Source organism: Albimonas marina, from assembly GCF_029223255.1.
Taxonomy (GTDB): domain Bacteria; phylum Pseudomonadota; class Alphaproteobacteria; order Rhodobacterales; family Rhodobacteraceae; genus Albimonas.
The window spans coordinates 1-55,619 of sequence record NZ_JARHUC010000001.1 but is presented as its reverse complement, the minus strand read 5'-3'; the positions used below and the strand labels follow the sequence as shown (position 1 = coordinate 55,619).

The following is a 55,619-nucleotide window of genomic DNA, read 5'->3' as shown; positions in this document are numbered from 1 at the left end:
ACCCGGTTGATGAAATCGGGGAAGGATTCGCCGTATCCCTCAGCCGCGACCTTCAAGACGTTAAGAAATCCCTTCTCGAACTCGCCGGGCGTGGTGGGGGACTTGAAGATCGAGATCTCGCCGCCGCCGTCGGAGATCAGGCAGTCGGTGAAGGTGCCGCCGATGTCGATGCAGGCCTGGTAGGTCATGGGGGGTCCGGTCGCAGGGAGGAAGGACGGGGAGGGCCGGCGCTCCGGCCCCGCGCGGGGGCGTCTGCGGACATGAGGGGACCGTCCTGCCGCGCGCAGGCGGAAGGGGACGCGCCGGAAGGGGGCGCGCGGTCGGGTCAGGTCCGGGCTGGGCGGCGGGCCGGGGAGGGCGGCCCGTCCGGGGGCATCTCGTCCGCGGCGGCCGTCGCCGCCCGCGGGAGGTCATGGGCGCCGGGCGCGACCCGGCGGAGGGGGCGAGGGGCCGGGCGCGGCCCCCCGCGGGTCTGGTCCGGCACGCAGGACGCGCCGGGATCGTTCCGGGCGCGCGGGGCGCGCCGGTCGGGCGCCCGCGCGGGGCGCCCGGAGGGACTTACTTGCCGATGGTCTTGCGCACGTCCTCGAGCGCCTTGCCGAAGCGGGCGACGATGTCGACGGCCTGCTCCTCGGTGGTGATCAGCGGCGGGCAGAAGCAGACGTTGTCGCCCGAGGCGCGCAGGATCACGCCGTGGTCGTGACCGGCCTTGAACACCGCCATGCCGACCTTGCCGTAGGGGTCGAACTTCGCCTTGGTGGCCTTGTCGTCCACCAGCTCGACGGCGGCGATCAGGCCGACGCCGCGGACCTCGCCGACCATCGGGTGATCGGCGAATTTCGCCAGCTCCCCGCGCATCACCTCGCCGACCTTCGCGGCGTTGGAGACGAGGTCCCGCTCCTGGATGATCTTGATGTTCTCGATGCCCACGGCGGTGGCGACGGGGTGGCCCGAGGTGGTGAAGCCGTGGCCGAAGGTGCCCAGCTGCTCCGTCCCGTCGGCGATGCCCTGGTAGATCTTGTCCGAGAACACGATCGCGGCCAGCGGCTGGTAGGACGAGGTGATCTGCTTCGACAGCACCAGCACGTCGGGCTGGATGCCGTAGGTCTCGCAGGCGAACATCTTGCCGGTGCGCCCGAAGCCGTTGATGACCTCGTCCGCCACCACGAGGACGTCGTACTTGCGGCAGACGGCCTGGACCTTCTGCCAGTAGCCCTTGGGCGGGACCAGCACGCCGCCGGCGCCGATCACCGGCTCGCCGATGAAGGCGGCGACGGTCTCGGGGCCTTCCTCGAGGATCTTGGCCTCCAGCTCCTCGGCGAGGCGGGTGGAGAACTCCTCCTCCGTCTCGCCCTCTTCGGCGAAGCGGTAGTGGTGGGGCGTGGTCACGTGCTTCATCTGCGGCAGGGGCAGGTCGAAGCCGCGGTGGTTCGCCGGCAGGCCGGTCAGCGAGCCCGAGGCGATGGTGATGCCGTGGTAGCCGTTGAGGCGGGAGATGAACTTCTTCTTCTCCGGCCGCCCGATGGCGTTGTTGTAGAACCAGACCATCTTCACGACGGTGTCGTTCGCCTCGGAGCCGGAGTTGGTGAAGTGCACCCGGTCGAGCCCGTCGGGGGTCATCTTCACCAGCATCTCGGCGAGCTCGACCGAGGGCTCATGCGCCTTGTGGGTGAAGGTGTGCGAGTAGGGCAGGATCTTGAGCTGCTTGTAGGCCGCCTCGACCAGCCGCTCCTCGGAGAAGCCCAGGCCCACGGACCACAGGCCGGACATCGCCTCGATGTACTTGTTCCCCGAGTCGTCCCACAGGTGGATGCCCTCGCCCTTGGCGATGACGATGGGTCCGTCGCGCTCATGCGCGCGGGCGTTGGTGTAGGGGTGCAGCAGGTAGGCGAGGTCCCGCGCGGCGGTGGAGTTCGGCAGCATATCCATCGGTATCGTCCATTCAGCTTGGGATCCGCGCGGGCCGCGCCCGCGCGGAGATCGGGCCGGGAGGGTGGACCCGGACCCGGGGCACCCTAGTCATGCAGGCTCGGCGGCGACAGGGGCGAGGCCGATGCCGTAGGTCGCCTTCGCCTCCTCCTCGGTGATCCAGCCGTCGAGGATGTCGTCGATCACCGCCTGGCGGTCGCGCTCGCCCGGATCGCCCCAGCCGCCGCCGCCGGGGGACGAGATGCGGATGCGGTCGCCCTTCGCGATCGGCACGTTGGCGAACTTGGAGGGCGAGGGCTTGCCGTAGAGCTCGGTGACCGTCTTCCACTCGCCCGCCGAGGCGGGGGTGACCATCAAGAGCTCCGCCCGGCCGCCGTCCTTGCCGCCGTGGATGCCCCAGGGGGACTTCTTCTGGCGGTCGGACATGTAGGAATAGGTCATGTCCGCCTGCGCGGTCAGGGTCTTGGAGATCGAATGCCCGCCGCGGTGCTTGCCCGCGCCGCCCGATCCCTCGACCAGCTTGAACTCCTCGACATGGAAGGGGAAGCGGTACTCGAACACCTCCACGGGGATGTGGGGGCAGTTGCCGTTGATGCCGCCCACGGCGTCGTTGCCGTCGGCGAAGGCGCGCCCGCCCCAGCCCACGGGCGTGAGGTCATAGCAGCAGAAGAACTCGCCGGTGTCGGGGTCGGTTCCGCCGAACAGGAAGTTGGAGTGCGAGGCGCCGTCGGTGGCGGCCGACCGCTCCTTCAGGGCGGGGGCGAGGGCGCCCATCACGGTGTTCGCGATGCGGCAGTGAGTCTCGGTGTTGCCGCCCACGCAGGGGCCCGGATAGTCCACGTTGACCACGGTGGAGGGCGGCGCGATCACCTTGATCGGGCGGAAGCAGCCCGAGTTCTTGGGAATCGAGGCGTCGGTGAGCTGGAGGACGGCGTTGTAGGCCGCGCCCCAGGCGACGCCGAGCGTGGCGTTGATCGGGCCCTTCGCCTGCAGGTCCGAGCCGTAGTAGTCCACGATCAGCCCGTCGCCCTTCACGTGGACGGTGACGTTGATCTTGTAGGGCTTGTCCTCGATCCCGTCGTCTTCCATCCAGTCGTGGAAGGTGTAGGTCCCGTCCGGGATCTCGGCGATCTCGGCGCGCATCCGGCGCTCGGAATAGTCCATCAGGGCCGCGACATGCTCGCGGAAGCCCTCGACGCCGTGCTTCTTCGCGAGGTCGGCCATGCGGCGTTCGCCGAGGTCGACGGCGGCGATCATGGCGCGGTAGTCGCCGTAGTTGAACCGAGGGGTGCGGACGTTGGCGAGCATCAGGCGCCAGACGTCCTCGTTGTCCTTGCCGGCGCGCTTGATCTTCACCGGCGGCACGCGCAGGCCCTCGTGGAAGATCTCGGTCGCCTCGCCGGGGAAGCCGGCGGGGGCCATGCCGCCGACCTCGGCCACGTGGCCGATGGCCACCGAGAAGCCGATCAGGGCGCCGTCGACGAAGACCGGCTTGAAGAACGTGTGCTCGGGCGTGTGCAGGCCGCCGCGGTAGGGGTCGTTGTGGACGATGACGTCGCCGGGCTCGAGATCCTCGATGTCGATCTCCTGCACGCAGGAGCGCAGCAGCAGCGGCATGCCGCCGATCATCGAGGGGCAGAAGTCGCCGGTGGCGACCAGCTCGCCGGTGGGCAGGGCCAGGCCGCAGGTGAAGTCGAGGCTCTCGGAGAAGATGGTGGAGTAGGAGGTGCGCATCAGCGTCACCCCCATGTCGCGGCAGATCGAGACCAGGATGCCGCCCACGATGTTGAGGGAAACCATGTCCATGGGGATCACTCCTTGGCGGTGACGATGAGGTTGCCGTAGGCGTCGGCCTCCAGGCGCTTGCCCGGGTCGACGACGGTGACGGAGGCGCTTTCCTCGACCAGCGCGGGGCCTTCGACGACCTGGCCGGCCTTCAGGTCGGCGCGGCGGTAGACGGAAGCGTCGGTCCAGCCCGAGCGGAAGTAGACCGGGCGGGAGGAGGCGGGGACCGGCGCCTCGGAGGACGCCTCGATCTGGGGCAGGGTCATCTCGCCGGTGGCGGCGACCCCGGTGACCATGAAGTTCACGATCTCCATGTGATCCTCGAGGCGGAAGCCGAAGCGGGCCTCGTGCAGCTCATGGAACTCGGCGTAGATCTGGGCGACCTCGGCCTCGGTGAAGTCGCGGGCGCGGATCGGCAGCTCCAGCTCGTAGTTCTGGCCGAGGTAGCGCATGTCGATGGCGCAGGAGATCGAGACGTCCTCGTGCCCCTGGGCGGCGAGCTCGGCCTCGCATTCCGCGATCAGGGTGGCGAGCGCCTCCTTCGCGCGCACCGCGTCGAAGGCGCGGGAGGTGAGCTGCACGGTGCGGTAGCGGTCCACCCGGGCGTCGGCCATGGTGAAGCCGAAGGCGGAGAACTGGCCGGGGAAGTTGGGGGCGAGGCCGCGGGGGATCGAGGCGTCGTCCATCAGGTCGGAGATGTGCAGCGGGCCCGCGCCCCCGAAGGCGACCAGGGTGAAGTCGCGGGGGTCGAGGCCCTGCTCGGTCAGCACCGTGTGCAGGGCGCCGACCATGTTGTTGTTGGCGATGCGGATGATCGAGAGGGCGGCGTCCTCGATCGTCACGCCCAGCGCGTCGGCGATGGGCTGCATGGCGGTCTTGGCGGCCTGTTCGTCCAGCGCCATCTCGCCGCCCAGGAAGTTGGAGGCCGAGATGCGGCCCAGCACCAGGTTGGCGTCGGTGACCGTGGGCAGGGTTCCGCCCTGGCCGTAGCAGGCGGGGCCGGGGGTGGCGCCGGCGGACTCGGGGCCGACCACGAGCATGCCGCCGGCGTCGATGCGCGCGATCGAGCCGCCGCCCGCGCCGATGGTGCGGATGTCGATCATCGGGACCTGGATGGGGCGGCCCCACTCGATCTCGAAGTCGGTGGTGAACCGCTCCTTGCCGTTGACCACAGTGGACACATCGGTGGACGTGCCGCCCATGTCGAAGGTCACCAGGTTGTCCATGCCCAGCAATTGGGCGATCCGCTTGGCCGCGATGACGCCGCCGGTGGGGCCGGACATGGCGATCTGGATCGGGCTGTCGGCGACCTTGCGGGCCTCCATCTCGCCGCCGTTGGAGCGCATGACGACGAGGCGGGCGTCGACGCCCTCGGCCTCGAGGCGCGACTTCATCGAGCCGATGCGGTCCTTCACGACGGGCTTGATGAAGGCGTCGCAGATGGTGGTGGAGCTGCGGAAGTGCTCCTTCCACTTGGGCAGCACCTCGTAGGAGATCGAGACCGGGAGGTCGGGGGCCTCTTCCGCGAAGATCTCCTTGATGCGCTGCTCGTGATCCGGGGTCAGGTAGGAGTGCATGGTCATGACCGCGACGGCGCCGATCTCGGGCTCCGCGGCGATCTTCTTCGCGACCTCGCGCACCTCGTCCTCGTTCAGCGGGCTCAGGATCTCGCCGGAGGGGCCGACGCGCTCCGAGACCTCGTAGGCGTCGCGGCGCTTGAGGAAGGGCTTGGGCTTGATCCAGCCGAGGTCGTAGTGGTGCTTGCGGTCGCCGCGCATGATGAAGGGCACGTCGCGGAAGCCGGCGGTGGTGACATAGGCGACGCGGGCGCCCTTGCCCTCGAGCAGGGCGTTGGTGGCGACGGTGGTGCCGAGGCGGATGCCCGAGATTTCCGACTGCCTGCCGAAGCTGCGCAGGCCGGTCATCACGCCCTCGGACGGGTCTGCGGGGGTGGAGAGGTTCTTCCAGGCGCGCAGTTCGCCGGTTTCCTCGTCATAGACGACGAAATCCGTGAACGTGCCGCCGATGTCGACTCCGAGACGGTAGGACATGGGGGGACTCCTTCGGGCGGTCAGGCGGGTGTGGTCTCGGCCGGGGCGGCGGCCGAGTAATCGACGGGCGTGGCGTGCCAGCCCTCGGCGCGCTTCTCCCAGAAGCGGTCGAGCAGCCGGCGCGAGATCGGGCCGGGGCGGTCGTTGTTGAGGATGCGGCCGTCGATGCGGCTGGCGGGCATCAGGCCGCCGGCGGTGGTGCAGGTGAAGATCTCGTCCGCGTCGCGAAGCTCCTGCGCGGGGATCTCGCGCACCTCCAGCTTCAGGCCGGCCTCCTCGCACAGCTCCATGACCGAGAGGCGGGTGATGCCGTCGAGGCCGCCGCGGATCGGGGTCGAGACCACGCCGTCGGTGACCGAGAAGACGTTGAAGCCGGGCCCCTCGGTGACGTTGCCGGCGAGGTCGGGGAGGATGGCGAAGTCGGCGTCCACCTCCAGCGCCTCGAACTGGGCGCGGGTCAGGTCGCCCCAGTGGAAGTTCTTCGCCCGCGGCTCGACGCATTCGGGGGGGATGCGGGGGGTCCTGGAGATCATCAGGTGCATGCCGCGCTCGATCATCTCGGGCGGCGCCACCCAGACCCATGGGATCGCCATGGCGATGGTGTAGGCGGGCACGTAGGCCGGGTGGCGCGGCTTGCCGGGCTGGGGGACGGAGCGCAGGCACTCCATCGACACGTAGGCCGAGCGCAGGCCCGAGAGGGCGACGACCCGGTTGAGGATCGCGCGCAGCTCCTCGTCCGTCTCCTTCGGCTCCATGCGCAGTTCGGCGCGGGAGGCGCGGAAGCGGCGAAGGTGGTCGTCGAGGCGGAAGAAGTTCCCCTCCCACACGCCCACCACGTCGTAGGTGACGTCGGAGCGGCGGTAGCCCCAGTGGATGATCGGGACCGAGGCCTCGGCCACGGGCATGTAGCGCCCGTCGACATAGGCGGCGCCGGCGGAATAGTCGGGCATGGGGACGCTCCGGTTCATTCGGCGGGGGCGGCCTGGGCCGCGTCGGGGGCCGCGGGGGCGGCGGGGCGGCGGCGGCCGAAGAGCCGAAGCTCCTTGCCGCCGGCGAGGCCGGTGGGCCGCAGGACCAGGATCACCGCCATCAGGATGCCCAGCCCCAGCTCCTGGCTGCCCGGGGGCAGGGTGAGGGCGCCCATCTCGCCGCGCTCGAACATGCGCAGGAGCTCGACGATCAGGGTGACGACGATCACGCCCACGACCGCCCCGGTCAGCGAGGACATGCCCCCGACCACCAGCATCGCCAGCGTGATGAAGGTGAGCCCGAGGTAGAACGGATCGACGGTGAGGATGCCGAGGAACTGGGCGTAGAGCCCGCCCCCCAGCCCCACCAGCGCGGCGGAGAGGACGAAGGCCCCCAGCCGCGCCTTCACCAGGTTGATGCCCGAGGCCTGGGCGGCGACGGGGTCGTCGCGGGTGGCGCGCAGCATCAGCCCGTGGCGGGAGACCTGGTAGAGCCAGGCCAGCACCACCGCCACCGCCGCGAAGGCCCAGGCGACCCAGGGGCCGACCACGGTGGGGATGCCGATGATCGAGCTGACGCCCGCCGTCCAGCTGTCCCAGTTGGCGTAGACCGAGTTGGTGATCATCAGGAAGGCGAAGGTGGCGATCGAGCAGGCGATGCCCCCCAGCCGGGTGATCGCGCCCCCCAGCAGCAGGCCCACGATGGCGGGCAGGATCGCCGCGCCGGCGATGGCGACGAGGAACGGGTACTGCTCCCCCTGCAGCCACATCGGCAGGCCCGAGAGCATGATCTGCTTGAACGTCGGCTCGGCCGTCATCCAGGCGGCGGCGTAGGCGCCGATGCACATGAAGGAGATGTGGCCGAAGCTGATGATGCCCGAGTTGCCGATGAACACGTAGAGGCCCACGACGACGACCACGCGGATCATCATCTCGGCGATGGTGGTGGCCATGGCGTCGGAGCCGGTCAGCGAGGCGAGCCCGGCCACGATCGCGAGGATCGCGATCAGGATCGCCGGCGTCTGCATCGAGCGGAGGTTGAGAAGGATGCGGTCCATGGGTCTCTCCTTCCTCACACGCGCTCGATGACGTTGCGGGCGGGGATCAGGCCCTGCGGGCGGAACAGCAGGACGAGGATGACGATCGCGAAGGCGAAGGCGTCGCGGAACACGCGCAGCTCGGGGGGCAGGTAGGCCTGGAGCATGGTGACCACGAAGCCGATGGCGAAGCCGCCCACGACCGCGCCGGGCAGCGAGCCCATGCCGCCCACCACCACCGCCACGAAGGCGAAGAGGGCGAGGGGCACGCCCATGGTGTGGCTGAGCGAGCCGGACTGCGTGACGTAGAGAAGCCCCACGGCGGCGGCGAGGATGCCCGAGATCGCGAAGGCGATGCCGATCACGAAGTTGCCCTTCACGCCGAGGTATTGCGCCATGCGGAAGTCCTCGGCCGCCGCACGCATCTGCACGCCGTAGCGGGTGCGGGTCAGGAACAGCGACAGGCCGACCATCAGGGCGATGGTGACGACGACGGTGATGACCTGGAGGAGGGGGACGCGCAGGTCGCCGACCTGGATCTGCTGGTTCGCCGCGCCCCACAGGTTGATGGCCTTCGGGCGGGAGCCGTAGATCATCAGGATGCCGTTCTGGATGATGTAGCTGACCGCGAAGGAGGCGATCATCAGCGTCGGCGTGGTGGCCTTGCGCAGCGGCCGGAAGGCCGCGAAGTCGGTGGCCAGCGCCAGCAGGATCACGATCAGCGCGATCGAGGGCAGCAGGAACAGGATGTTGAAGTCGCCGATGAACATCCGCGCGGTGACGTCCGCCGAGGGGATGATCAGCGCGTAGGCCGCGACCGAGATCAGGTCGCCATGCGCGAGGTTGATCAGCCGCAGGATGCCGAACAGGAGCCCGATGCCTAGCGCGGTCAGCGCGTAGAGCCCGCCCAGAGACAGGGCGTCGATGAGGTTCTGGATGAAGCCGATCATGCCGCGCCTCCCGAAATCTGGGACTGGGTCTGGGATTGCGCCTGAGGGGTCTCGGCCGCGGCCTCGAAGCCGAAGTAGGCCTGGCGGATGGCGGCGCCGTCGGCGAGCTCGGCCGCCGAGCCGGTCAGCCGGATCTCGCCCTGGCGCAGGACGCTGATGCGGTCGGCGAACTTCAGGACGCGGTTCGAGGACTGCTCGTTGATCACCAGGGTCAGGCCCTCGGTCTTCCGCAGCTCGAGCAGGATCTCGTAGATCTGGTCGACGATCTTGGGGGCGAGGCCGAGGGAGGGCTCGTCCACCAGCAGCAGCTTGGGCCGGGTCATCACCGCGCGGGCGACGGCGAGCATCTGCTGCTCCCCGCCCGAGAGGCGGCCGGCGGGGAAGTCGATGCGCTCGGCCAGGCGCGGCAGCAGGCTCAGGATCCGCTCGCGGTCGCGGGCGATGCCGGCCTTGTCGTCGCGCATGTAGGCGCCGATGATCAGGTTCTCGGCCACCGTGAGGGAGCTGAAGATGTGCCGCCCCTCGGGCACGAGCGAGACGCCCATGGCGGCGATCTTGTCGGGGGGCGTGCCCAGGATCGGCTCGCCGGCGAAGCGGATCTCGCCCCGGTAGGGGCGCACGCCGCCGGCGACCGCGGCGAGCGCGGTGGACTTGCCCGCGCCGTTGGGGCCGATGATGCACACGACCTCGCCTTCCTCGACCCTCAGGTCGAGGCCGCGGAGCGCGACCATGTCGCCGTAGCGGACGTGGATGTCGGAAACCTCGAGCAGCGCCATCTCAGGCCTCCATTCCCAGGTAGGCGGCCATCACCTCTTCGTGGCGCTGGATCGCGTCGGGGACGTCCTCGGCGAGGGTCTTGCCCCCGTCGAGCACGTGGATGCGGTCGCAGATGCCCATCACCACGCGCATGTTGTGTTCGATCAGCAGCACGCCGCAGACGAAGGTCTTGGGGATCGCGTGGACGATCTCCATCAGCTCCTCGCACTCGCTGTCGGACATGCCGGCGGCGGGTTCGTCGAGCAGAACGAAGGCGGGGGAGAGCATCATGGCCCGCGCGATGCCGAGGCGCCGCTGGTCGGTGTAGGCGAGCGCGGAGGCCGGCGTCTCGATCTTGTCGGAGAGCCCGATCCACTCCAGCAGCTCGCGCGCGTCGGCCTGGGCGGCGCGGCGCGACTGGCCGAGGCCGACGCCCGCGACCTCGGCGTTCTCGAGCACGGTCATGTCGGGGAACAGGCGCCCGGCCTGGAAGGTGCGGGCGATGCCGTGACGGCGGAATTCGGTGGGGGCCCATCCGGTGATGTCGCGGCCCGCCATCATCACCCGCCCCTCGGTCGGCTTCTGGAAGCCGGTCAGGCAGTTGACGAGCGTGGTCTTGCCCGCGCCGTTGGGGCCGATCAGGCCGAAGATCTCGTGGCGCTGCATCTTCAGCGACACGTCCGAGATCGCGGCGAGGCCCTGGAAGCGGACGGTCAGGTTCTCGACGCCCAGCTCGGCGTCGTCGGAGGCGCCGGGCCGGTCGATCGGGGGCGCGTGTCGGGCGGGGGGAGCCTGCATGGGCGTCTCCTGCGGGGCGCGCGGTCCGCGGGGGCCCCGCGGGGCCGGCGGTCCGGGGCGGCGCGGTCCCGGGGAGGACGGGACGCGCCGGGGCGGATGGGTCGGGCCGGATCGCGACGGCGCTGGGCGGCCGGGGCGCGGCTCCGGGACGTGTCGGGAAAGGGCGCGGCGGGCGGAGAGGGAGGGCTCGCGCCCGCCGCGGGCGCCCCGGACCGGGCGAAGGGCGCCGGTCCGGTCCGGGGCGAGATCGCGGCGCTCAGGCCAAGGCTCGCTCGGCCAGGCTCACTTGGCCAGGCGGTAGAGCACCTCCTTGGGGATCGGCATGCCCACGTCCCACTCCTTCACGAAGGTCTGCTTGCCGTCCGCGTAGGAGGTGACCAGCATCGGGATCTCGGTCTGGATGTGCAGCATGGGCGACAGCTTGCGCAGGCCGACCGTGGTCTCGAAGCTGTCGTAGCCGTTCATGACGTCGACGACGGCCTTGGCGTCGGTGGTCCCGGCCTCCTTCACCGCGGCGACCCACATGTCGAGCATGCCGTAGATCAGGTAGGCGTACTGGGTGGCCGGCGGCGCGCCGTACTTGGCGGCGTAGGCGGCGGTGACTTCGTTGACCGAGTCGCGCGGGTCGTTCTGGGTCAGGTTGTTCGAGGGCAGGTAGAAGTCCTTCAGGCCGGGCACGGCCTCGACCCAGTAGGTGCCGTCCATGGCGGTGCCCGACAGGATCGGCAGGTCGATGCCCGCGGCGCGTATCTGGCGCACGGCCGAGGCCGCGCCGGGGTTGGTCGAGCACAGCATGATGTGGTCGACGCCGCCCGAGGAGATCGCGTCGGACATGCGGGTGATCTGGGTCGAGATCACCGGGTCGAGGCCCTTGAAGGTGTCGGTGCCGACGATCTCGGCGTCGTCCTTCAGGCCCATGATCAGTCGTAGCCGGCGCAGATCGACTTGTTGTACTCGATCGACTCGTCCACCAGGGAATAGCCCTTGCGGAAGTTCATGTCGGTGTAGCCCCAGTCGGCCATCGTCGCGCCCTCGAGCTGGGCGGCATTGGCGGAGGTGAAGCTGTAGGGGCCCACGCCGAGCACGCCGGCCTTGGGATCGGACGCGCCGAGGAAGAACGAGATGACGTTGGCCTTCTGCGCCTGCAGCGCGGCGGGCGCGCCGTAGTCGTAGTCGGCCGAGACCAGCAGCAGGTCGGCGCCGGCCTGGATCATCGACTGGCCGATCTTGGCGCCCTCGACGCGGTCGGTCTTGGTGTCGGCCACCAGCACCTTGATCGGCTTGCCGAGCAGGCCGCCCTCGGCGTTGAGCTTCTCGAGGTAGAGCTGGGCCATCTTGGTGCCCTCGCCGTCATAGGCCTCCATCCAGCCCGTCTGGGCCACGGCCATGCCGACGACGATCTCCTCCTGCGCCGCGGCGGGGCCGCCGGCGAGAATGCCGAGCGCGGACGCGCCGGCGAGGATGGACTTGAGGGTCGTGGGTTTCATGCACCTCTCCTGTAGGTTTCAGCGCCCGGGCGTTTCCGGCGGGCAGGTCTCGAGCTTCGAGGGGGAGCGCGACGGTCTGCGCCGTCTTGCGCCATGACGTCTCCGGCCGGCGGCCGCGGCCGCCGGGCGCCCCGGGGGGGCAGGTCCCTGCTTCGGGATCTCGGATCGGGGGGCGGCGCGGCCTCAGCCGGCCGGCGCCGGCTCCGCGCCGCCGGCCGGCGGCGCCGAGCTGCGGGCGTCGTGCCAGTCGACGCACCAGGACGAGCAGAACAGCTCGCCGTCGCGCTCGACCGCATCGGCGCGGCCGGCGTCGTAGATAAGGATGCCGCAGCAGCGGCATTTCACGTAGCTCTCGACGTAGAGCTTCGTGGCGGACAGTTTCATGGGGTCCTCCCGGGGTCGGATGCGGGAACGGCCTGGCCGGCCGCGGCCGGGATCGCGTCCTCGGACGCGGGCCCGAGCACGACGTTGGTGCGGCTGCGGCGGATGTGGGCGGCGAGCAAGCCCTCGGCGCGGTCGGTCTCGCGCGCGGCGATGGCCTCGGCGATGGCGACGTGTTCGCGCGCCGAGACCTCCAGCGGGTCCTCGCGCAGGTTCACCGTGGCGATCATCATGCGCACCGAGGCGTCCATCGCCTCGTGCGCGTCGAGCGCGGCGCGGTTGTCGGAGAACACGCAGATCGTGCGGTGGAAGGCGATGTCGAGCTCGTGCATCCGGGCGACGTCGTGGCTGCGCGCGGCGTCGAGCATATCGCGGGCGATCATGCGCATCCGCAGGCCGAAGCCGGGCTCGCCGCGCGCGAAGGCCTGGCGCAGGGCGAAGCTTTCGACGGCCACGCGGAACGAGAAGATGTCGTCGGCGGACTTGGCGGTGAAGGTCCGCAGGAAGGCGCCGCGGCGGGGGCGGGCGATCAGAAAGCCCTGGCGCACCAGGCCCGCCACCGCCTCGCGCACCGGGTTGCGGGAGATGCCCAGGCGCCGGGCGAGCTCGGCCTCGTTGATGCGCTCGCCGGGGGCGAGCTCCCCGGCGGTGAGCTGGGCCAGCAGGTAGGCGCGGACCCGGTCGGAGAGGTTGCCGACCTCGGCCAGCGGCGATTGCGGCGCCGCAGCATTCCGGAGGTCGATATCCGATCCGATGACGTGGCCCACTGTGGACAGTTCCTTTCCCGAGGCGGTCCGCGCTTGCCTGGGCGCCCAATTGTCGAGCGTCCGGGAAGCGTTCACAGGATGAGGGCGCACCCATTGGGCAGTCTTGTCGCGCAGCGAACGAATGTTGGTTGCATTGCGCCCATGTTGCGCAGCACGCGAACAGGCCGGCCGGGGGCGCCCGGAAATCGGGCGGAGGAAGCGTGAATTGCGAACGAAGACGGCGCCGGACGTAGCGTCCGGCGCCGTTGCGGCGAGGGCGATTCCCTCCGGGAGGAGGGGGACGCCGGGTTGGATCAGGCGCGCAGCTCGGCGCGCAGGGCCTCGGTCGCGGGCAGGTCGAGCGCCCAGCCGTAGCCGTCGTCCACCTCGACCAGCGCCACGCCGTAGTCGCGCCGCGCGCTCTCGGGCCGGATGAAGCCGTCGAGCACGTCGTCGAGGACCTTGGCGGGATCCCGCTCCAGCGGATCGCCGTAGCCCCCGCCCGAGGGCGAGAAGTAGGAGATCACGTCGCCGGTCTGGGTGGGCATGCCGGAGAGCTTGGCGTGCAGGGACCGGGTCTCCCCGGTCGTGACGTTGTGCAGCTCCAGCTTGCCGGTGGCGCCGGGCTTGCCGCCGAAGATGCCCCAGGGGACGTCGTGGTGGCGGTCGTTCTCGTGGGTGGTCTGGCCGGGGGTGAGGTAGCGCTGGGACTTCACCACGCCCTGCCCGCCGCGGAACTTGCCCGCGCCCGGCTCGACGTCGTCGCGCACCTCGTAGCGGTCGCAGATCAGGGGCAGGTGCATCCCGAGGTCTTCCAGCGGGTTGTTGCGCGTGTTGCGCATCAGCTCCTCGACCGTGTCGGGACCGTCGGAGAAGGGACGCCCGCCCATCGCGGCCTCGTTCACCTCGAGGAACACCCAGTATTCGCCGTTCTCGCGCACGCCGGAGTAGGCGGCGAAGTCCAGCGTCGCGGCGTTGCCGGCGGTGCAGCGGTCGGGCAGCACCGGGGCGAGGGCCTTGATGACGAGGTCGGCCATGCGCTGGATCTGGCAGAAGCGGGCCTCGGCCGCCGCGGGCATGTTCGGGTTGAAGATGCAGCCCTTGGGGGCGATGACGCTGATCGGGCGGAAGGAGCCCTCGTTCGCCGGGATGTCGTCCTGCGTCGTGTAGGTGTCGAGCAGCATCGCCCGGAACACGAAGAAGGCCGCCACCATGGTCGAGCCGTCGAAGGGCACGTTGAAGGCGGTCGGCGTCTGGGGGGCGGAGCCGGTCAGGTCGATCGTGGCCGAGTCCCCGTCGATGATGACCTTCACCTTGATGGCGAGATGTTCCCCGTAGTTCCGGCCATCGTCATCGAGAAAACCTTCGGCGAAGTATTCGCCGTCGGGGATCTTGGCGATTTCGGCGCGCATCCGGCGCTCGGTGTAGTCCATCAGCTGCTGGGTGGCCTGGATCACCGTGGCCTTGCCGTAGCGGGCCATCAGCTCCTGGAACCGCCGCACGCCGAGTTCGGCCGAGGCGATCTGGGCCTCGAGGTCGCCCATCACCAGGCCCGGGACGCGGGTGTTGTTGCGGATGTGGCGCCACAGGGTCTCATTGCGCACGCCCTCGTCGTAGAGCTTCTCGGCGTCGAGGATCATGCCCTCGGACCACATGTCGGCGACGTCGATGATCAGGCCGGGGGTGGCGGCGCCGATGTCGACGTGGTGGGCGGTGTTGGCGGAGAAGCCGACCAGCTCGCCCTCGAAGAACACCGGCATCACGACGGCGATGTCGGGGGAGTGCGAGCAGCCCTTGTAGGGGTGGTTGTGCAGCACCAGGTCGCCGGGCTTCCACGCCTCGAGCGGGATGGTCTGGGCGATGCCGCGCAGGTAGCCGGGCAGCGAGCCGATGTGCATGGGCGTCGAGTCGGACTCGCACAGCGTGTTGTAGTGCACGTCGAACAGGCCGGCGCCGAGGTCCTGGCTTTCGCGGATGATGGACGAGTAGCTCATGCGGTAGAGCACGTTGCCCATCTGGTCGGCGATGGAGTGCAGGGCGCCGCCGACGACCTGCAGGGTGATGGGATCGAGTTCCTGGGTCATGGGTCTCTCCCTCAGGTGCGCGCGATGCGGATGTCGCCGTAGCCGAGAACGGTGGCGACGTAGCCGGGCGGCAGGATGGTCGTGGAGTTGTGCTGGGTGATGATCGCGGGGCCTTCGATCGTGTCGTCGGCCAGCAGTTTCTCGCGGTCGTAGCGCGGCGTCGCGGTGGCCTTGCCGTCGTCGAAGACGGTGTCGGCGGTGTAGAGGATCGCGTCCTCGGGGTTGGCGCGGCCGCCCTTCTCCAGCTCCTTCAGGCGCAGGGTGTCGACCTCGGCCGAGGCGATGACGCGGAGCGTCACGCCCTCGGTGATCTGGTCGCGGAAGGCGTGGCCGTAGGTTTCCTTGTGGACGTCGAAGAAGGCGTCGATCACGGCCTGCTTGTTGTCCTGGGTCAGGGCGCCCTCGGGCATGGTGGCGCGAAGCTCGAAGCCCTGGCCGGCGTAGCGGCACTCCATGACCTTGGTGAAGCGGCGCTTGTCGGCGGGGATGCCGTCGGCGTCGAGCTGGGCGGTGGCCTCGGCGGTCAGGGCGTCGGCGATGGCGTTGATCGAGGCCAGCGTCTCGTCGGTCGCGTCGTCGAGGGTGGCCAGCACCGACTGGGTGTATTCGTACTTCAGGTCGCCCACGAGCAGGCCGGTGGCCGCCGTGATGCCGGGCTGGAGGGGGGAGATCATGTCCTTGGCCTGGATCATCTCGCCCAGCGCCACGACGTGCAGCGGGCCGGCGCCGCCGAAGCCCATCAGGGAGAAGCCGCGGGGGTCGATGCCCTTGGCGACCGAGTTGGCGTTGATGGCGAGCGCCATGTTGTTGTTGATGATCTTCAGGATGCCCAGGGCGGCGTCGGTGACGGAGAGCCCCAAGGGTTCGGCGATGTGGGTGCGGATGGCCTCTTCGGCGAGGCTCTTGTCGATGCTCAGGTCCCCGCCGAGGAACCGCTTGGGATCGAGGCGGCCGAGCGCCACCTGGGCGTCGGTCACGGTGGGTTCCGTGCCGCCGCGGCCGTAGCAGGCGGGGCCGGGGGCCGCGCCGGCGGAGCGGGGGCCGACGCGGAAGGCGCCGCCGGCGTCGACATAGGCGATGGAGCCGCCGCCGGCGCCGATGGCGTCGATGTCGATCATCGGGGCCAGCACCGGCAGGTCCGCCACGGTGGTGTCGCGCGGGTTCTTGATGCGCAGCTCGCCGTCCTGGATCACCGAGATGTCGGCCGAGGTGCCGCCGATGTCGATGGTGATGACGTTGGCCGCGTCGCAGTGCTCGCCCGTCCAGCGGCCGCCCATGACGCCGCCGGCGGGGCCGGACAGCAGCAGGCCGATGGGCCGGGCGGCCGAGTTCTCGATGGTCGAGATGCCGCCGTTCGACTGCATGATCCGCACGATGGCGTTGATGCCGTTCTCCTTCAGGCGGCTTTCCAGCCGGCGGAGATACAGCGCCGTGCGCGGGCCGATGTAGGCGTTCATGGCGGTGGAGGAGAAGCGCTCGTACTCGCGGATCACGTTCACCACGTCGGAGGAGGCGCAGATGTAGGCCTCCGGCATCACCTCCTCGACGATCTCGCGGGCGCGCTTCTCGTGCGCGTCGTTGAGGAAGGAGAACAGGAAGCCGATGGCCACCGCCTCGACTCCGCGCTTCTTCAGCAGTTCGGCGGCGGCGCGGACCTCGTCTTCGTCGAGGGGGACCTCGATCTCGCCGGTGGGGGGCATGACCCGCTCGGCGATGGGCAGGCGGTCGCGGCGCTTCACCAGGGGCTTCGACTGCCAGGGGACGTCGAACTGGAGCGAGAAATTGTGCGGCCTTTTATGCCGCGCCATGTGGAGGATGTCGCGGAACCCCTTGGTGGTCAGCATGCCGACATGGGCGCCGTCGCGCTCGATGACCATGTTGGTGGCGACCGTGGTGCCGTGGAACAGCTGGTCGATCGCGGCGGGCTCGACGCCCGCCTGGCGGCAGACCTGCAGGACGCCGGCGACCACGCCCTCGGACTGGTCGTGGGGGGTGGAGGGGACCTTGGTGACCGTCACCTCGGGCTCGGAGCCGGCCTCGCGGCGCTCGAGGACGATGTCGGTGAAGGTGCCGCCGACGTCGACGCCTACTCGTATCATGGGGGTTCCTTTCGGGGTCAGGAGGTGCGGATCAGCGGCTCGACGCCCAGTCCGGCGCGCAGGAGCCGCGGGTCCTCGCCGCGCGGGGCGGAGAGGAGGAAGGAGGTGGGCAGGCCGGCGCGGTCGCGCCCCGAGGGGATCGCGAGGCCGGGCAGGTCGAGGAAGCTGCCGATGCCGGTGTTGCGGTTGGCGAGGCCGGTGGCGCGGCGGAAGCCCTCGTCGTCCTCGATCGCGGCCAGGGAGGGGGCGGTGGAGAGGGTGGTGGGCATCGCCAGCAGCGCGCCGTCGAGCGCGGCGGACAGCTCGGCCATCGCCTCGCGGCGCAGGCGGTGCAGGGCGACGAGGTCGGCGGCCGTCATCGTGCGCCCGACCAGGATGCGGGCGGCGACGCGGGGGTCGATGCGGGCGAGCTCGGGGCCCTCCAGCGCCTCGCGGTGGAGGGCGTAGGCCTCGGCCGCGATGATCGAGCGGGCGGCGAGCGCCTCTGCCACGCGGTCGAGCGCGGGCACGCGGACCCGGCGGATCCAGGCGCCGGCGCGGGCGAGGGCGGAGAGCGCGCGCTCGAAGCTCTCGGCGACCTCGGGCTGGAGGTCGGTCAGGGGCGCGCCCTCGGGGACCAGCAGCGACAGGTTGGCGATGTCGAGGGGCGCGGGCGCGGGGGCCGGCGCGCCGCGCAGCACGGCGTCGAGCAGGGCCGCGTCCTCGACCGAGCGGCAGAGCGGGCCGACGGTGTCCTGCGTCTCGGACAGGGGAAAGACCCCGCGCAGGGGCAGGCGGCCGCCGGAGGACTTGTAGCCGACGACGCCGCAGAAGCTGGCCGGGATGCGGATCGAGCCGCCGGTGTCCGAGCCCAGCGCGCAGGGCGCGAGCCCGCCCGCCACCGCCGCGCCCGAGGCGGAGGAGGAGCCGCCGGGCGCATGCGCGGGGCCGCCGACGGGGGCGGCGGGGTTGGCGGGCGTGCCGAAATGCGGGTTCTGGCCCAGCGCCGAGTAGGCGAATTCGGCGAGGTTCAGCTTGCCCAGGCTGACCATCCCGGCGCGGGCGGCGTTGGCGACCACGTCGGCGTCGCGCACCGCGGGGATCGCGTCGGCATGAAGCGCGGAGCCGGCGGTGGTCCGCTCGCCCGCCATGTCGACGAGGTCCTTCCAGGCGATGGGCACGCCGTCGAGGGGGGACAGCGGCCGCCCGGCGGCGAGGCGGGCGTCGGCGGCGACGGCCTCGGCGCGGGCGCGCTCGGGCGTCAGGCGGATGAAGACGGCGGGGTCGCCGGCGGCGATGCGGGCCAGCAGACGCTCGGTCAGGGCGAGGGCCGAGGTCTCTCCCGTCGCCAGAGCGCGGCCGATCTCGGCGGCGGTGGCGTCCGCGATCCGGTCGAGGCGGTCGCCCTCGCCGCCGCCGGCGCCCACGCCGGCCGCGCGGCCGTCCGCGGCGGCGCGGGAGGGCCCGGGGCGGGCGGGGGCGGTTCGCTTGGCGGCGGGCATCGGACAGGTCTCCACCATCACGCGCGGCGGCGCGCAGGGATCCCGGGCGCGCCGGAGGGGGCGCGCCTGGCTGGTCGGTTGCGGATGCGGGCGGCCGGCGGCCGTCCGGTCGGGCGCGGGGCGGCGGGCCGCCCCGGCGGGGATCAGGCGGCGTCGAGCACCACCGAGGCGCGGCCGGGCCGCCAGCGCAGGTCGACGGGCGAGCCGGGGGCGAGGCCGCGGCCCTCGAACCGTTCGCGATGGGTTTCGAGGCGGACGGAGAGGGCGTCGTCGAGCTGCACGGTCGCGAAGATCACGTGGCCCACGGGGTCGAGGGCGGTGATGCGGCCCGAGAGCCCCTCGGTCGCCTCGGCGTCGCGCACGGGGGCGCCGGGGGCGTGGAGCTCGACGTATTCGGAGGGCGCCACGACGGTCGCCCGGGCGCCGGGGGAGGCGCTCGCGTAGACCGGGGCGCCGGCGAGGGGGCCGAAGCGGGTGGAGACCACGGCGCGGTCGGCGCCGGTCTGGGCGAGCTCGCCGGGGATCAGGATGTTGCGGCCGATGAAACGGGCCACGAAGGGGGAGCGGGGGCGGGTGTAGAGCTCGAACGGGGCCGAGATCTGCTCGACCCGGCCGGCGTTCATCACCACCACGCGGTCGCCCATCGAGAGCGCCTCGGACTGGGCGTGGGTGACGAAGATGAAGGTGATGCCGACCTCGCGCTGGAGGATCTTGAGCTCCTCCTGGATGGACTTGCGGAGGTTGGCGTCGAGGGCGCCGAGGGGCTCGTCCAGCAGCAGGATCTCGGGTTCGACGGCGAGGCCGCGGGCCAGCGCCACGCGCTGCTTCTGGCCGCCGGAGAGGGCGCCTTCCCGGGTGCCGGCGACGGGGCCGAGCTCGAGCTTGTCGATGATCGCGTCGGTGCGGCGCTTCACGTCCGCAGAGGACAGGCCGCGGACCTTGAGGCCGAACTCGATGTTCTCGCGCACGCTCATGTGGGGGAACAGCGCGTAGTTCTGGAAGATCGTGGCGGTGGGGCGGTCCTCGGCCCGGACGCGGGTGAAGTTCCGGCCGCGGATCAGCAGGTCGCCCGACGTGATCTCCTCCAGCCCCGCGATCATGCGCAGCGTGGTGGTCTTGCCGCAGCCCGAGGGGCCGACGAAGGAGATGAACTCGCCCTTCGACACCTGCAGGTCGAAATCCTCGACCGCGACGGTCTCGCCGCCATAGACCTTGCGCAGCTTCACGAGCTCGAGGTCGAACTGGGTCATCGGGCGCTCCGGGAAGAAGGGGGGCCCCCGCCCGCCGGACGGGCGGGGGCGGGAGGGATCAGGCCGAGAGGAACTCGTCCCACTTCATCATCAGGTGGTCGTACTCGTCGGGCCACTGGTGCCAGTAGGCGACGTGGGAGGAGCGCTCATCCAGCGAGCCGCCGTCGCGCAGGTCGCCCTCGTTGATCCCGCGCTCGGGCGCGCCGGTCCAGGGCTTGCCCTCGTACCAGAAGGCGTACTTGGCCGGGTCCATGACCTCCTTGATCTTGGTGGTCGGGGAGTAATAGCCCTGCTCCGACACGGTGATCGCGGGCGGGCCCGAGAGCCAGTAGTCGGCGTAGGCCTTCACGGCCTCGGCGTTGGGCGTGCCGTCTACCATCGAGATGCCGATGGACCAGCCGCGGTAGCCTTCCTTGGGCACGGCGTAGGAGCACTGGATGCCCTGCGCCTTCACCGCCATGACGGCGGGCTGCCAGGCGTCGGCCACCACCATCTCGCCCGAGGCCAGCAGGTTCACCAGCTCGCCGAAGTCGCCCCACAGCGCGCGGAACTGGCCGCCCTTCTTCTTGGAGATCAGGAAGGCCGCGGCCTCGTCGATCTCGGAGACGGAGGGGTTGCCGGGGTTCGGCACGTCGAGCAGGCCCAGCGAGTTCATCGCGAGGATGGCCTGGCCGAAGGCGATCAGCGGGTCGACGTTGAGGCCCGACTTGCCCTTGAACTTGTCGTCGAAGAGGCAGGTCCAGGTGTTCGCCTCCTCGGCCTCCACGAGATCGGGGCGGTAGCCGATGGAGTCGAAGTTGAAGACGGTCGGGACCATCCACAGCTGGGTTTTCGCGTCATCCGCCCAGATCTGGCCGGCGATGTGGGCCTTGGGCTCCATGCCGTCCGCGACCTGGGTGAAGATGGGCCGGATGTCGCCCCAGTTCGTGAGGTCGGAGGTGGCGATGGGGGCGATGGTGTTGGTGATGGTCATCGCCGGCAGACGCTCGCCGATGGTCTCCCAGCAGTCGTAGGCCTTGGAGCCCGACAGCAGCTCGGTCTGGGTGTTGGGGAAGATGTCGGCCTTGCCCGACACCGCGCCCACGCCGGACTTCTCCTTGAAGTCCTGGAGGATGCGCTCCTGCACGGTGACCGAGAGGCCGACGGTGCGCAGCTCCTGGCTGGAGAGGCTCTGCGCCCAGAGGCGGTTCGGGCGGATCAGGGCGGAGGAGCCGGCCAGCGCGCCGGCGCCCGCGATGAACCCGCGGCGAGAGGGGTGGAAGGGTCTCATGGTCGTCTCCCTGTTGTGACGATCTTACGAGGTCGTTGTGGGCTGGCGGGGCGCGTCAGTAGCGGCCCACCAGCAGGCCCCCGTCGACGGTCAGCACCTGGCCGGTGAGATACCGGGCCTGGTCCGAGACGAGGAAAAGGATGACGTCGGCGATGTCCTCGGGCTCTCCGACCCGGCCCATCGGGATGAATTCCGCCGCTTTCTCGAGGCCTTCCGGCCCCAGCGAGTGCTTCTCGGACAGCGCCTGGGCCGTGCGGATGTAGCCGGGCGCGACGCCGTTCACGCGGATGCCGGAGCGGGCGAGCTCCACCGCCAGCGCGCGGACCATGCCGACGACGCCCGACTTGGCGGCGGAGTAGGCGACGTGCTCGTCCCAGCCGTAGGCGACGCCCATGATGGAGCTGAGGCAGACGATGGCGCCCGAGCCCTTGGCCTGCATGGCGGGGACGGCGGGGCGGACGAGGCGGATCATGCCCTTCAGGTCCACCTCCATCGTGTGGTCCCACTTGGCGTCGGTCAGCTCCGCCAGCGGGACCTTGTGGGCGATGCCGGCGTTGCAGATCAGGGCGTCGAGGGCGCCGTGGGCGGCGTGGACCTTCGCGACCAGCGCCTCGGCGGCCTCGGTGGAGGTGACGTCGAGGGGGTGGAATTCGGCGGCGCCGCCGGCGGCCTCGATCTCGGCGACCACCGCGGCGCCTTCGGCTTCCAGCACGTCGGTGACGATCACGCGCCAGCCGGCGGCGGCGAAGGTCTTGGCGGTCGCGCGGCCGATGCCGATGCCGGCGCCGGTGATCAGGACGGTTTTCATCTCGGGGTCCTCACAGCATCACGTCGCCGGAATTCGGGCCAAGCGTCTGGCCCACGTAGATTTTCGCGTCCTCGGAGGCGAGGAAGGCGACGGTGGCCGCCACGTCCTCGGGCTCGCCGAAGCGGCCCAGCGGAAGCTCGGCGGTCTTGGCGGCGCGCCAGTCGTCGGAGAGGGCCATGACCAGTTCGGTCGCTATGGGCCCGGGGGCGACGGCGTTGACGCGGACGCCGCGGGAGGAGACCTCGCGGGCCAGGCTCTTGGTCAGGCCGATGATGCCGGCCTTGGCGGCGGAGTAATGGGCGAGCTCGACGCCGCCGATCTGGCCGAGCTGGGAGGCGATGTTGACGATCACGCCCTCGCCCGCCGCCAGCATCGGGTTGATGGCGCGGCGGCAGCCGAGGAAGCAGCCGCGCAGGTGCACGGCGATCATCCGGTCGAAGTCCTCGACGGCGAGGTCCTCCAGCTTCGCCTGGTGGACGATGCCGGCGTTGTTCACGGCGAGGGTGACGCGGCCCCAGGCGGACTCCGCGGCGGAATACATCGCGTCGACCGCGGCGGGATCCGAGACGTCGCCGGGGGCGGGGAGGGCTTCGCCTCCGGCGCTGGCGATCAGGGCGACGGTCTCGGCGGCGCGGTCGGGGGAGAGATCGTTGACGGCGACCCGGGCGCCCTCGGCGGCGAGGCGGATCGCGATGGCGCGGCCGATGCCGGCGCCGGCGCCGGTGACGAGGGCGGCGTGCGCGGAAAGGCGGGTCATGCCTCGTCCTCCTGGATGCCGGATGCCTTGATGCGGGCGCGGCGGACGGAGGCCGCCATCAGCAGGCCGTAGATGGCCAGGATGGTGAAGGAGAACAGGGTCGACAGGACCCCGAAGGCGAAGATGTTCGGGTGGATCTCGACCGCGAAGGTTCCGTAGATCGCCAGCGGCAGCGTGACGTCGGAGCCGGCGGTGAAGAGGGTGCGGGGGAACTCGTCGTAGCTGAGCGTGAAGCCGAACAGCATGGCCGAGAGCACGCCGGGGAAGACCATCGGGAAGGTCACCTTGCGGAAGGTGACGGCGGGGGATACGCCCAGCGCCCAGGCGGCCTCCTCGACGCGGGGGTCGAAGCGGTTGAAGATCGCCAGCATAACCAGGAAGGCGAACGGGTAGGTGTAGACCACGTGCAGCACGAAGGCGGTGCCCCACCAGCTGCGGTCGATCCCGAGGTTCTGCGCCACCAGCGCCTGGCCCAGGCCCAGCAGCAGGCCGGGAACCATCATCCCCAGGATCACCAGGTAGAAGATCACGCCCGAGCCGCGGAAGTTCCGGCGGAACGCCTGCGCGGTGAGGGTGCCCAGGACCGTCGAGACCACGGTGGTCGCGAAGGCCAGGGTCAGGGAGCGCAGCAGCGCCTCGCGGATCGGCAGGGGGGCGATGCGGGAGGCTTCCGTCAGCCCGAACAGGTGGCGGTACCAGTAGGTCGACCACTCGATGATCGGGAACTGGGGGCCGCCCTCGGGGCCCGCCTGGAAGCTGAGGATGCCCATCACCACGAAGGGGCCGTAGAGGAACACGATGAAGAGCGCGGTGTAGACCGCCAGCGTGCGCTTCAGGATCGGAAGGTCGCCCATGGCTCAGAGCTCCTTGCGCAGGTTGACGAGGCGCAGGAGGGCGGCGACCACCACCCCGATGCAGACGGTCAGCACCACGCCGATCACCGCGGCGAAGGCCCATTTCAGGGAGCCGACCTGGCTGACGATGATGTTGCCCAGCAGGTTCACCTTGCGGCCCGAGAGGGCGGAGGCGGTGGCGAACTCCCCCAGCACCATCACCGAGACGAAGATCGCGCCGACCACCACGCCGGGCAGGCTGAGCGGGAAGATGATCTTCGAGAAGATGGTCCAGGCGGAGGCGCCGAGGTCGCGCGCGGCCTCGATCAGGCTGTCGTCGATGCGCGCCAGCATGAAGGCCACCGGGCCGACCATGAACACCACGTAGATCTGCACCATGCCGATGACGACCGAGGTCTCGGTGAACAGCAGCGTCTCGATGGGCTGGGAGATGATCCCGAGGTTCTCGAGGACGATGTTCACCGCGCCCTCGCGCCCCAGCATCGGGCGCCAGGCCAGGACGCGGATCAGGAACGAGGTCCAGAACGGGATCACGCAGGCGACCAGCAGGATCGTCTGGATGGATTTCGAGCGCACGAAGCGGCCGATGAACAGCGCGGTCGGGTAGCCGATGACGAAGGTCAGGGCGAGGACCGTGAGCCAGAGCCGCAGGGTGCGGAGCAGCGCGCCGACGTAGGTGTCGGAGGCGAAGAAGGTCGTCCAGCTCTTGGTCGTCAGCGTGGAGTTGATCGCGAAGGTCGTCTGCGTCCAGAAGCTGACGTAGATCATCATGCCGAGCGGCACGAGAAGGAACAGCACCATCCACAGGACGCCCGGCGTGGCGAGCGCGAGGCTGCGGTTGCGCGCCAGCCAGGACTCGCGGTGGGGGGAGGAGGACGTCATGCGAGGGCTCCGGCGGGGTCGGGAAGGGCGATGCGGCGGCCGGCGGCGTCGAAGAGATGCACGTCCGACAGGCGCCAGCGGACCGTCAGCGCCTCGTCCTGGGCGTAGGTCTCGGGGTCCTCGCGGCTGAGATGGCGCTCCACCTCGAACACCTTCCCGTCGGGCCGGCGCAGCAGGTAGATCACCTTCGAGCCGAGGAACTCGGAGGCGACGTAGCGCGCCGCCAGCGCGCCCTCGCCGGGCGCGGGGGCGGGGTCGCGGGAGATCCAGGCGGCGTCGTAGGGGACGCCGTAGGTGGCCGCGTCCGGCGCGGGGGCGGGGAGGGCGAGGGTCTCGCCCGTCGCCTCGAAGCCCTGGGGCGTGGCGCGGCCGGGGATCAGGTTCCAGGCGTTGAGGAAGCGGGCGACGCGCATGTCGACGGGGCGGGCGAAGATCTCCTCCGGGGCGGCGACGGTCAGGGCGCGGCCCTGGTCGAGGACGATCATCCGGTCGCCCATGGCGAGCGCCTCGGCCTCGTTGCCGGTCACGTGCAGGAAGGTGACGCCCAGCGCCTCGCGGATGCGGCGAAGCTCGACCGTCATGCGCTCGCGCAGGTTGGCGTCGAGGGCGCCGAGCGGCTCGTCCAGCAGGCAGATGCGGGGCTCGGTCACCAGGGTGCGGGCCAGCGAGACGCGCTGCTTCTGGCCGCCGGAGAGCTGGCCGGGGAGGCGGGTCTCGAACCCCGACAGGCCCACGAGGTCGAGGGTGGCGAGCGCGCGGCGCTTCACCTCGGCCTCGTCCGTCACCGGGTTCGCCTCGCGGAAGCGCAGGCCGAAGGCGACGTTGTCGAAGACCGTCATGTGGGGGAACAGCGCGTAGTTCTGCTGGACGATCCCGAGGCCCCGGCGGTGGGTCGGCAGGGTCGAGATGTCGGCGCCGTCGAGCAGCACGCGGCCGGCGTCCGGCGTCTCGAGCCCCGCGATAACCCGCAGCAGGGTGGACTTGCCCGAGCCCGAGGGGCCGAGAAGCGTCAGGTACTCGTCGTCCTGGACGACGAGGGAGACGTCGTCGAGGGCGACCTCGGTCCCGTAGCGCTTGGAGAGCCCCTGAAGCTCCAGCATGCCGGCGTGTCCTCCGTGGTTCGACTCGCGAGGTCAGAATTGCACTTTGGTGACAAAAGTCAAAACTTAAGGATGGAGGGCGGATGGATTCCGCGCGAAAGGCGGCGGAATGGGCAGGAAGGCCCAGATATGCAGCGCCATGAAAGCGACTTTCGTATACGAAAGCCGATTTTGAGGTTAGCGTTTCCGACAACGACACGAGGCCAGGCTTGAGCGACGACGACTTCGAAGACGCGCTTGATTCCCGCGGGGCCGACGCCGGGCGCCCGGCGCCGCTGTATGCGGCCGTCGAGCGGGCGCTGGAGCAGGCGATCGCGGGCGGCCGGCTGGCGCCGGGCACGGTGCTGACCGAGGGGCCGGTGGCGAAGCTGTTCGGCTCCTCCCGCACGCCGGTGCGCACCGCGATGGGGGAGCTGGCGGCGCGCGGGATGCTGGAGCGCTTCGCGGGCCGCGGCTTCCTGGTGCCCGGCGCCGACCAGCCCAACCGGGTGAAGCTGACGCCGGACATGCTGGGCCTCGACGCAGGCGCGCCGGAGCCGCAGATGGGGGCGGCGGAGCGGATCGCGCGGGACTTCGAGGGCTCGGTCGCCCGCGCGCTGCCCTTCGGGCTGTTCCGGGTGCACGAACAGGCGGCGGCGGACCACTACGACGTCTCGCGCAACGTAATCCGGGAGCTGCTGTCGCGGCTGCAGGACCGGGGGCTGGTGCAGAAGAACCCGCGCAGCCACTGGATGATCGGGCCGCTGACCGCCCGCGACGTGGCCCATTACTTCGCGATCCGCGGGGCGCTGGAGCCGCTGGCCCTGACCGAGAGCGCGCCGCGCCTGCCGGGCCGCGAGCTGGCGGACATGCTCGAGCGGGTGATCGCCGCGCAGGACGACCCCGACGACCTGCCGCCCCCGGTGATCGAGGAGCTGGAGAGCGACCTGCACGTGCGCCTGCTGGCGGCCAGCCCCAACCCGCACCTGCTGCGGATGATCCGCCAGAGCCAGATCGCGCTGGTGGTGAACCGGGTGTTCGCGGAATTCGTCGGCTCCCGCCCCTTCGCGCTGGCGATGGGGGAGCATCGGATCGTGCTGGAGTTCGTGACCCGCGGGTCCTGGGCCGCCGGGGCGGACGCGATGGCCGAGCACATGCGCCTGTCGGCGGAGCGGACCCGGCGGCGGCTGATGGCGGTGTCGGTGTTTCCGCAGCCGGAGCTGCCGGGGTACCTGATCCGGGAGAGCAACTAGGGCTCGGAGTGCGCGGTGGGGCCCCGGGGGCGGCGCATTGAAATGCGCCCTACGGGTCTGCGCGGGACGTAGGGCGCATTTCAATGCGCCGTGACGGTCACACGTCCAGCGCGTCGTCCCAGCGGCGGACGAGGTAGTTGTGCTCGGTCATCACCGTGTTCCACACGGCGATGCGGGACATGCGGTCGGCGTAGGCGCCGCCCTCGCGACGCTCGCCGGGGGCGAAGATGATGCGGCCGAAGGCGTCGCGGATCTCGGTGCGGGCGGGCTCGCCGCCATACCAGAAGCCCCATTCGGCGGCGGTGAGGCGGCCGCGGACGGCCTCGGAATTGGCCATGTAGGCGCCGTTGCGCGCCAGGATCGCGCCGGGCGCGCCGTCGAGCCACCAGTTGATGTAGTCGTAGGCCGCGTCCTGCGCCCAGCCCTTGGCGCGGGCCGAGAGGGCGAGGCCCCCGAACCAGCCGCGATAGCCCTCCTTCGGGGTGGCCATGGCGACGGGCACGCCCTCGGCGCGCAGCGCGATCAGGCCGGACCACCACAGCGAGCCGATCATCGGCCGACCCTCGCGCCGGGCGGCGCGCAGGGCGTCGATGGCCTCGGATTCGTCTGTCCACACGGCGCGGAAATGGCCGGCGGCATGGACTTCGCGCAGGCGGGCGACGAGGGCGTCGATTTCTTCCAGCGCGAGGTCGCCGAGGTCGGCGGGGGACATCAGGCCCCGCGCGCGCAGGGCGAGCAGCATGTCGTAGCAGCCGATGGCGGCGTCGGACTGCACCAGCACCTTGCCGCCCCAGGCGGGGTCGAGCAGGGCGCCCCAGCTGTCGACCGTGGCGGGGTCCACCCCCGTCACCGCGAAGGCGTCGGCGTTGTGGACGGTGGGGACCATCGAGATCCGGTCCGAGGGCTTGGCCCCCAGCGAGCCGTCGGCCTGCACCCACAGCAGGCGCGAGGGGTCGCCGCCGGGCGCCGAGCGGCCGGCGGGGCCCAGCCGCCCGGTCCGGGGCAGGTCGCCCACCGCGTCCCAGGCCGCGATGCGGCGCAGGTCGAGCGGCTGGATCGAGCCGGCGGGCCAGATCAAGTCCAGGTCATGGAACCACTGGTCGTAGACGTCGAAGCTGGAGGGGAACAGCGCCCCGCGGCGCTGGGCCGAGGCGCCGTCGAGCGTGATCAGGTCCAGCGGCAGGCCGAGGTCGGCTTCGGCCAGCCTGCGGATCGGCTCGATCTGGGTGACCGAGGTGCCGAGCACGCGCAGCGGCTCCCGCGGGCGCTTGACCGCGGGGGCCTGCGGGCCGGCGGCCGGGAGGCGCCGCGCCGGGCGATCGGGCGCGCGGAGCCCCGACGGGCCGGGGTCGGGGATCTCCGCGCGGGCGGCCATCTCAGGCCAGGGCCTCGCGGATCCTGGCCACGACGGCCTTGCGCTCGGCCCGGGCGGCGAGGGCGCTGTCCATCGTCGCCTCGACGAACTTCACCGGCATGTGCGGCTGAAGCTGGCCGATCAGGTCCATGTCGGCCGAGATCACCGTGCCGACCATGAAGTAGCCGCCGCCGGAGACCGCGTCGCGGTGGAGCACGATCGGCTCGGTCCCGCCGGGCACCTGCACGGAGCCGTAGGGATAGCAGCCGTCCACGATGTTGGAGGGGTCGGAGCCGGCGCCGAAGGGCCGCTCGCGCGGCTCGAACTCCATCGGGCGGCCGCCCTTGAAGCGGTAGCCCATGCGGTCGGCCTCGGGCGCCACCTTCCACTCGTCCTCGAAGAAGGCCTTCTGGGCGGCGGGGGTGATCCAGTGCCAGAAGAGGCCGGGGAGGACGCGCAGCTCGGCGGGGGAGCCGGGGCCGCGGCGCAGGTCCGCAGGGACCGAGGCGCCGGCCTTGCCCGCGCCGGGCTCGCCGGTGGGGATCACGTCGCCGGCGGCGACGGCGCGGCCGTTCACGCCGCCCAGCGCGCCGATGGCGTAGGTGGAGCGGGAGCCGAGCGCGGCCTCGGTCGCGATGCCGCCGGAGACCGCGATGATGATGCGGGCGCCGGACTTGAGGTAGCCGAACGACAGGACCTGGCCGGCCTTGACCGGGAAGGCGGTCCAGCCGGGCTGCTCCTCGCCGTCCAGCAGGATCGGCAGGTCGGCGCCGGTGACGGCGACGAGGCCGTCGGACTGGAATTCGAGCTCGGGACCGAGGAACACGGCTTCCAGCGCCGCGGCGTCCTCGGGGTTTCCGACGAGGAGGTTGGCGGCCCGCAGGGAGAGGCGGTCCATCGCGCCGCCCTGGGGGATGCCGAGGTGGAAGTAGCCGGGGCGGCCGAGGTCCTGCACCGTGGTCAGCAGGCCGGGCTTGAGAACCTTAAACGGCATCGAGCGCCTCCATCAGCTTGGCGTTGGTCCCGGCGGGGTCTGCGGTCCAGGCGGCGAGGTCGAAGGAGACCTCGGCGATGCGGGGGCGCCAGGCGCCGGTCTTCACGTCGGCCTCGATCCGGTCGTGCTCCTCGCGCCCGATGGGCCTGAACTTCACGATGTCGCCGGGGTTGAAGAAGACCATGAAGTCGCTGAGGTAGCTGATCGTCTCGGTCGGGTCGAAGATCGGCATCGGGGTGATGCCGAACATCTGGTAGCCGCCGGCGCCGCGCACCGAATAGATGCACGAGAAGCAGCCGCCGTAGCCGACCGTCTGCTTGGGCGTGTCGGTGCGGGGGCGCAGGTACTTGGGAACCTGGAGCTGCTTCTCGCGCTCGACGAGCTGATACATGAAGGGCAGGCCCGCCACGAAGCCGACCATGGAGACGAACCAGGGCTGGGAGTGGAAGGCCTCCACGAAGGCCTCGGCGCTGTCGTAGCCGTTGATGCGGGCGGCGTAGTCGAGGTCGGTGCCCGAGGGGTCCTGGTGCCGCTCGCGGAAGCGCATCAGGGTCTCGTGGGTCCAGGGGTCCTGGAAGTAGACGGGGACTTCGACGATCCGGGTGGTGATGGTCTTGGCGGCGTCCTCGGCCCGGGATTCCAGGGCCTTGAGCTCCGCCAGCATGTCGTCCGGCGCGATCACGTCGGGATCGTACTTCACCTGGAAGGAGGCGTTGGCGGGGCAGATCTCGGTGACGCCGGCGAGGTTCTTCTCGCGCAGCGCGGTGGTGATCGAGATCGCCTTGAAGAAGGCGTCGAGGGACATCTCCTCGTCCACCTCGACGAAAATGTGCTCGTCGCCTCCGAAGGAATAGCGTGTCTTCATCGGGTCTCGCCTCCTTGCCGCGCCGTGGGGCGGTCGGGTCCGCCGCTGCGCGCGGCCGGTGGGGGGACGTCGCCCCCGGCCGGGGGCGACGGGTGGATCTTCAGCCGCGTTTCGCGAGCCAGTCCTCGAGCCAGCCGGTATGGGCCTCGCCCGCCTGCACCTCCACGTCGGCGGCCAGCGCCGCGTGCAGCGGCAGGGTGGTCTTGAGGCCGTCGATGGTCATGGACTCGATGGCGGCCGAGAGGGCGGCGATGGCCGCGGCCCGGTCCTCGCCCTTCACGATCAGCTTGCCGATCAGGGAGTCGTAGAAGGGCGGGATCGCGTAGCCCTCGTAGAGCATCGTGTCGAAGCGCACGCCCTCGGGGACCGAGAGGCCCGAGACCACGCCGGGGAAGGGCATGAAGTTGTTGAACGGGTCCTCGGCGTTGACGCGGACCTCGATCGAGTGGCCGGACATGGCGATGTCGGACTGGGCGACCGAGAGGGGGGCGCCGAAGGCCACGCGGATCATCTCGGCCACCAGGTCGTGGCCGGTGATCATCTCGGTCACCGGGTGCTCGACCTGGATGCGGGTGTTCATCTCCAGGAAGGCGAAGGTCCCGCGGGCAGGGTCGAAGAGGTACTCCAGCGTGCCGGCCCCGCGGTAGGAGACCGCTTCGGCCAGGCGCACCGAGGCCTCGCAGACATGGGCGCGCTGCGCGTCGGTCAGGCAGGCGGCGGGCGCCTCCTCCCACACCTTCTGGCGGCGGCGCTGGAGGGAGCATTCGCGCTCATAGAAGTGCACCGCCGCGGTTCCGTCGCCCATGATCTGCACTTCGACATGGCGGGCGTCGCGGATGAACTGCTCGATGTAGAGGCCGCCGTCGCCGAAGGCGGCCTGCGCCTCCTGGGCGGCCTGGGGGAACAGGCGGGCGAGATCGGCCTCGGACTCCGCCACCCGGATGCCGCGGCCCCCGCCGCCGGCGGCGGCCTTGACCATGACGGGGTAGCCGATCTCGGCGGCGATGGTCTTGGCGGCGTCCACGTCGGGGACCCGGCCCTGGGAGCCCTGCGCCACCGGGACGCCGGCGGCGATGGCGGCCTCGCGGGCGGCGACCTTGTCGCCCATGCGCGCGATCGTGTCGGCCGAGGGGCCCACGAAGATCATGCCGGCCTCTTCGACCTTGCGGGCGAAGGCGGCGTTCTCGCTCAGGAACCCGTAGCCGGGGTGGACGGCGTGGGCGCCGGCCTCCTTCGCCGCCGCCACCACGCGGTCGGCGTCGAGGTAGGACTTGGTCGCCTGCGCTGGGCCGATCTCGACCGCGCGGTCGGCCTCGCGCACCGCGAGCATGTCGGCGTCGGCCTGGGAGTGGGCCTGCACCCACTCCATCCCCAGCGCCTTCGCGGCGCGGCCGACGCGCACGGCGATCTCGCCGCGGTTGGCGACGAAGAGGGACTTGCCGGCGGGATCCGCCACGGTCAGTCCATCTCCGCGAGGAGGGCGCCGGCGGTCACCGCATCCTCGTTCTCGAGCTTGAAGCGGATGTTGTCGCCGGCGGCCTCGGCCTTCACCTCGTGGAAGGACTTCATCACCTCCACCAGGCCCACGACGTCGCCGGCGGCGACCGAGGCGCCGTCCTCGACGAAGGGCGGCTGGTCGGGGGCGGGCTTGCGGTAGAAGGTGCCGGGCAGCGGCGAGCGGATTTCCTTGGCCATGGGGCGGGTCCTTGCGTCGGGAGGGGTCAGGCGGCGGCCGAGAGGGCGGAGGGCGGGGCGATGGTCACGCCCGCGCCGACGAGCGCGGCGCGCACCGCCTGCCCGATCTGCAGCGCGCCGGGGGTGTCGGAGTGGAAGCAGATCGACTCGAACTCGATCTTCAGCTCCTTGCCGGTGACGGTGGTGACCAGGCCTTCGCGGCAGGCGCGCAGGCACTTCTGCGCCATCTCCTCGGGGTCGAGCTTGCGCATCTTGCGGGCGAAGACGATCAGCCCGTCGTCGGCATAGTCGCGGTCGGCGTAGAACTCGCGGATCACGGGGCGGCCGGATTCCTGCGCCACGCGCCGGGTCTCGGAGGCCTGCATGCAGTAGAGGAACACGTCGGGCGCCGACTTGCCCAGCGCGTCGCAGATCTGGCGGGAGAATTCGGCGTCGCGCGCGGCGGTCATGTAGAGCGCGCCGTGCGGCTTCACGTGCTGGAGGCGGACGCCGTGGCGGCGGCCGAACTCGCGCAGGGCCCCGACCTGGTAGAGGATGTCGTTGACCAGCTCCTCCGGGCTCGCGTCGATGGCGCGGCGGCCGAAGCCCTGCAGGTCGTTGTAGGCGGGGTGGGCGCCCAGGCCCACGCCATGCTCGGCGCACATCCGCGCCATGCGGTCCATGATCGAGGGATCGCCCGCGTGGTAGCCGCAGGCGACGTTGGCCGAGGAGATGATCTTCATCAGCTCGTCGTCGGGCGCCTCGCCATAGCTCCAGTGGCCGAAGCCCTCGCCCATGTCGCAGTTGAGATCGACGGCGGTACGGTACATCGGCGGCTTCCTCTTCGGTCTCGGGTCGGCGCCGGCGGGGGGCGCGCCTGTCTGGACAAGGGAAGCGTGCAGCGGGTCCAGGGCATGAGCCAGAACAATTTTGTGGAGTTGCATTATCAGAAAATCCGATGGAGCCTGGGGGCGGTCGCCCGTGGGCTCGCGGATCGCTCCCGGGGCGCTGCGTCGGGGCGGCCGGTCATCGGATTTCCCGATGGCCTGGCATTCGATATTCCGAACGCAAAGGGCGGACATGTCCTTCAACCTGCGGCACTTGAAGTACTTCGTCGCCACCGCCGAGCTGGGGCAGGTCAGCCGCGCGGCGGTGGAGCTGTCGGTGTCGCAATCGGCGGTGACGGCGGCGATCAAGGAGCTGGAGACCGCGCTCGGCGCCGCGCTTTTCCTGCGCTCGGCCAGGGGGATGGCGCTGACGCGGACGGGGCAGCGGTTCCTGTCCTCGGCCTACGAGATCCTGACCAAGGTCGAGGAGGCGATGCAGGTGCGCGAGGGGCCCGAGGTCTCGGGCCGGCTGACCATCGCGGCGACCTACACGGTGATCGGCTACTTCCTGCCCGGGCACCTGGAGCGGCTGGCCCGCGCCCAGCCGGGGCTGGACGTCACCATCCACGAGATGCCGCGCGAGCTGATCGAGGAGGGGCTGATCGACGGGCGGGTGGACATCGCCGTGGCGCTGACCTCGAACATCTCGAACCCGGAGCTGGCCTCGCAGACGCTGGTCGGCTCGCAGCGCCGGCTGTGGACGCCCTCGCGCCACCCGTTGCTGGAGCGGGAATCGGTCGGGCTCGCGGACGTGGCGGAGCATCCCTACGTGATGCTGACGGTGGACGAGGCCGCCCACACCGCCATGCGCTACTGGGCGCCCACGGGGCGGCAGCCGCGGATCGTGCTGCGCACGTCCTCGGTCGAGGCGGTGCGCTCGATGGTGGCGAACGGGCTGGGGGTGACGATCCTGTCGGACATGGTCTACCGCCCCTGGTCGCTGGAGGGGCGGCGGCTGGAGCAGGTGAACCTCGCCGACGCGGCGCCGCCGATGGACGTGGGGCTGGTGTGGCGGCGGGGGGCCGAGTTCACCCCGGCGATGACCGCCTTCCGGGACTATTTCACCGCCCGCTTCCTCTCGGCCCCCGCGATCGCGCCGCGCTGAGGCGCGACGCGGGCGCGCTTGCCATGGTCCGGGCCGGGGGTCATTGATCGGGGCCTCTCACCCTGCCGGAGGGGCGGACGCCAGGTCATTCGGTCGGAACGGACGGGCTGGCGTCGGAGACGGACCCCCCCATGCAGGACAGGACGGCCGCCCTGAAGGCGGAGCTGATCGAGCGGATGGAGGCCGAGCGCGAGGCGCACCTGGCGCTCCTCCAGGACTTCCTGCGCATCCGCAGCGTCAATCCGCCGGGCGACATGCGCGAGGCCTGCGCCTTCGTGCGCGGCATCCTCGACCGTCACGGGGTGCCCTACGAGATCCTGAGCGCGCGCGAGGACATGCCCAACATCGTGGGCAAGTGGCGCGCGGGCGGGCCGGGGCGGCATCTGGTCCTGAACGGGCACATGGACGTGTTCCCCGCGGTGGAGGACCATCTGTGGGCCGCCGAGCGCGCGAACGGGCGGATCACCGCGCGCGGCGCCTCGGACATGAAGACGGGGACGCTGGCCTCGATCCTCACCTACTGCCTGCTGCATCCCCATCGCGAGGCGCTGCAGGGCGAGCTGACGCTGACCGTCGTCTCGGACGAGCAGTCGGGCGGGCGCTACGGGACCGCCTACCTCTTCGAAGAGCACGCCGGGAAGGTGCTGGGCGACTGCTGCCTGAACGGCGAGCCGAGCGGCCTGGGCAACGTGCGCTTCATGGAGAAGGGGACGCTGCGCTTCTCCCTCTCGGCCGAGGGGGCGGGGGGGCATGGCGGCTATCCGCACCAGGCGGGCAACCCGATCCGGCAGGCGATGGCGGCGGTGGACGAGATCTACGACGCCTTCCACATGCGCGAGGCGGAGATGCCGGCGGAGTTCCGGCGCATCCTCGACGATCCGGCGACCGTCGAGGCGGCGAACCGCCTGCTGGGGAACGGCGCGGCGGACACGGCGAAGCGGATCACGGTGAACGTCGGCATCCTGCGGGGGGGCTTCAAGGCGACCCAGATCCCCGGCGCCTGCGAGGCGCACCTGGACATGCGCTTCCCCGTGGGGCCCGAGCGCGACCGCGCCCGCCCGAGGCTGGAGGCGATCGCCGCGCGCCACGGCTGCCGGCTGGAGGTGAACGAGGCGCACAGCTACCCGGCCTCGAGCACCGATCCCTACGGGGAGATGGCCACGATCCTGCGCGACAACACCCGCGCCCTGCTGGGCCGGGAGGCGCCGCCGGTGTGCAGCCTGGGCGGAACCGACACCCGCTACTGGCGCTGGCGGGGGATCCCGGCGGTGATCTGCGGCCCCTCTCCGCTGAGCATGGGCACGAACGACGAGCACGTGACCGAGGACGAGGCGATGGCCGTCCTGAAGCTGCACCTGATGTGCGCGCTCGACTACCTGGGCCGGGCGGAGGCGCCGGCGGGCTGAGGGTAGGCGGGCAGGCGGGGGCCGGCTGCGGCGAGGGGAGCGGCGGACAGGGCGACGCTTCGCCTCTTCTCTCCCGCGGGACGCAGGTGGATTGAGGGTTTTTCAATCCCGCCCGCGTCCCTTAGAAGTCGGCGGCCTCGCTGGTCCGGCGCCCCGGCGACGCCGGGCCCTGCGCGAGGCCCTGACGCCCGACCGGGGCCCGTGCCTCCGGGTCGGGCCGCCCTTGCCCTGGAGGCCCCCGATGACGCTCGTCTACGCCGACATCCTCCGGGCGCGCCGCGCCATCGCCGACGCGACCCTGACTACGCCCACGGTCCATGCGACGCGGCTGTCGCTGCAGCTCGGCTTCGACCTCTACCTCAAGCTCGAGAACCTCCAGCACACCAACGCCTTCAAGGCCCGCGGGGCGCTCGCGAAGCTGTTGAGCCTGACGGAGGAGGAGCGGGCGACCGGCGTGATCGCGTGCAGCGCGGGCAACCATGCGCAGGGCGTGGCCTATCACGCGACGCGGCTGGGCATGCGCTCGATCATTGTGATGCCGCACGGCACGCCCTTCAACAAGATCAAGCGCACCCAGGACTTCGGCGGCCGGGTCGAGCTGCATGGCGAGACCTTCGAGGAGGCGATGGCCTTCACCCATGAGCTGGTGGCGCACGAGGGGCTGGTGCTGATCCACCCGTTCGACGACCCGATCGTCGCCGCCGGGCAGGGCACGGTGGCGTGCGAGATGCTCGAGCAGGTGCCCGACCTCGACGCGATCGTGGCGCCCATCGGCGGCGGCGGGCTGATCGCGGGGATGGCGGTGGCGGCCAAGGCGATCAAGCCCTCGATCCAGGTGATCGGCGCGCAGGCCCGGCTGTTCGACGCGGTGAAGGCCCGGATCGAGGGGTTCGAGCCGCATTTCGCCGCCGCGAGCCTGGCCGAGGGCATCGCGGTGAAGGCGCCGGCGGAGGCGAACCTCGCGCTGATCCGCGACCATGTCGACCGCATCGAATCCGCCACCGAGGAGGAGATCGAGGCCGCGGTCTTCGACCTGCTGTCGGCCGAGAAGATCGTGGCCGAGGGCGCGGCGGGCGCCGGCATGGCGGTGGTCAAGGCGCTGGCGGGCGAGCTGAAGGGGCGCAAGGTGGGGCTGGTGGTCTGCGGGGGCAACATCGACTCGCGGATCCTGTCGACCCTGATCCTGCGCGGCCTGGTGCGCGACGGCCGCATCGCCCGCCTGACCTTCGAGATCGACGACCGGCCCGGGCAGCTCGCCGAGATCTCCCGGATGATCGGCGAGGCGGGGGCGAACGTGATCGAGGTGATCCACCAGCGCATGTTCCAGAGCGTGGCGCTGAAGCAGGCCGAGCTGGACGTGGTGATCGAGGCGCGCGACCGCTTCCACGTGCAGGACCTGGTCGAGGCCCTGCGCGCCCGCGGCTTCAAGCTGCGCGCCGAAGGGGCCTGAGGGGGCCTCGGACCCCGGCGGGCGAGGGTCGCCTCGCCGCCTGTCCGCGTTCGCGGAAGGCCTTCGCGCGCCCGCGTCCGGCCCTGCGCGCTGGAAAACCGCGCCGGCGCCGCTTAGTCAGGTCGGGTCGGCCTTCGGCGGATCGGGGCGGGGCCCCGGCGGAGGGGGGAGGGGGCGGTCTGGACAGGCTGTCGGTGATGAAGGCGTTCTGCCGGGTGGTGGAGCGCGGCGGGCTGGCCCGCGCGGCGGAGGACCTGGGCGTCTCTCCCGCCCTCGTCAGCCGCGACCTCAAGCTGCTGGAGCAGAGCCTGGGCTGCGTGCTGCTGAACCGCACCACGCGGTCGATGTCGCTGACCGAGCATGGGCGGCTCTACTACGAGCAGGCCCTGCGGCTGCTGGCGGATTTCGAGGCGCTGGAGGCGCGGGTGCGCGACGGCGCCGGCCGGGTCGCGGGCCGGCTGCGGGTGAACGCGCCCCAGGCCTTCACCGTCGCCGTCCTCGGCCCGGCCCTGCCCGCGCTGATGAAACGCCACCCGGAGCTGGAGCTGTCGCTCGCGCTCGACGACCGGGTGGTGGACATGGTGGAGGGGGGCTTCGACCTCTCGATCCGCATCCGCGCGGCGCTGCCGGACTCGGGCCTGGTGGCGACGCCGCTGGGGCGGGTGCGCCAGCGCCTGTTCGCCTCGCCCGGCTTCCTCGCGGCCCATGGCGCGCCGCGGACGCCCAGCGACCTGGAGGGGCTGCCGGCGCTGGGCTACCTGCTGGCCGACGCCCCCTCGACCTGGGCGCTGACGGGGCCGGGGGGCGAGGTTTCGGTACCCCTTCGCCCGCGGCTCTCGGTCGGGAGCAGCCTGGTGCTGCGCGACCTGCTGGCGGCGGGGGAGGGGATCGGGGCGCTGCCGGACTTCCTCTCCGATCCTTTCGAGGCGGACGGGCGGCTGGTGCGGGTCCTGCCCGACCACGAACTGCCCGAGCGGCGGATCTACGCCGTCGCGGCCTCCCGCCTGGGGATGGACGCGCGGGCGCTGGCGGTGCTCGATCACCTGCGCGGCGTGCTGGGGGGCTGAGGCTCTTCAACCCGGTTGAAGAGTGAATTGCGCGCCGCCCGCTCTTTCCCGGGCGCGCGGGGCGGCAGGGTCGCGGGCATCGCAACGCATGCCCAGGAGGCCCGGCCATGACCGCCGCCGAGACCCGCATCCTCGTCCTCTACTATTCCAGCTACGGCCACGTCCGCCGCCTCGCCGAGGCGGAGGCGGAGGGGGCCGCCTCGGCCCCCGGCGTGCGCGTCGACCTGCGCCGCATCCCCGAGACGGTCCCCGAGGAGATCCGCCGCGCCGCGGGCTATGTCGAGGACGCCACGCCCGAGGCGCGGGTGGCCGACCTGCCCGGCTACGACGCGATCATCCTGGGCGGGCCGACCCGCTTCGGGACCATGGCCGCGCAGGTGAAGAGCTTCCTCGACCAGGCCGGCGGCCTGTGGGCGCGCAACGCGCTGGTGGGACGGGTGGGGGCGGTGTTCGCCTCGACCGGCTCCCAGCACGGGGGGCACGAGGCGACGCTGCTGTCGACCCAGATCCCGTTGCAGCACTTCGGGATGATCCTCGCGGGGCTGCCCTACAGCTTCGCCGGGCAGATGGGGATGGAGGGGGTGCTGGGCGGCGCGCCCTACGGGGCGGGGACCATCGCGGGCCCCGACGGCGCCCGCGCGCCGGGGGAGGCCGACCTCGCCGGGGCGCGCTTCCAGGGCCGGCACGTGGCGCTGCTGGCGCGGCGCCTGGCGCTGGGCGCCGCGGCCGAGCAGGCGCGGGAGGCGGCGTGATGGCCGGCGCTCCCTCCCCCGCGCGCCCCGGCGCCGGCGCCCCGCGGCTGACGCTGGAGTTCTTCCACGACGTGGTGTGCGGCTGGTGCTTCAACCTCTCGCCCCGGCTGCGGGCGCTGGCGGCGGAGCTGCCGATCGAGGTCCGCCACCGCGCCTTCGTGCTGCAGGACAGCCAGGCGCGGATGGCGGAGGTCTTCGGCTCCCCGGCCCGCGCCAAGGCCGAGATCCTGCGCCACTGGCAGGCCTGCCGCGCGGCGAGCGACGCGCCCGAGCGCATCGACGTGGCGCGGATGCGGGCCGCGCCCTTCCCCTATCCCCACGGCCTGCCCGGAGCGCTCGCCTGCAAGGCGGCGGAGCGGCTGGGCGGGCGGGACGCGCACTGGGCGATGTTCGACGCCCTGCAGCGCGCCCACCTGAGCGAGGCGCGGAACGTCGCCGACCCGGCCGTGCTGGTCGAGACGGCGGCGGCGCTGGGCCTCGGCCCCGGCTTCGCCCGCCTCATGGAGGCGCCGGGGGTGCGGGCGGCGGTGGAGGCGGACCGGGCGCTCGCCCGCCGGCTCGGGATCCGCACCGTGCCCTCGCTGATCCTGCGCGAGGGGCGCGTGCGGCTCGACCACGGCTCTCCCGGGGCGCTGCGCGCGCAGCTTCTCGACGCCCTTCGGCGCGCCGCCTGAGCGCGGCCCGCCTCTTCCCATCTCTCTTGCGGCCGGAGGACCCCATGTCCCGTTCCGTCGACCTTCTGCTGACCGCCGGCGCGCCCGCGATCTGGGGCAGCACCTATTTCGTGGTCTCCGAATTCCTGCCCCACGGCCACCCGATGACGCTGGCGGCGCTGCGCGCGGCGCCGGCGGGGCTGCTGCTGCTGGCGGTGGTGCGCCAGTGGCCCTCGCGCCTGTGGCTGGGGCGCTCGCTGGCGCTGGGGGCGCTGAACTTCGCCCTGTTCTGGAGCTGCCTGTTCGTCGCGGCCGAGCGGCTGCCGGGGGGCGTGGCGGCGACGCTGGGCTCGGTGCAGGCGCTGGCGGTGGTGGTGCTGGCGCGGCTGTGGCTGGGAACCCCGGTGCGCGCCGCGGCGCTGGGCGCGGCGCTGGCGGGCGCGCTGGGCGTGGGGCTGCTGGTGCTGGGGCCCGAGGCGGCGCTGGACCCGGTCGGGGTGGCGGCGGGGATCGGGGGCGCGGCCGCGATGGCCGCGGGCACGGTGCTCAGCCGGCGCTGGCAGCCGCCGGTCCCGCCGCTGACCTTCGCGGCCTGGCAGCTGGCGGCGGGGGGGCTGCTGCTGGTCCCCGCCGCCTGGCTGCTGGAGCCGCCGCTGCCGGCGCTGGACGCGGGCGCGGTCGGGGGGCTGGTCTACCTCAGCCTGATCGGGGCGGCGCTGACCTATGCGCTGTGGTTCCGCGGCCTCGCGCGGATCGAGCCGGCGGCGGTCTCGATGCTGGCGCTGACCAGCCCGCTGACGGCGGTGGCGATCGGCTGGGCGATGCTGGGCGAGACGCTCGACGGGGTGCAGCTGCTGGGCGCCGTGGTGCTGCTCGCCTCGGTCTGGGCCGGCCAGCGCGCCGCCCGCCCCGCGCCGGCGGCGCCGAAAGCGTGAGGGGACGGCGCGCGACGGCGCTGGCCGCAGGGGCGGGGGGCGTCTATAGAGCCATGGAAAGACGGAATTTTCGGAGGGCCACAGGCGCGGCCGCGCCCGGCCTCCGCAGCGAGGACGCACGATGCAGCGCATCCAGCTCGCGCCCCGCGCCGACTGGCGACGGAAGGCCGAGGCCCTGGGCTTCACGTTCCACACCATGCACGGCCAGGCCTATTGGGACGAGAGCAGCGCCTACGCCTTCACCCTGCGCCAGATCGAGGACGACCTGGAGGACCCGGCGACCGCTCTGCACGCGATGTGCCTCGAGGCGGTCGCGCAGGTCGCGGGCTCGCAGGAGCTGATGGAGCGGCTGGGGATCCCCGACGCCCACCGCGACCTGGTCGCCGAGAGCTGGCGGGCGCGGGAGCCGTCGCTCTACGGGCGGTTCGATCTCGTCTACGACGGGACGGGGCCGGCGAAGCTGCTGGAATACAACGCCGACACGCCGACCTCGGTCTACGAGGCGGGCTCCTTCCAGTGGCTGTGGCTGGAGGACATGCAGGACTCGGGCGGATTGCCCTGCGCCGAGCCGGACCAGTTCAACCTGCTGCATGACAAGCTGGTCGAGCGCTTCGCCGAGATCCTGCCGCCCGGCGAGCCGGTGCATTTCGCCTCCGTCCGCGGGCACGAGGAGGATTTCGCGACGGTCGAGTACCTCGCCTGGATCGCGAAGGAGGCGGGGCTGGTCCCGCACTACGTGCCGCTGGACGCCATCGGGCTGACCGAGACCGGTCAGTTCGCCGACGACGAGGCGCGGGTGATCGGCACGCTGTTCAAGCTCTACCCGTGGGAGGACCTGCTGCTGGACGACTTCGCCGGGCATATCGCGGGGGCGCATTGCCGGTTCATCGAGCCGGCGTGGAAGGCGCTCTTGTCCAACAAGGGGATCCTGCCGGTGCTGTGGCGGCTGTTCGAGGGGCACCCCAACCTGCTGCCCGCCTTCTTCGCCGACGAGATGCAGGGCGGGGACCCGGCCTTCGAGCGGGCGCGCGAGGCGCTGGAGCGGGGCCATGTCGTGAAGCCGATCTTCTCGCGCGAGGGGGCGAGCATCGAGATCGTGGAGCGGGGCGCGACCACCGAGCGCTCGGTCAACCGCGACTACGACCGCCACCCGGTGGTGGTGCAGGCCTATGCGCCGCTGCCGGTCTTCGACGGCGCCCGCCCGGTGCTGGGCGCCTGGATCGTGGGCGAGACCTGCGTGGGGCTGGGCGTGCGCGAGGACGACGGCCGCATCACCCAGGACCTGAGCCGCTTCAAGCCGCATTTCATCATGGGCTGAGCCCGCCCGGCCCGGCGGACGAGGCGCCAGCGCCCGAAAACGCCCTGCGCCGTCTTCCATTCCGGCCGCGCCATCCCGACATCGCGAACATGACCAGGACCCAACGATGACCCCGACCCGCAAGCGATCCCGATCCGCCAGGGCCGCCCTGAAGGGCTGCACCGGCGCCGCGCTCGTCCTCGCCCTCGCCGGCTGCGAGGAGGAGCAGGACCTCACCTTCTTCGAGACCAAGGCGCAGTGCTACCGGGGGGCGGCCGTCTCGGGGTCGCTCTCCGAGGCGGACTGCGACGCGGCCTTCGCCGAGGCCGCGATCGAGCATGCCGTCGCCGCGCCGCGCTACGAGAGCCTGGCGCTGTGCGAGGAGGAGCATGGCGAGGGCCTGTGCGGCACGCCCGAGCAGGCGGGGGGCGCGGCCGATCCCCAGCACGCGGGCCCGTCGTTCATGCCCTTCCTGATGGGCTACATGATGGGCAGCATGCTGAGCGGCGGGCAGTCCCAGGCCGCCGGCCGGCCGCTTTACCGCGACGCGAAGTCGGGAAGCTGGTTCACCTCGACCGGGACGCGGACCGGGTTCTCGGGCACGCCGGGCGGCGTGACGCGGGGCTACGCCTCGTCCCTCAACCGGCCACGGATCTCGGCCATCGCGGCGCCGATGACGCGCGCGACGGTGACCAAGGCCGGGGGCTTCGGCGCCGCGCGCTCGGCCGCGACGGGGCGCGGCTTCAGCGGCTTCGGGGGCTGAGCGCGGGCTCGCGCGCCGCAGGAGCGGGGGGCGGAGGCGCGGCGTCGGCTTCCCCTCCGTCCGGCGGCGGGGCGCGGGAGGCGTCGGGGCCCGCGGTCTCGTCGCGGGTGTTCCACAGGGGCACGCGGGTCAGGTAGGCCGCGCGGCCCACCATGTGGGCGGCGATGGGGGCGGTCAGGAACAGGAACAGGATGATCGCGACGGCGCGGATCCAGACCTCGGCCGTTCCGAAATGCATCGCGGCCCCCAGCAGCGTCAGCGCCGAGGCGAGCGTGCCGATCTTGGTCGAGGCGTGCATGCGGATCAGCACGTCGGGCAGGCGCAGCATCCCCAGGCCGCCCAGCAGCGCGAAGCCGCCGCCCGCCAGCACCAGCAGGGCCGTGACCAGCTCGTTCATCGGTCGTCTCCCATGGAGTTGCGCCGCTCGGCGTAGCGCGAGAGGGCGACGGTGGCGAGGAAGCCGACCAGCGCCAGCACCACCGCCACGTCGAGGAAGGCGCTGACGTCGAAGAAGATCGCGCCCAGCGCGCAGAAGGCGACCAGCGCCACGGTCATCATGTCCAGCGCCACCACCCGGTCGGGCAGGCTGGGGCCGCGGACCAGCCGCGCGAAGCCCAGCACCAGCGCCGCGACCACCAGCGCGAAGGCGCCGATCAGGGACATCTCGAGGAGCGTCATTCTCTCACCTCTCCACCGCGTCGATCACCAGCCGCTCGATCCCGCGCTTCAGGCCGGCCTTCAGCGCCTCGGGGTCGTCGGCGAACATGGCGTGGAAGCGCAGGGTGCGCCGGTCCGGGCTGACGTCGAGGCTGAGCGTCCCCGGCGTCAGCGAGATCAGGTTGGTCACCAGCAGGATCCCCGCGTCGGTCTTCACGTCGAGCGGCAGCTCGAGGATCGCGGGGCGGGAGCGGTGGCGCGGGGTCAGCACGTCCACCGCCACGTCGATCGAGGAGGTGACCAGGTCCCAGATGAAGTAGAGCGCCAGCTTCACCCAGGCCCAGCCGCGCCGCGCATAGGCGCTTTCGCCCAGCATCGGCTGGATCGCCCAGATCACGCCGTAGCCCAGCGCGAAGCCGATCGCCAGGTTGCCCAGCGAGACGGCGCCCGAGAAGGCGACCCAGGTGGCCGCGAGCAGCAGGTTCAGGCCGAAGATCTTCATCGCGTCCCCTCCAGGGCCGAGAGCGCGACCGGGGCCTCTCCCAGCACCGCCGCCACGTAGGCCGAGGGGTCGAGCAGGCCCGCGGCCGCGTCCTCGGCGAAGGTCACGAAGGGCTCGGGCGCGAGGCCGATGACCAGCGTCAGGGCGGCGAGGCCGGCGATGGGCAACAGGAAGCCGCGGCGCTGCAACGGGGTCAGGGTCGAGAGGGCGGGCTCGCGGCCGTCGGGGTGGGGCGCCCAGAAGGCGGCGGCCCAGATCTTGGTCATCGAGTAGATGGTCATCAGCCCGACCAGCAGCGCCGCGGCGGCGATGACCCAGCCCCCGTCCTCGAGCGCCGCGCGCACCAGCACGAACTTCGCCCAGAAGCCCGAGAGCGGCGGGAACCCGGCGAGCGAGAAGGCCGGCACCAGGAACAGCGCCGCCAGCAGGGGCGCGGAGCGGTAGAGGCCGCCGATGCGCGTCAGTTCCGTCCCCCCCGCCAGGCGCTGGACGGCGCCCGCGACCAGGAACAGGTTCGCCTTCACGACGATGTGGTGGACCAGGTAGAAGACCGCCCCCACCAGCGCGAGCGGGGTGTAGAGGGCGAGGCCGAGCACCATGTAGCCGATCTGGCTGACGATGTGGAACGACAGGATCCGGCGGATGTCGGTCTGCGCCGCCGCGCCCAGAACGCCCGTCACCATGGTCAGCCCCGCGACCCACAGCAGGATCTCGTGCGTGTAGCCCACGTCATGGTCGAAGATCAGCGTGAAGCAGCGCAACAGCGCGTAGACGCCCACCTTGGTCAGCAGCCCCGCGAACACCGCCGAGACCGAGAAGGCCGGCGTGTGGTAGGCGGCGGGCAGCCAGAAGAACAGCGGGAACACCGCGGCCTTCATGCCGAAGGCGATCAGGAACAGCATCGCGATGGCGGTCAGCAGGCCGGGGTGCACGTCCTCGACCGCGCGCGACAGGTCCGCCATGTTCAGCGTGCCGGTCGTGCCGTAGAGCAGCCCGATCCCGGTCAGGAAAAGGATCGTGGCGATCAGGTTCAGGGCCACGTACTTGACGCCGCCGTCGATCTGCTCGCGCGAGCCGCCCAGCACCAGCAGGCCGAAGGAGGCGATCAGCATCACCTCGAACCAGACGTAGAGGTTGAAGAGGTCGCCGGTCACGAAGGCCCCGTTCACCCCCGCGATCAGCACCTGGAAGAGGGCGTGGTAGCCCAGCCGCTCCAGCCGTTCCTCGATGTCGGCGAGCGCGTAGACCGAGACGGCCAGCGCCACGACGGCGGTGATCAGCACCATCACCGCCGAGAGCCGGTCGGCGACCAGCGTGATCCCGAAGGGCGCCGGCCAGCCGCCCATCTGGGCCGCGACGACGTCGTGAGCGAGGACCTCGACCATCAGCAGGCCCGAGACGACCAGCAGCGCCGCGGAGCCCAGGATCGAGACCCAGCGCCCCGCCGTCCGCTCGCGCAGCAGGAAGGCGGCGATGGCGGCGGCGAAGGGCAGGGCGACGGGAAGGACGAGAAGCCAGCTCATGCGCGGGCCTCCCGGGCAGGCTTCGCCGGACGCTCGGGCTCCGCCACGCGCATCGCGTCTCCATCCAGCGTGCCGAGCTGGGAGAAGGCGCGGAAGGCCAGGACCAGGGTGAAGGCGAAGAGGCCGAAGCCGATCACGATGGCGGTCAGCACCAGCGCCTGGGGCAGCGCGTTGGCGATGCCGGCGGCGGGGGCGTCCTCCCCCTCGGCGATCAGGGCGGGCGCGCCGACGGTCAGGCGGCCCGCGAGGAAGATCGCGAGGTTGGCCGCGTTCGACAGGATCACCAGCCCGAAGATGTAGCGCAGCAGGCGCCCGGCCAGCATCAGGTAGACCGCGCAGGCCACCAGCAGCCCGACGCAGAGGGCGAGAAGCGTCTCCATCACACCGCCTCCTCGAGCGCGAGGACCAGGGTCAGCACGGCGCCGAACACCACCAGGTAGACCCCGATGTCGAACAGCAGCACCGACGACAGCGGCAGCCCCGCCAGGTAGAGCCACTGGCCGGTCAGGAAGGGGTCGCCGGCGACGGCCGACAGCAGGCCCGCCGCCAGCGCGATCCCCAGCCCGACCGCCGCGATGGACTGCGGCGAGGCGCGCAGCGCCCGCCGGGCCGAGGCCGCGTCGGCGGCGATGGCGTGCAGGATGAAGCCGGTGGCGCCGATCAGCCCGCCGATGAAGCCGCCGCCCGGCAGGTTGTGCCCGCGCAACAGCATGTAGACCGAGAAGATCAGCAAGAGCCCCGCGAGCACGCGGGAGCCGGCGGTGAGGATGACGGAGTTCATCGGGTGTCTCCGGAGTTGCCGCGCGGGCTCTTTAGCAGCGCGTAGGCCGAGATCGCGGCGATCACGACGACGACGATCTCGCCGAAGGTGTCGATGGCGCGGAAGTCGACCAGGATGACGTTGACGATGTTGCGGCCGTGGGCCTCGGGCCAGCTCGCGGCCCCGAACCAGTCCGACAGGCGCAGGTCCATGGGCGTGTGCAGCACCGCGAGCAGCAGGACCGTGACGAGGCCCCCCAGCGCCGCCGACAGCGCCGCCGCCCCCGGCCGGAAGGCCAGCGGCTTGAGCTTGGGCAGGCGCAGCAGCGCCACCGCCACCAGCACGACGACCAGCGTCTCGACCAGCAGCTGGGTGATGGCGACGTCCAGCGCGCCGAACAGCAGGAACACCAGCGACAGCGCGATGCCCGAGACGCCCAGCCCCGCGATCGCTGCGAGGCGGGAGCGCGAGGCCGCCGCCAGCGCCGCGCCCCCGATCAGCAGCAGCGCGATCGTCGCCAGCACCCCATTGGCGTCCGAGAGGTCGAAGGCGAGCGGCGGCAGGCCGCGGGCGAGCAGCGTGCTCCCCAGCGCCACGACGACGGTGGCGAAGCTGGCGGCGAGGTAGAAGCGCAGCCGCCCGGTCTGGATCGCGTCGGTCTGGATCTCGGCCAGCCGCTTCAGCCCGTGCAGGAACCGGTCCCAGCCGCGGTCGAGGTTCGGCAGCCCATCGAGCGCCGCGGCCAGACCCGCCCGGCCGCGGGGCAGGGCGAGGTATATCGCGAGGCCCAGCGCGAAGGTCGCGAGGCTCAGCCCCAGGGGCAGGTTGATCCCGTGCCACAGGGTCAGCGTGGCCGTCGCGCCGATGTCGCCGGTCAGCGACGCGGTCGCGGGCGCGACCAGGCCCGTCTCGAGCAGTTCGGGCGCGAGCCCGAAGACGAGGCCGCCGAGCCCCAGCAGGGCCGGGCCGATCCACATGGCGGGCGGCGCCTCGGTCGCCGTCCGGGGCGCCGGGCCGGCGGCGGGCGGGCGCCAGAACGGGCCCAGCGCCGTCGCCGCGGCGACCGCGACCATCATCGCGTTGGCCAGCAGCAGCGCGCCGGTGGTCAGCGCCGGCAGGGCCGAGGCGAGGCCGCCGGCGTATTTCAGCTCCTTGCCGATGAAGCCCAGGAAGGGCGGCAGGCCGGCCATCGACAGGCCCGCCAGCCCTGCGGCCAGCGCGGTCATCGGCAACGCCCGGCCGAGCCCGCCGAGGCGCGTCAGGTCACGGGTCCCCGCCTGGTGGTCGAGATTGCCCACCACCAGGAACAGCGCGGCCTTGTAGAGGGAATGCACCACCAGGAAGGCGCCGAAGGCGGTCAGCGCGTAGGTCGAGCTCTGCCCCAGCAGCAGGGTCAGCGTGCCCAGCGCCATCAGCGTGGTCCAGGCGAGCGCCTGCTTCAGATCGGTCTGGCGCAGGGACTGGAGGCTCGCGAACACCGCCGTGGCGGCGCCCAGCAGGGTCAGCGTCCAGATCCAGCCCGGCGTGCCCGACAGCGCCGGGTGCAGCCGCGCCATCAGGTAGACGCCGGCCTTCACCATGGTCGCCGAGTGCAGGTAGGCCGAGACCGGCGTCGGCGCGGCCATGGCGTTGGGCAGCCAGAAATGGAACGGGATCTGCGCGGACTTTGTGAGCGCCCCGGCCAGCACCAGCACGAGGATCGGGACGTAGAGCGCGCTCTGCCGGATCGCGTCGCCCTGGGCGAGGATCTCGGAGATGCGCGTGGTCCCCGCGGCCGCGCCCAGCAGGATCAGCCCCGCCAGCATCGCGAGGCCCCCGGCGCCCGTCACGAACAGGGCCTGGAGGGCGTTGCGCCGGCTCCGCTCCGCCTCATGGCCGAAGCCGATGAGGAGGTAGGAGGTCAGGGTCGTCAGCTCCCAGAACACGAAGAGGACGATCAGGTCGTCGGCCAGCACCAGCCCCAGCATCGAGAGCATGAAGGCGGTGAGGAACAGCGCGAAGCGCGCGTAGTGGGGATGCCCGGCGAGGTAGCTGTCGGAATAGAGCAGCACCAGCGCCCCGATGCCGGTGATCAGCAGCGCGAAGGTCAGGCTCAGCCCGTCGAGGCGGAAGGCGAGCTCGATCCCCAGGCCGGGGACCCAGGACGCCGCCCAGACCAGCGCCTCGCCCCGCGAGACGGGGCCCAGCGCGGGCAGGAAGGCCAGGAACAGGGCGGCGGCGAGCAGGACCGGCGCGAGGCCGGCCCAGCCGTTGCGCGACAGGGACCAGGCCCGGGCGGAGGCGGGCGGGGAGGACGGGGGCGGAGGGGGCATGGCGTTCAGGGCGCGCGCAGCTCGGCGCCGCCGGCGGGAAGCTGCACGGGGAAGTCGCGCGGCTTGACCGTCAGGACCGAGCAGTCGACCCGCTTGAGGATCTTCTCGGACATGTTGCCCAGCAGCAGCCCCGGCAGGCCGGCGCGGCCGATGGAGCCCATCACGATCGTGTCGATGCCGTCGGTCTCGACATGGTCGAGGATCACGTCGGGGGCGTGCCCGCCCACGTGCAGCACCCGCATCTGCCGGCAGCTTCCCGCGAAATCCGAGGTCAGGCGCTGGAGGCGCCAGTTGGAGCGCCGACGCTCCCCGTCCACTAGGCGCTCGACCACCTCCTCGGGGACCTTGGCGCGGCCGTGGCGCAGGGCGGATTCCTCGGGCAGGCGCCAGGCGTTGAGCACGTCGAGCCAGGCGTCGTCCTCGTTGGCGAGCGCGGTGGCGAACTCGAGGATCCGCCAGTTCAGCTCGTGCCGGTCGGGCTCGGCCGGATCGGGATCGACCGCGGCGAGGATCCGGCGGGCGCGGGATTCGGCGGGGGAGTTGAGGATCCACACCGGGCAGCTGCAGCGGCGCGAGAGGGCGATGTCGGGATCGCTCAGCAGGGGGCGGGCGCGGCTGCGCTGGGCGCCCTTGATGACCAGGTCGTGGTCGTCCCGGGCGACCTTGCGCAGGACCTCGACCACGGGGCGGCCCATCAGCACCTCGCATTCGACCCGCACCTGATGCCCGCGAAGCTCGTCGGCCAGCATCTCGAGCCGTTCGCGATGGGCCTCGACGAGGCTCGCCTCGACCTCCTCGCCCGGCGCGTCGGCGCGGCCGCTCAGAAGCTGCGAGAGCTGGCCCGGGGCGCTGTCGATGACGTCGACCAGGGTGACGGTCGCCTCCGGGTCGCGGGCCAGGCTGCGCACGCGCTCGAAGGCGTTCTCATGCGCGCTGCGCTCGTCGCACACGATCAGGATATTGCGGAATTCTCGCATCACGGTTCCTCGCCGGCTGGTCATACGAGGTCAGCTAGGAACCGGCAGGCGATTGATCCAATCGATTTTCATGGCGCTGATGATAGAGATTTTCTATCCTGCGGCCATGCCCACCCTGCGCCAGCTCGCCTATCTCGTCGCCCTGGAGGATCACCTGCACTTCGGCCGGGCGGCCGAACACTGCAACGTGACCCAGCCCACGCTCTCCGCCCAGTTGCGCGATCTGGAGACGCGGCTGGGCGCGGTGCTGGTGGACCGCACCCGCACCCGCATCACCCTGACCCCCACCGGCCAGGCCATCGCCGAACGCGCCCGCAGGATGCTGGCCGAGGCCGAGGAGATCCGGGTGATCGCGCGCACCGACGAGGCGCTGCTGACCAGCACCATCCGGGTGGGGGTGGTGCAGTCCTCGGGCTCCTATTTCCTGCCGCTGGTGGTGCCGCACCTGCACCGGGGCTATCCGCGCCTGAAGCTCTACATCCGCGAGGGGATGCCCGCGCAGCTTCTGCGCAGCCTCGAGGACGGGGGGCTGGACCTGCTGTTCTTCCCGCTGCCGGTGCGCCGGCCGGACTTCGAATCCCTGTCCCTGTTTCGCGAACCGCTGTTCGTGGTGGCCTCGGCCGAGCATCGCTTCGCCGCCGAGCGGCACGTGGATCCGGTGGACCTGAAGGACGAGAAGGTCCTCGCGCTCGACGCGCAGCACCTGCTCTACGGCCAGGTGCGGCGGCTGTGCGAGGACTACGGCGCGGAGCTGTCGCACGACTACGAGGGGACCAGCCTCGACACGCTGCGCCAGATGGTGGCGATGAACATGGGCATCTCGGTGATGCCCGCGCTCTACATCCGCTCGGAGGTGGCGCCGCAGGACGCGGTGGTGGCGCGGCCGTTCCGCGGCGGGCCCCCGCACCGGACCATCGGCGCCCTGTGGCGGCGGGGCACCGCGCGCGAGCAGGAATACCTGATGCTGTGCCAGGAGATCTGCCGGATCCTGAAGGAGCAGGAGCCGGGCATCACCGTGCTGGGCTGAGCGCCCCGGCTCGCCCGGGGGTTGCGCGAGACGGGCCGCGCCTCACGGGTTTCGTGATCGCGCCGGCGGGCGCGGGCGTCGGCGGCCTGGCGCGGCGCGCGAGGCCGCGGGCTGCGACGCGCCTGCGGCGATGTCGGCGGGAGAGGCCGGGCGCGCGAGCCGTCCGGCGGGCCGTTTCCCACTTCGCGACCCTGCGGGGCGGGGCGCGCGATCATCGTTCCCGGAAGATTAGGTGTCGACAACCTGTCGACAAGCAAGTCTCGTGCGACCTCGGGGGCGCCGCGTCGGGCGCCGCCCGGCCGTCGCCGCGCGCCTCGCGGCGTCGGCGCCTGCAAGCGGTCGGAAAGCGCCGCGGAAGGGGAGGAGAGGTCGAATGGCGCCACGGGTCGCCATCGCGGACTACGAGGCCGCGGCCCGCCGCCGGCTGCCCGCCGCGGTGTGGGAATTCGTCTCGGGCGGGGCCGAGGACGACGTCTCGCGCGGGCGCAACGCCGAGGCCTTCGCCCGCCGCGCCTTCCGCCCGCGGATCCTGCGCGACGTCTCGGCGCGGGACGCCTCGGTGGAGCTGTTCGGGCGCCGCTACGCCGCGCCGGTGGGCCTCGCGCCCACGGGGTTCAACGCGCTGGTCCGCCGCCGCTGCGACGCGCTGCTGGCCGAGGCCTTCGCGCAGGCGAACCATCCGCACATCGTTTCGGGCGTCTCCTCCGTCCCGCTGGAGGAGCTGGCGCGGATCAACCCGAACGCCTGGTACCAAGGCTATTTCCCCGGCGACGACGACCGCATCGCGCGCACCGTCGACCGGGTGGGGGCGGCGGGGATCGGCACGATCGTCGTCACCGCCGACGTGCCGGTGATCTCGAACCGCGAGAACACCGAGCGGCTGGGCTTCCGCGCCCCCTTCCGCCTGACCTCGCGGCTGGCGCTCGACGGCCTGCTGCATCCGCGCTGGAGCGTCGAGACCTTCGCCGCCACGCTGCTGAAGGACGGCATCCCCCGCTTCGTGAACCTGGGCGAGGACCGCACCGGCGTGCGGGTGACCGAGGATCCGCCGCAGGGCCTGCGCGCCGGCCGCGACCGGCTGGACTGGGGCTGCGTCGAGCGGCTGCGCGCCCGCTGGCCGGGGCGGCTGGTGCTGAAAGGCGTGCTCGAGCCCGAGGACGCGGTCCGCGCGGCGGAGCTCGGGCTCGACGGGGTGATCGTCTCGAACCACGGGGGGCGGCAGCTCGACTACGCGCCCGCCTCGCTGGACGCGCTGCCCGGCGTGGTCGCGGCGGTCGGGGAGCGGCTGGTGGTGATGATGGACGGCGGCGTGCGCCGGGGCGCCCATGCGCTGATGGCGCTGGCGCTGGGGGCGCGGGCGGTCTTCGCCGGGCGCCCGTTCCTTTACGCCGCCGCCGTGGACGGCGGCCCCGGCGTCGCGCGGATGCTGGAGCTGTTCCGCAAGGAGATCCTGATCGACCTCGCCCTGCTGGGCTGTCCGCGGGCCGAGGACGTCGGCCCCCAGCACCTGCGCCCCCATCCTATCTTCCCGCCGAGCGGAGACCCGACATGACCGACTACACCGTCGCCGACCTGGTGGCCGAATTCCTCGACGCGCTGGGCGTGCGCACCGCCTTCGGGGTGATCTCGGTCCACAACATCCCGATGATGGACGCGATCTCGAAGCGCAACGCGATCCGGATGATCCCCACCCGGGGCGAGCCCGGCGCGATCCACATGGCCGACGGGCTGGCGCGGGCCTCGGGCGGGATCGGGGTGATGTTCTCCTCGACCGGGCCCGGCGCGGCCAACGCCGTGGGCGGGCTGGTGGAGGCGCGCTTCGCCTCGACGCCGCTGCTGCACATCACCGGGCAGACCCGCACCGCGCACCTCGGCCGCGGGATGGGCACGACCCATGACGTGGACGACCAGCTGGGGATGCTGAAGAGCGCGGGCAAGAACGCCTGGCGCGTGCCCTCGGCGGCCGAGGCGCTGGGCGTGCTGGTGCGCGCGGCGCGCGAGGCGATGACGCCCCCCTGCGGCCCGGTCAGCGTCGAGATCCCCATCGACGTGCAGCGCGCGCCCCTGCCGCGGCCGGCGGCGCTGGACGCGCTGAGCCTGATCCCGCCGATCCCCGACGGCCCCACGCCCGAGGCGCTGTCCCTGCTGGTGGAGCTCGCCCGCTCCGCCCGCCGGCCGATGCTGTGGCTGGGCAACGGGGCCGCGGGCGCGGGGCCGGCGGCGCGGCGGCTGCTGGACCTGGGCTTCGCCATGGTCACCAGCTGGAACGGCCGCGGCGTGGTGGAGGAGACGCATCCCCGCACGCTGGGCGGCCTGAACGGGACCGGCATCCCGATGATCGAGGACTTCTACGCCACCTGCGACCTGATGATCGTCGCCGGCTCCCGCCTGCGGGGGCACGAGACGGCGGACTTCGCGCTGAAGCTGCCCGAGCGGCGGGTGCAGATCGACGTCGACCCCCGCGCCGACGGGCGGACCTATTCCAACGAGCTGTTCGTCGAGGGCGACGCGGGCGCCACGCTCGCCGCGCTGGCCGACGCGCTGGAGGCCGAGGGCTGGCGCGCGGACCCCGCCTTCGGCCCGGAGTTCGAGACGCTGAAGACCCGCGCCCGGCGGGCCTTCGCGGCGACGCTGGGGCCCTACGCGGGCTTCGCCGACCAGCTGCGCGCGGCGATGCCGGAGGATGCGATCTTCGCGCGCGACATCACCATCAACCACTCCACCTGGGGCAACCGGCTGATGCCGGTGCTGGATCCGACGACCTCGATCTACCCGGTGGGGGCGGGGATCGGGCAGGGGTTCAGCCTGGCGGTGGGCGCGGCGCTCGCCGACGGGCGCAAGACGGTGTGCATGACCGGGGACGGGGGCTTCTTCCTGAACCTGGGCGAGCTGTGGACCGCGGTGCAGGAGCGCGCGGACATGGTCATCCTGGTGATGAACGACGCGGGCTACGGCGTGATCCGCCACATCCAGGACGCCACCGGCGCCGGGCGGCGCTACGAGAGCTTCACGGCGCCGTCGCTGGAGGGGATCGCGGCGCTGGCCGGCATCCCGTTCCACCGCGTCTCCGATCCCGCCCGCTTCGGCGAGACGGTGGCGAAGGCGCTGGCCCACGAGGGGCCGAGCCTGGTCGAGGTCGACATGACCGTGATCGGGGAGCACCCGCCCTATTTCCCCTACGGCCCCAGGGTCGAGGCGGTCGACTGAAACCCGCGCCCGCCCCTCCGGCGGGCCCCTCCGGGAGGACGGACATGCGCATCACCGAGATCGAAACCGCCAGGGTGGACCTGCCGCTGGCCGAGCCGCTGCTGACCTCGATGCACCGCATCGCCTCGGTCTCCTGCCTGCTGGTCACGCTTAAGACCGACGAGGGGGTGGAGGGCGAGGGCTACGCCTTCTGCTTCGGGCGCGAGCGGCTGCTGGTGCTCGACGCCATGGTCGCGGCGCTGAAGCCCCAGGTGATCGGGCGCGACCCGTTCCAGGTGGAGGCGATCTGGACCGAGATGTTCCGGGCGATGAACTTCTTCGGCCAGGCGGGGGTGGCGATCATCGCGATGACGCCCATCGACGTCGCCTGCTGGGACATCGTCGGCAAGGCGACCGCCCAGCCCCTGCACCGCCTGTTCGGCGGCGCGCGGGAGCGCGTGCCGCTCTACGCCTCCGGCGGCCTGTGGCTGTCGGCGGGGCCCGAGGCGCTGGCCGAGGAGGCGCGCGGCTTCCTCGCCCAGGGCTTCAAGGCGATGAAGGTGCGGTTGGGCAACCTGCCCGTGGCGAAGAACGTCGAGCGGGTGGAGGCGGTGCGCGACGCCATCGGCCCCGACGTCGCCCTGATGGCCGACGCCAACCAGGGCCTGAGCGTGCCCGACGCGATCCGCCTGGGCCGGGAGCTGGAGCGCTTCGGCCTCGTGTGGTTCGAGGAGCCCGTCCCCACCTGGAACCACCACGGCCACGCCGAGATCGCCCGCGCGCTCGACACCGCGCTGGCCTCGGGCGAGACGGAATACGTGCGCCACGGCATCCAGAACATGCTGGAACGCCGCGCCGCCGACATCCTGATGCCGGACCTGCAGCGGATGGGCGGTTACACCGAATTCCGCAACGTGATCGGGCAGATGGCGGCCTTCGAGGTGCCGTTCTCGCCCCATATCTTCACCGAGCATTCGCTGCATCTGGCCATGCCCGGCTGCCTCTACGTCGAGCACATGCCGTGGTTCGGGGCGCTGTTCCGCGAGACGATGGAGATCGACGCGGACGGGATGACCGCGATCCCCGACCGGCCGGGCGTGGGCTTCACCTTCGATCACGACGCGCTCGACGCGCACCGGTTCTGACGGGGGGGGGCGACGGGGGCGCCGCCGGCTCAGGCGGGCCGCAGGTCGGCCAGCCGCGCCTCGGCGGCGGCGAGGGCGCGGCGGTGGTCGCGGGCGAGCTCGGCGCAGATCTCGGCGGCGGGGGCGGCGGCGCGGATGGCGCCGACGCCCTGGCCGGCGGCCCAGATGTCACGCCAGGGCTTCAGGTTCCCGGTGGTGCCGAAGTTCCGCTCCGCCGGCGGCTCGCCCGCGTCGGGGTCGATGCCCGCGGCGGCGAGGCTGGCGCGCAGGAAGTTGGCGGGGACGCCGCTGACGGCGGGGCTGAGCGCCACGTCCTCGGCCTGGCCCGCGAGGATCATGTCGCGGTGGCCGGGCAGGGCGGAGCTCTCGGGCGCGGGGATGAAGCGGGTGCCGATGTAGGCGAGGTCGGCGCCGGCGAGGCAGGCGGCCGCGACCTGCGCGCCGGTCGAGATCGCGCCGCCCAGCGCGATGGGCCCGTCGAAGATCCCGCGCAGCTCGGCCAGAAGGGCGAAGGGGTTCAGCGCGCCCGCGTGGCCGCCGGCGCCATGGGCCACGGCGATCAGGCCGTCGACCCCGGCGGCGATCGCCCGCTCGGCGAAGCGGCGGGAGGTGACGTCGTGAAAGACCAGCCCGCCCGCCTCCTGCACCGCCGCGACCACCTCCGCCTCGATCCCCAGCGAGGTGACGACCAGCGGCACGCGGCGGCGGACCGCGACCTCGAGGTCCGCGGAAAGCCGGGCGTTGGAGCGGTGGACGACGAGGTTCACCGCGTGGGGGGCGGCGGGGCGGCCCTTGAGGCGCGTCTCGATCTCCTCCAGCCAGGCCTCGAACCCCGCGGTGGTGCGCTGGTTCAGGGCCGGGAACGCCCCGATCACGCCGGCGCGGCAGCATTCGACCACCAGGTCGGGGGTCGAGATCAGGAACATCGGCGCGGCGATGGCGGGCAGGCTCAGCCGCCCCCGCCAGGCTTGGGGCAGGGCCATGGAGACCTCCGGCGGGGGGAAGGGGCGAGGGGGCCGGGACGGATCCCGGCCCCCTCGCGCGCGGGGCTCGTGAGCGCGGGGCTCAGTAGTCGAGGAAGTCGGTCTTCTGGGAGAACGTCTTGCTCTTGGCGTCGAGCTGGTAGACCGCCAGCGCCGTGCCCGAGAGCTGACGCTCGTTGTCGAAGCTGATCGGGGCCATGATCCCGCCCACGTCGAAACCGTTCAGCTTGCGCAGGTTCTCGACGGTGCAGGCGCGGGTCAGGTCCTGGCCGCAGCCCTTCATCGCCTCGGCCATCGCGTGCAGGGCCGCGTAGGTGACGTAGGTGTAGCGGTTGATCGCGGCGATCTCGTCCTCGGTCACGTAGCGCTTGGCCTTCTCCATGAAGGCGTCGTTGGCCTCGCCGGTCAGGGCCACGTAGTCGGCGACGTAGTAGTCGTAGCCGGCCTCGGCGGCGAGGTTGACCGAGAGCGGCATGTCCTCGGACCTTCCCTTCGACGACTGAACCGCGACCTTTGGGGTAGCGCCCCGAGACGTGGTGTAGGAGCGCCGGCCTTCGGCGAGGCCCGAGGCTGATCAGGCGGCCACGGCGGGCAGCCTGACATGGTCAGCATCGTTGATGCGGGCGAGGGACTCCAGCCC

53 protein-coding genes (1 of these 53 running past the window's edge) are annotated in these 55,619 nt (G+C 71.9%); 14 read left to right on the top strand and 39 right to left on the bottom strand.

Translation table 11 applies throughout. From position 1 onward, the window contains the following. The 23 genes from P2H44_RS00265 to P2H44_RS00155 form a co-directional block, all read right to left on the bottom strand. Positions 1–188: the 5' portion of a hydantoinase/oxoprolinase family protein gene (locus P2H44_RS00265; RefSeq protein WP_275761405.1), read on the bottom strand. 1,873 nt of this gene lie to the left of the window's left edge; only the first 188 of its 2,061 coding nucleotides appear in the window; the start codon lies at positions 186–188; its stop codon lies beyond the left edge, outside the window. A 370-nt stretch (positions 189–558) separates the two neighbouring features. Beyond that, the gene (locus P2H44_RS00260; RefSeq protein WP_275761404.1) at positions 559–1,929 is read right to left on the bottom strand and encodes an aspartate aminotransferase family protein; all 1,371 of its coding nucleotides are present in this window, start codon (positions 1,927–1,929) and stop codon (positions 559–561) included. A gap of 90 nt (positions 1,930–2,019) precedes the next feature. Further along, positions 2,020–3,735: a hydantoinase B/oxoprolinase family protein gene (locus P2H44_RS00255; RefSeq protein ID WP_275761403.1), complete on the bottom strand. Its 1,716-nt coding sequence runs from the start codon at positions 3,733–3,735 to the stop codon at positions 2,020–2,022. Positions 3,736–3,740: 5 nt separating this feature from the next. Next, positions 3,741–5,765, bottom strand: a complete 2,025-nt coding sequence (locus tag P2H44_RS00250) for a hydantoinase/oxoprolinase family protein (RefSeq protein ID WP_275761402.1) — start codon at positions 5,763–5,765, stop codon at positions 3,741–3,743. Between the two features lie 20 nt (positions 5,766–5,785). Next, positions 5,786–6,715, bottom strand: coding sequence for an aminotransferase class IV (locus tag P2H44_RS00245; RefSeq protein ID WP_275761401.1), 930 nt, complete (start codon positions 6,713–6,715; stop codon positions 5,786–5,788). 14 nt (positions 6,716–6,729) lie between these two features. Next, positions 6,730–7,791: a branched-chain amino acid ABC transporter permease gene (locus P2H44_RS00240; protein ID WP_275761399.1), complete on the bottom strand. Its 1,062-nt coding sequence runs from the start codon at positions 7,789–7,791 to the stop codon at positions 6,730–6,732. Between the two features lie 14 nt (positions 7,792–7,805). Then, positions 7,806–8,720, bottom strand: coding sequence for a branched-chain amino acid ABC transporter permease (locus tag P2H44_RS00235; protein WP_275761398.1), 915 nt, complete (start codon positions 8,718–8,720; stop codon positions 7,806–7,808). Further along, on the bottom strand, positions 8,717–9,496 hold the full coding sequence (locus P2H44_RS00230; RefSeq protein WP_275761397.1) for an ABC transporter ATP-binding protein: 780 nt from the start codon (positions 9,494–9,496) through the stop codon (positions 8,717–8,719). Before P2H44_RS00230 ends, P2H44_RS00235 begins: the two co-directional genes overlap by 4 nt. A 1-nt stretch (position 9,497) precedes the next feature. After that, positions 9,498–10,274: an ABC transporter ATP-binding protein gene (locus P2H44_RS00225; RefSeq protein ID WP_275761396.1), complete on the bottom strand. Its 777-nt coding sequence runs from the start codon at positions 10,272–10,274 to the stop codon at positions 9,498–9,500. A 282-nt stretch (positions 10,275–10,556) separates the two neighbouring features. After that, the gene (locus tag P2H44_RS00220; RefSeq protein ID WP_275761395.1) at positions 10,557–11,192 is read right to left on the bottom strand and encodes an ABC transporter substrate-binding protein; all 636 of its coding nucleotides are present in this window, start codon (positions 11,190–11,192) and stop codon (positions 10,557–10,559) included. Positions 11,193–11,194: 2 nt separating this feature from the next. After that, entirely contained in the window at positions 11,195–11,761 is a 567-nt protein-coding gene (locus P2H44_RS00215; protein WP_275761394.1) for an ABC transporter substrate-binding protein, read from the bottom strand. Positions 11,762–11,944: 183 nt separating this feature from the next. Beyond that, positions 11,945–12,145, bottom strand: a complete 201-nt coding sequence (locus P2H44_RS00210; protein ID WP_275761393.1) for a hypothetical protein — start codon at positions 12,143–12,145, stop codon at positions 11,945–11,947. Then, positions 12,142–12,909: a GntR family transcriptional regulator gene (locus P2H44_RS00205; RefSeq protein ID WP_275761392.1), complete on the bottom strand. Its 768-nt coding sequence runs from the start codon at positions 12,907–12,909 to the stop codon at positions 12,142–12,144. Before P2H44_RS00205 ends, P2H44_RS00210 begins: the two co-directional genes overlap by 4 nt. A 293-nt stretch (positions 12,910–13,202) precedes the next feature. Next, positions 13,203–14,972, bottom strand: coding sequence for a hydantoinase B/oxoprolinase family protein (locus P2H44_RS00200; RefSeq protein WP_275761391.1), 1,770 nt, complete (start codon positions 14,970–14,972; stop codon positions 13,203–13,205). Between the two features lie 11 nt (positions 14,973–14,983). Further along, complete coding sequence (locus tag P2H44_RS00195; RefSeq protein WP_275761390.1) at positions 14,984–17,071, bottom strand: hydantoinase/oxoprolinase family protein; 2,088 nt, start codon at positions 17,069–17,071, stop codon at positions 14,984–14,986. Positions 17,072–17,088: 17 nt separating this feature from the next. Beyond that, positions 17,089–18,552: an amidase family protein gene (locus P2H44_RS00190; protein WP_275761389.1), complete on the bottom strand. Its 1,464-nt coding sequence runs from the start codon at positions 18,550–18,552 to the stop codon at positions 17,089–17,091. Positions 18,553–18,695: 143 nt separating this feature from the next. Then, positions 18,696–19,802, bottom strand: a complete 1,107-nt coding sequence (locus tag P2H44_RS00185) for an ABC transporter ATP-binding protein (protein WP_275761388.1) — start codon at positions 19,800–19,802, stop codon at positions 18,696–18,698. Between the two features lie 58 nt (positions 19,803–19,860). Beyond that, entirely contained in the window at positions 19,861–21,072 is a 1,212-nt protein-coding gene (locus P2H44_RS00180) for an ABC transporter substrate-binding protein (protein ID WP_275761387.1), read from the bottom strand. A gap of 55 nt (positions 21,073–21,127) precedes the next feature. Then, positions 21,128–21,880 carry an SDR family NAD(P)-dependent oxidoreductase gene (locus P2H44_RS00175; RefSeq protein ID WP_275761386.1) on the bottom strand — a complete coding sequence of 251 codons (753 nt, stop codon included), beginning with the start codon at positions 21,878–21,880 and terminating at the stop codon, positions 21,128–21,130. 10 nt (positions 21,881–21,890) lie between these two features. Next, a complete protein-coding gene (locus P2H44_RS00170; protein WP_275761385.1) occupies positions 21,891–22,637 on the bottom strand; it encodes an SDR family NAD(P)-dependent oxidoreductase in 747 nt (248 codons plus the stop codon). Then, the gene (locus tag P2H44_RS00165) at positions 22,634–23,491 is read right to left on the bottom strand and encodes an ABC transporter permease (RefSeq protein WP_275761384.1); all 858 of its coding nucleotides are present in this window, start codon (positions 23,489–23,491) and stop codon (positions 22,634–22,636) included. The genes P2H44_RS00170 and P2H44_RS00165 overlap by 4 nt, the downstream gene beginning before the upstream one ends. Positions 23,492–23,494: 3 nt before the next feature. Continuing rightward, a complete protein-coding gene (locus tag P2H44_RS00160) occupies positions 23,495–24,373 on the bottom strand; it encodes an ABC transporter permease (protein ID WP_275761383.1) in 879 nt (292 codons plus the stop codon). After that, positions 24,370–25,473, bottom strand: coding sequence for an ABC transporter ATP-binding protein (locus P2H44_RS00155; RefSeq protein WP_275761382.1), 1,104 nt, complete (start codon positions 25,471–25,473; stop codon positions 24,370–24,372). Before P2H44_RS00155 ends, P2H44_RS00160 begins: the two co-directional genes overlap by 4 nt. Before the next feature lie 209 nt (positions 25,474–25,682). Here P2H44_RS00155 and P2H44_RS00150 point away from each other — a divergent pair, with 209 nt between their 5' ends. After that, positions 25,683–26,705, top strand: a complete 1,023-nt coding sequence (locus P2H44_RS00150) for a GntR family transcriptional regulator (protein WP_275761381.1) — start codon at positions 25,683–25,685, stop codon at positions 26,703–26,705. Positions 26,706–26,802: 97 nt separating this feature from the next. On the opposite strand, the gene P2H44_RS00145 is transcribed toward P2H44_RS00150, so the two are convergent. From P2H44_RS00145 to P2H44_RS00120, 6 genes are all read right to left on the bottom strand, one after another. Continuing rightward, positions 26,803–27,951, bottom strand: a complete 1,149-nt coding sequence (locus tag P2H44_RS00145; RefSeq protein ID WP_275761380.1) for an ABC transporter substrate-binding protein — start codon at positions 27,949–27,951, stop codon at positions 26,803–26,805. Positions 27,952–28,081: 130 nt separating this feature from the next. Continuing rightward, the gene (locus tag P2H44_RS00140) at positions 28,082–29,053 is read right to left on the bottom strand and encodes a 5-oxoprolinase subunit C family protein (RefSeq protein WP_275761379.1); all 972 of its coding nucleotides are present in this window, start codon (positions 29,051–29,053) and stop codon (positions 28,082–28,084) included. Continuing rightward, positions 29,043–29,918: a 5-oxoprolinase subunit B family protein gene (locus tag P2H44_RS00135; RefSeq protein ID WP_275761378.1), complete on the bottom strand. Its 876-nt coding sequence runs from the start codon at positions 29,916–29,918 to the stop codon at positions 29,043–29,045. The genes P2H44_RS00140 and P2H44_RS00135 overlap by 11 nt, the downstream gene beginning before the upstream one ends. A gap of 100 nt (positions 29,919–30,018) precedes the next feature. Continuing rightward, positions 30,019–31,374 (bottom strand): acetyl-CoA carboxylase biotin carboxylase subunit, encoded by a 1,356-nt coding sequence (locus P2H44_RS00130; RefSeq protein ID WP_275761377.1) that lies wholly within the window; start codon positions 31,372–31,374, stop codon positions 30,019–30,021. Positions 31,375–31,376: 2 nt separating this feature from the next. Continuing rightward, positions 31,377–31,613: an acetyl-CoA carboxylase gene (locus P2H44_RS00125; protein ID WP_275761376.1), complete on the bottom strand. Its 237-nt coding sequence runs from the start codon at positions 31,611–31,613 to the stop codon at positions 31,377–31,379. Between the two features lie 26 nt (positions 31,614–31,639). Further along, on the bottom strand, positions 31,640–32,422 hold the full coding sequence (locus P2H44_RS00120; RefSeq protein ID WP_275761375.1) for a 5-oxoprolinase subunit PxpA: 783 nt from the start codon (positions 32,420–32,422) through the stop codon (positions 31,640–31,642). A gap of 250 nt (positions 32,423–32,672) precedes the next feature. Between P2H44_RS00120 and P2H44_RS00115 the strand changes: the two genes are divergently transcribed. The 9 genes from P2H44_RS00115 (at position 32,673) to P2H44_RS00075 (ending at position 41,907) form a co-directional block, all read left to right on the top strand. After that, positions 32,673–33,584 carry a LysR family transcriptional regulator gene (locus P2H44_RS00115; RefSeq protein WP_275761374.1) on the top strand — a complete coding sequence of 304 codons (912 nt, stop codon included), beginning with the start codon at positions 32,673–32,675 and terminating at the stop codon, positions 33,582–33,584. Positions 33,585–33,715: 131 nt separating this feature from the next. Then, positions 33,716–34,990 (top strand): M20/M25/M40 family metallo-hydrolase, encoded by a 1,275-nt coding sequence (locus P2H44_RS00110; RefSeq protein WP_275761373.1) that lies wholly within the window; start codon positions 33,716–33,718, stop codon positions 34,988–34,990. A gap of 241 nt (positions 34,991–35,231) precedes the next feature. Then, a complete protein-coding gene (locus tag P2H44_RS00105; RefSeq protein WP_275761372.1) occupies positions 35,232–36,440 on the top strand; it encodes a threonine ammonia-lyase in 1,209 nt (402 codons plus the stop codon). Positions 36,441–36,637: 197 nt separating this feature from the next. Beyond that, the gene (locus P2H44_RS00100; protein ID WP_275761371.1) at positions 36,638–37,507 is read left to right on the top strand and encodes a LysR family transcriptional regulator; all 870 of its coding nucleotides are present in this window, start codon (positions 36,638–36,640) and stop codon (positions 37,505–37,507) included. A 107-nt stretch (positions 37,508–37,614) separates the two neighbouring features. Next, positions 37,615–38,259 (top strand): NAD(P)H:quinone oxidoreductase, encoded by a 645-nt coding sequence (gene wrbA / locus P2H44_RS00095; protein ID WP_275761370.1) that lies wholly within the window; start codon positions 37,615–37,617, stop codon positions 38,257–38,259. Then, positions 38,259–38,933, top strand: a complete 675-nt coding sequence (locus P2H44_RS00090; RefSeq protein ID WP_275761369.1) for a DsbA family oxidoreductase — start codon at positions 38,259–38,261, stop codon at positions 38,931–38,933. The genes wrbA and P2H44_RS00090 overlap by 1 nt, the downstream gene beginning before the upstream one ends. Positions 38,934–38,977: 44 nt before the next feature. Continuing rightward, a complete protein-coding gene (locus tag P2H44_RS00085; RefSeq protein WP_275761368.1) occupies positions 38,978–39,847 on the top strand; it encodes an EamA family transporter in 870 nt (289 codons plus the stop codon). A gap of 121 nt (positions 39,848–39,968) precedes the next feature. Then, a complete protein-coding gene (locus P2H44_RS00080) occupies positions 39,969–41,165 on the top strand; it encodes a glutathionylspermidine synthase family protein (RefSeq protein ID WP_275761367.1) in 1,197 nt (398 codons plus the stop codon). A gap of 106 nt (positions 41,166–41,271) precedes the next feature. Then, complete coding sequence (locus P2H44_RS00075) at positions 41,272–41,907, top strand: DUF1190 domain-containing protein (protein WP_275761366.1); 636 nt, start codon at positions 41,272–41,274, stop codon at positions 41,905–41,907. On the opposite strand, the gene mnhG is transcribed toward P2H44_RS00075, so the two are convergent. Genes mnhG through P2H44_RS00035 form a run of 8 tightly spaced genes read right to left on the bottom strand, consistent with a single transcriptional unit; the run spans position 41,888 to position 48,638 of the window. After that, positions 41,888–42,304: a monovalent cation/H(+) antiporter subunit G gene (mnhG, locus tag P2H44_RS00070; RefSeq protein ID WP_275761365.1), complete on the bottom strand. Its 417-nt coding sequence runs from the start codon at positions 42,302–42,304 to the stop codon at positions 41,888–41,890. The genes P2H44_RS00075 and mnhG overlap by 20 nt on opposite strands. Beyond that, a complete protein-coding gene (locus tag P2H44_RS00065) occupies positions 42,301–42,585 on the bottom strand; it encodes a cation:proton antiporter (protein WP_275761364.1) in 285 nt (94 codons plus the stop codon). The genes mnhG and P2H44_RS00065 overlap by 4 nt, the downstream gene beginning before the upstream one ends. Before the next feature lie 4 nt (positions 42,586–42,589). Next, positions 42,590–43,066: a Na+/H+ antiporter subunit E gene (locus P2H44_RS00060; protein ID WP_275761363.1), complete on the bottom strand. Its 477-nt coding sequence runs from the start codon at positions 43,064–43,066 to the stop codon at positions 42,590–42,592. After that, entirely contained in the window at positions 43,063–44,589 is a 1,527-nt protein-coding gene (locus P2H44_RS00055; RefSeq protein ID WP_275761362.1) for a Na+/H+ antiporter subunit D, read from the bottom strand. The genes P2H44_RS00060 and P2H44_RS00055 overlap by 4 nt, the downstream gene beginning before the upstream one ends. Then, the gene (locus tag P2H44_RS00050; RefSeq protein WP_275761361.1) at positions 44,586–44,969 is read right to left on the bottom strand and encodes a Na+/H+ antiporter subunit C; all 384 of its coding nucleotides are present in this window, start codon (positions 44,967–44,969) and stop codon (positions 44,586–44,588) included. The genes P2H44_RS00055 and P2H44_RS00050 overlap by 4 nt, the downstream gene beginning before the upstream one ends. After that, positions 44,969–45,370, bottom strand: coding sequence for a Na+/H+ antiporter subunit B (locus tag P2H44_RS00045; protein WP_275761360.1), 402 nt, complete (start codon positions 45,368–45,370; stop codon positions 44,969–44,971). The genes P2H44_RS00050 and P2H44_RS00045 overlap by 1 nt, the downstream gene beginning before the upstream one ends. After that, positions 45,367–47,661 (bottom strand): hydrogen gas-evolving membrane-bound hydrogenase subunit E, encoded by a 2,295-nt coding sequence (gene mbhE / locus P2H44_RS00040; RefSeq protein WP_275761359.1) that lies wholly within the window; start codon positions 47,659–47,661, stop codon positions 45,367–45,369. Before mbhE ends, P2H44_RS00045 begins: the two co-directional genes overlap by 4 nt. A 5-nt stretch (positions 47,662–47,666) precedes the next feature. Next, positions 47,667–48,638, bottom strand: a complete 972-nt coding sequence (locus P2H44_RS00035) for a universal stress protein (RefSeq protein ID WP_275761357.1) — start codon at positions 48,636–48,638, stop codon at positions 47,667–47,669. Positions 48,639–48,690: 52 nt separating this feature from the next. On the opposite strand from P2H44_RS00035, the gene P2H44_RS00030 reads away from it, so the two are divergent. The 4 genes from P2H44_RS00030 (at position 48,691) to P2H44_RS00015 (ending at position 53,996) form a co-directional block, all read left to right on the top strand. Then, positions 48,691–49,665 (top strand): LysR substrate-binding domain-containing protein, encoded by a 975-nt coding sequence (locus P2H44_RS00030; RefSeq protein WP_275761356.1) that lies wholly within the window; start codon positions 48,691–48,693, stop codon positions 49,663–49,665. A 373-nt stretch (positions 49,666–50,038) separates the two neighbouring features. After that, positions 50,039–51,217, top strand: a complete 1,179-nt coding sequence (locus P2H44_RS00025; protein WP_275761355.1) for an alpha-hydroxy acid oxidase — start codon at positions 50,039–50,041, stop codon at positions 51,215–51,217. Beyond that, on the top strand, positions 51,214–52,872 hold the full coding sequence (locus P2H44_RS00020) for a thiamine pyrophosphate-binding protein (RefSeq protein ID WP_275761354.1): 1,659 nt from the start codon (positions 51,214–51,216) through the stop codon (positions 52,870–52,872). Before P2H44_RS00025 ends, P2H44_RS00020 begins: the two co-directional genes overlap by 4 nt. Positions 52,873–52,916: 44 nt before the next feature. Continuing rightward, on the top strand, positions 52,917–53,996 hold the full coding sequence (locus tag P2H44_RS00015; RefSeq protein WP_275761352.1) for a mandelate racemase/muconate lactonizing enzyme family protein: 1,080 nt from the start codon (positions 52,917–52,919) through the stop codon (positions 53,994–53,996). 29 nt (positions 53,997–54,025) lie between these two features. On the opposite strand, the gene P2H44_RS00010 is transcribed toward P2H44_RS00015, so the two are convergent. Then, the gene (locus tag P2H44_RS00010; RefSeq protein ID WP_275761351.1) at positions 54,026–54,979 is read right to left on the bottom strand and encodes an NAD(P)H-dependent flavin oxidoreductase; all 954 of its coding nucleotides are present in this window, start codon (positions 54,977–54,979) and stop codon (positions 54,026–54,028) included. 82 nt (positions 54,980–55,061) lie between these two features. Further along, positions 55,062–55,454 carry a type 1 periplasmic-binding domain-containing protein gene (locus P2H44_RS00005; protein WP_345798966.1) on the bottom strand — a complete coding sequence of 131 codons (393 nt, stop codon included), beginning with the start codon at positions 55,452–55,454 and terminating at the stop codon, positions 55,062–55,064. Positions 55,455–55,619 lie beyond the last annotated feature (165 nt).

Bases quoted from the DNA above. Each gene is read 5' to 3' on its own strand.
- wrbA (WP_275761370.1), top strand. From the start codon at position 37,615: ATGACCGCCGCCGAGACCCGCATCCTCGTCCTCTACTATTCCAGCTAC.
- P2H44_RS00120 (WP_275761375.1), bottom strand. From the start codon at position 32,422: ATGTACCGTACCGCCGTCGATCTCAACTGCGACATGGGCGAGGGCTTC.
- P2H44_RS00005 (WP_345798966.1), bottom strand. From the start codon at position 55,454: ATGCCGCTCTCGGTCAACCTCGCCGCCGAGGCCGGCTACGACTACTAC.
- P2H44_RS00090 (WP_275761369.1), top strand. From the start codon at position 38,259: ATGGCCGGCGCTCCCTCCCCCGCGCGCCCCGGCGCCGGCGCCCCGCGG.
- P2H44_RS00160 (WP_275761383.1), bottom strand. From the start codon at position 24,373: ATGACGTCCTCCTCCCCCCACCGCGAGTCCTGGCTGGCGCGCAACCGC.
- P2H44_RS00190 (WP_275761389.1), bottom strand. From the start codon at position 18,552: ATGCCCGCCGCCAAGCGAACCGCCCCCGCCCGCCCCGGGCCCTCCCGC.
- P2H44_RS00240 (WP_275761399.1), bottom strand. From the start codon at position 7,791: ATGGACCGCATCCTTCTCAACCTCCGCTCGATGCAGACGCCGGCGATC.
- P2H44_RS00195 (WP_275761390.1), bottom strand. From the start codon at position 17,071: ATGATACGAGTAGGCGTCGACGTCGGCGGCACCTTCACCGACATCGTC.
- P2H44_RS00045 (WP_275761360.1), bottom strand. From the start codon at position 45,370: ATGAACTCCGTCATCCTCACCGCCGGCTCCCGCGTGCTCGCGGGGCTC.
- P2H44_RS00250 (WP_275761402.1), bottom strand. From the start codon at position 5,765: ATGTCCTACCGTCTCGGAGTCGACATCGGCGGCACGTTCACGGATTTC.
- mbhE (WP_275761359.1), bottom strand. From the start codon at position 47,661: ATGCCCCCTCCGCCCCCGTCCTCCCCGCCCGCCTCCGCCCGGGCCTGG.
- P2H44_RS00055 (WP_275761362.1), bottom strand. From the start codon at position 44,589: ATGAGCTGGCTTCTCGTCCTTCCCGTCGCCCTGCCCTTCGCCGCCGCC.
- P2H44_RS00225 (WP_275761396.1), bottom strand. From the start codon at position 10,274: ATGCAGGCTCCCCCCGCCCGACACGCGCCCCCGATCGACCGGCCCGGC.
- P2H44_RS00105 (WP_275761372.1), top strand. From the start codon at position 35,232: ATGACGCTCGTCTACGCCGACATCCTCCGGGCGCGCCGCGCCATCGCC.
- P2H44_RS00035 (WP_275761357.1), bottom strand. From the start codon at position 48,638: ATGCGAGAATTCCGCAATATCCTGATCGTGTGCGACGAGCGCAGCGCG.
- P2H44_RS00085 (WP_275761368.1), top strand. From the start codon at position 38,978: ATGTCCCGTTCCGTCGACCTTCTGCTGACCGCCGGCGCGCCCGCGATC.
- P2H44_RS00010 (WP_275761351.1), bottom strand. From the start codon at position 54,979: ATGGCCCTGCCCCAAGCCTGGCGGGGGCGGCTGAGCCTGCCCGCCATC.
- P2H44_RS00075 (WP_275761366.1), top strand. From the start codon at position 41,272: ATGACCCCGACCCGCAAGCGATCCCGATCCGCCAGGGCCGCCCTGAAG.
- P2H44_RS00065 (WP_275761364.1), bottom strand. From the start codon at position 42,585: ATGACGCTCCTCGAGATGTCCCTGATCGGCGCCTTCGCGCTGGTGGTC.
- P2H44_RS00135 (WP_275761378.1), bottom strand. From the start codon at position 29,918: ATGAAGACACGCTATTCCTTCGGAGGCGACGAGCACATTTTCGTCGAG.
- P2H44_RS00060 (WP_275761363.1), bottom strand. From the start codon at position 43,066: ATGAAGATCTTCGGCCTGAACCTGCTGCTCGCGGCCACCTGGGTCGCC.
- P2H44_RS00140 (WP_275761379.1), bottom strand. From the start codon at position 29,053: ATGCCGTTTAAGGTTCTCAAGCCCGGCCTGCTGACCACGGTGCAGGAC.
- P2H44_RS00125 (WP_275761376.1), bottom strand. From the start codon at position 31,613: ATGGCCAAGGAAATCCGCTCGCCGCTGCCCGGCACCTTCTACCGCAAG.
- P2H44_RS00200 (WP_275761391.1), bottom strand. From the start codon at position 14,972: ATGACCCAGGAACTCGATCCCATCACCCTGCAGGTCGTCGGCGGCGCC.
- P2H44_RS00245 (WP_275761401.1), bottom strand. From the start codon at position 6,715: ATGCCCGACTATTCCGCCGGCGCCGCCTATGTCGACGGGCGCTACATG.
- P2H44_RS00050 (WP_275761361.1), bottom strand. From the start codon at position 44,969: ATGGAGACGCTTCTCGCCCTCTGCGTCGGGCTGCTGGTGGCCTGCGCG.
- P2H44_RS00180 (WP_275761387.1), bottom strand. From the start codon at position 21,072: ATGAGACCCTTCCACCCCTCTCGCCGCGGGTTCATCGCGGGCGCCGGC.
- P2H44_RS00210 (WP_275761393.1), bottom strand. From the start codon at position 12,145: ATGAAACTGTCCGCCACGAAGCTCTACGTCGAGAGCTACGTGAAATGC.
- P2H44_RS00220 (WP_275761395.1), bottom strand. From the start codon at position 11,192: ATGGGCCTGAAGGACGACGCCGAGATCGTCGGCACCGACACCTTCAAG.
- P2H44_RS00255 (WP_275761403.1), bottom strand. From the start codon at position 3,735: ATGGACATGGTTTCCCTCAACATCGTGGGCGGCATCCTGGTCTCGATC.
- mnhG (WP_275761365.1), bottom strand. From the start codon at position 42,304: ATGAACGAGCTGGTCACGGCCCTGCTGGTGCTGGCGGGCGGCGGCTTC.
- P2H44_RS00175 (WP_275761386.1), bottom strand. From the start codon at position 21,880: ATGAAAACCGTCCTGATCACCGGCGCCGGCATCGGCATCGGCCGCGCG.
- P2H44_RS00260 (WP_275761404.1), bottom strand. From the start codon at position 1,929: ATGGATATGCTGCCGAACTCCACCGCCGCGCGGGACCTCGCCTACCTG.
- P2H44_RS00020 (WP_275761354.1), top strand. From the start codon at position 51,214: ATGACCGACTACACCGTCGCCGACCTGGTGGCCGAATTCCTCGACGCG.
- P2H44_RS00080 (WP_275761367.1), top strand. From the start codon at position 39,969: ATGCAGCGCATCCAGCTCGCGCCCCGCGCCGACTGGCGACGGAAGGCC.
- P2H44_RS00185 (WP_275761388.1), bottom strand. From the start codon at position 19,802: ATGACCCAGTTCGACCTCGAGCTCGTGAAGCTGCGCAAGGTCTATGGC.
- P2H44_RS00170 (WP_275761385.1), bottom strand. From the start codon at position 22,637: ATGACCCGCCTTTCCGCGCACGCCGCCCTCGTCACCGGCGCCGGCGCC.
- P2H44_RS00110 (WP_275761373.1), top strand. From the start codon at position 33,716: ATGCAGGACAGGACGGCCGCCCTGAAGGCGGAGCTGATCGAGCGGATG.
- P2H44_RS00235 (WP_275761398.1), bottom strand. From the start codon at position 8,720: ATGATCGGCTTCATCCAGAACCTCATCGACGCCCTGTCTCTGGGCGGG.
- P2H44_RS00165 (WP_275761384.1), bottom strand. From the start codon at position 23,491: ATGGGCGACCTTCCGATCCTGAAGCGCACGCTGGCGGTCTACACCGCG.
- P2H44_RS00025 (WP_275761355.1), top strand. From the start codon at position 50,039: ATGGCGCCACGGGTCGCCATCGCGGACTACGAGGCCGCGGCCCGCCGC.
- P2H44_RS00115 (WP_275761374.1), top strand. From the start codon at position 32,673: ATGTCCTTCAACCTGCGGCACTTGAAGTACTTCGTCGCCACCGCCGAG.
- P2H44_RS00215 (WP_275761394.1), bottom strand. From the start codon at position 11,761: ATGAAACCCACGACCCTCAAGTCCATCCTCGCCGGCGCGTCCGCGCTC.
- P2H44_RS00230 (WP_275761397.1), bottom strand. From the start codon at position 9,496: ATGGCGCTGCTCGAGGTTTCCGACATCCACGTCCGCTACGGCGACATG.
- P2H44_RS00155 (WP_275761382.1), bottom strand. From the start codon at position 25,473: ATGCTGGAGCTTCAGGGGCTCTCCAAGCGCTACGGGACCGAGGTCGCC.
- P2H44_RS00015 (WP_275761352.1), top strand. From the start codon at position 52,917: ATGCGCATCACCGAGATCGAAACCGCCAGGGTGGACCTGCCGCTGGCC.
- P2H44_RS00100 (WP_275761371.1), top strand. From the start codon at position 36,638: ATGAAGGCGTTCTGCCGGGTGGTGGAGCGCGGCGGGCTGGCCCGCGCG.